Here is a 56,914-nt window from a genome sequence, read left to right as displayed (position 1 = left end):
CGCCGCAGCTGTTGGTCGACGCCCGTGGCGGCACTGGCGCGCCGGGGTTTGTCGGGCTCGACGGCGGTAATGGTGAAGATCCGGGTTGCACCTATGGCGCGGCCGGGCATGGTTCCGATGGCAGCAACGGTACCGATGGCCAGCCGGGCGCACCGGGAGCGCTGGTGCGCCTTGAGGTACCGCGTGAATTTCCGGCCGAGCTGATCAAGGTCAACGTGGCGGGTGGTGCCGGCGGGCCGGCAGGAATTGGCGGCAAGGCGGGCAAGGGCGGCAAGTCCAAGGGCTGCCTGGTATATCGCGCCGATGGCGGCAAGAACGGCAAGGCCGGCGCGGATGGACAGCCTGGGCCGGTGGGGGCGGCGGGGGCTGTGACTGTGCAGCGCCTTTAACGGCCAACCCTCAGATTGTTCCCACGCAGAGCGTGGGAACAATCAAGGCCGTGCCGCCGCAACCGCCACCAGCACCAACCCGACCAGCAGATTAATCCCCACCACCCGACGAATCCGCCCCAGCACTGCCGCACCCGCCGGCCAGTCCTTCGCTTCTACCGCCTTACGCAGTTCAGGCAGCATCAGCCCCTGAATGCGGATGAACAGCGCGGTCATCACCACGTACAAACCGATCATCACCTGCACATACTTCGGCGCGGTCTCGAACCCGACCTGCTGCAGATGCAACATGCCTACGCCAGAAATCGGCAGGAGGATCACCGCCACCCAGACCCAACGGAAAAAACCTTGAAACACTTCCACCCACAGGGTCAGTCGGGCGGGCCCGTCCAGAGCCTTCACAGCCGCAGGGCGCAAGACCATCCAGGCGAAAAACATGCCGCCGACCCACACCAGCGCGGCGAGGACATGCAGGGGATAAACGAGGCTAAAAGGTGTCATTCGGGCACTCCGTTCTGCGCAGAATCGATTAGGCAGGTATGATAGCCGGCGAACCAAACTACTGAAAATTTATCCAGCGTTTCCGCGCCCGACACTCAATGATCAGCACTGAACTCAAAACCACGATCCAGGGCGCCTATTCGCGTTTTCTAGAGGCCAAGAGCCTCAAGCCGCGTTACGGTCAGCGCTTGATGATCGCCGAAATCGCGAAGGTGCTCGGTGATATCGACACCGATGACGAAGGCCGGCGCAGTGGCGACCCCGCCATTGTCGCGGTGGAAGCCGGCACCGGTACCGGCAAGACGGTGGCCTACAGCCTCGCCGCGATCCCGACCGCCAAACTGGCCGGCAAGCGTCTGGTGATCGCCACCGCGACCGTGGCCCTGCAGGAGCAGATCGTCTACAAGGATTTGCCCGACCTGATGCGCAACAGCGGGCTGAATTTCAGCTTTGCGCTGGCCAAGGGGCGTGGCCGTTACATGTGCCTGTCCAAGCTCGACATGCTGCTGCAGGAAGGTCACGCGCAAACCGCTACCGCGCAGCTGTTTGAAGAAGAAGGCTTCAAGATCGAGGTCGACGAGGCCAGTCAGAAGCTGTTCACCAGCATGATCGAAAAGCTCGCTGGCAATAAGTGGGACGGCGACCGCGACAGTTGGCCGAATGCGCTGGAAGACGCCGACTGGGCGCGCCTGACCACTGATCACAGCCAGTGCACCAACCGGCATTGCCCGAACTTCGGCCAATGCGCGTTCTACAAGGCGCGCGAAGGCATGGGCAAGGTCGACGTGATCGTCACCAACCACGACATGGTCCTGGCCGATCTGGCGTTGGGCGGCGGCGCGGTGCTGCCGGATCCGCGCGACACCATCTACGTGTTCGACGAAGGCCACCACCTGCCGGACAAGGCGATCGGCCATTTCGCCCATTACACGCGCCTGCGTTCCACTGCCGACTGGCTGGAAACCACTGCCAAGAACCTCACCAAGCTGCTGGCTCAGCACCCGTTGCCGGGCGATCTGGGCAAGCTGATCGAGCAGGTGCCGGAGCTGGCGCGCGAGATCAAGGCACAGCAGCAATTCATGTTCAGCGCCTGCGAACAGGTGGCCGATTTCAAACCCGGTGAAGACGTCGAGGGCCGCGAGCGCCCGCGTCATCGCTTTGTCGGCGGGGTGATTCCCGAGCACATGCGCGAAATGGGCATCGAGCTGAAGAAGGGCTTTTCGCGGCTCAATGATCTGTTCCAGCGCTTGACCGATCTGCTCAAGGAAGGCATGGATGGTGAGGTCAACATCGGCATCGCCAGCAATCAGGCCGAAGAATGGTATCCGCTGTTCGGCAGCCTGTTGTCCCGTGCCTCGGGCAACTGGGAATTGTGGACCGCGTTCACCGCCGAAGACCCGGAAGACAGCCCACCGATGGCGCGCTGGCTGACTCTGGCCGAAAGCGGCTCGCTGTTCGACATCGAGGTCAACGCCAGCCCGATCCTCGCGGCAGAAACCCTGCGCCGCAGCCTGTGGAACGTGGCCTACGGCTGTCTGGTGACTTCCGCCACGCTGACGGCGCTGGGCACTTTCGACCGTTTCCGCATGCGCGCCGGCCTGCCGAAAAAAGCTGTTACCGCGGTGGTGCCGAGCCCGTTTCATCACGCCGATGCCGGGGTGTTGCGCGTGCCCGACCTGAAGGCCGACCCGCGTGATGCGGCGGCGCACACGGCGGCGATCATTCGCGAATTGCCGGATCTGGTCGAAGGCTCGCGCGGCACGCTGGTGCTGTTTTCTTCGCGCAAACAGATGCAGGACGTGTTCGATGGCCTCGACCGCGACTGGCGCAAGCAAGTGTTCATTCAAGGCAACCTGTCGAAACAGGAAACCCTGAACAAGCACAAGGCGCGGGTTGATGGCGGCGATTCCAGCGTGTTGTTCGGCCTCGCCAGTTTTGCCGAGGGCGTCGACTTGCCGGGCGCTTATTGCGAGCACGTAGTGATCGCGAAGATCCCGTTCTCGGTGCCGGATGACCCGGTCGAGGCCGCGCTGTCGGAATGGATCGAAGCCCGCGGCGGCAATCCGTTCATGGAAATCTCGGTGCCGGACGCTTCGCTGAAACTGGTCCAGGCCTGCGGGCGTCTGCTGCGTACCGAAGAAGACCGCGGCACCATCACCTTGCTTGATCGGCGCCTGGTTACCCAGCGCTACGGCAAGGCGATCCTCAACGCACTGCCGCCGTTCCGCCGCGAAATATCCTGAGACACCGGTGGGCGGTTTCGCCCACCGTGTTGTCTATCTCTCTGCCACCGCTTTTCCACTGGCCTTGATGGGTCGTTAGGGAGAACTCCGTTCTTATGATTCGCCGTTCGTTGCCCGCTGTATTCGCCCTGATCTTCGCTGCGCCGTTGTGCGCAGCGCCTGCCGGTCAACAGACCCTGTTCAATTTCGTGCGCCCGGCCGACGTGGTCAAGGTTGTCACCGAAAATGCCGATCTGCCGCAAGCCAACGCCGAGCAGACCGCAGAGGGCGAGGTGCTGCGCCGTGTGACCTTCAATCCCGTGGCCCGCCCGACCCTGCGCTTGACGCCGCAGACCGGCGCATGGGACTGGTCGCAGTCCGGCATGATGACCCTGCGGCTGCAGAGCGCAATGGATTGGGCCGTGACGGTTTACGTGCAGATTCAGAGCAACGATGGCAAAACCCTGGTCAGCCGCGTCGATCTGCCGGCCGGGCCGGCGCAGACCCTGCTGGTGCCTTTGGTCGCCACCACGCCATTGAGCCAGGGCATGAAGGCCGGGCCGGCGATGCCGATGACCGTCGAGGGTCAACGCATCCTGCTGGCCAGCAGCAGTGGCGTCATCGACCGCAGTCAGGTGGTCTCGGTCAGTCTGTCGCTGGATCAGCCGAAAGTTGCCCAGAGTCTGCTGCTCGAACGTTTCGGCGTGCAGAGCGACGACGGGGTCACCCAGGCCGTGTATGGCAATCTGGTCGATGCTTACGGGCAATCGACGCGTGGCAAGTGGCCGGAAAAAATCGCCGACGAGCAGCAACTGAAATCCGCCGCCGCCAGGGAACAGCAACAACTGAAAACCTGGCTGGTCGAGCGCCAGAAGTCTTCGCTGGACAAGTTCGGTGGCTGGAAGCAGGGCCCGGCGTTCAAGGCCAGCGGTTTCTTTCACACTGAAAAACGCGACGGCCGCTGGTATCTGGTGACCCCTGAAGGGCATCCGTTCTACTCCCTCGGCGTTAACACCGTCAGCCCCGACGTCAATCGCACCTACGTGAGCGGTCGCGAATATATGTTCGAAGCGCTGCCCAAGCCGAACGAACCGTTGGCCAGTCATTTTGGGGAGGGCGACAATCGCGGTGGCAATGGAGTCGATCAGGGCCGAGGCTACGCCAATGGTCGCTGGTATGACTTCTACGCCGCCAACCTGCAACGGCTGTACGGCGCGCCATGCAAGGCGGACAGCGAAGGCAAGTCCGGCGTGGCAGAGGCAGCCAAATCCGAAGCCGCCGAAACGTCCGCCGAGAAAACCACCGCGCCTGGCGCCGAGGCTGTCGTCGAGCCGAAATCCGGAGTGGCCGAAGCTGCGCAGACAGACGCGGCGCAAATCGTCCATGCCGAAACCGTCGCGCCGTGCCAAGCGAATATCGACGAGCAGCAATGGGCCACGCGCACCCTTGATCGTCTGCAAGCCTGGGGCTTCAACACCATCGGCAACTGGAGCGCACCGGCGCTCGCCGATGCCGAGCGCGTGCCGTACACCTTGCCGCTGTCGATTGTCGGCGACTACACCAGCATCAGTACCGGCAGCGACTGGTGGGGCGGCATGCCTGACCCGTTCGATCCGCGTTTTGCCATGGCTACCGAGCGCGCTGTGGCGATTGCCGCCCGTGATCATCGCGACGATCCGTGGCTGATCGGCTATTACGCGGACAACGAACTGGCCTGGGCTGGTCCCGGCGACGATCCCCAATCGCGTTACGCGCTGGCATACGGCACGCTGAAAATGACCACCGACGTACCGGCCAAACGCGCTTTCCTCAAGCAGTTGCGCGACAAGTACCGCAATCAGGCCGGGCTGTCGAAGGCTTGGGGTATCGATTTGCCGGCGTGGGAATTGATGGAAGACCCGGGCTTCGTGCCGCCGCTGCCGAACCCGGAACACCCGGAAATCGAGGCCGACTTCAAATACTTCCAAAAGGTTTTCGCCGACACGTACTTCAAGACCATTTCCGACTCGCTGAAATGGCACGCGCCTAACCAGATGCTGCTCGGCGGGCGCTTCGCTGTGAGCACGCCGGAAGCGGTGGCGTCCTGTGCGCAGTATTGCGATGTGCTGAGCTTCAACATGTACACACTCACACCGCAGGACGGTCATGACTTCGCCGCCCTTGCGTCACTGGACAAGCCGGTGCTGATCACCGAGTTCAATTTCGGCTCGACCGATCGCGGCCCACTCTGGGGTGGGGTGACGCAGGTAGCGCGAGAAGAAGATCGCGGCCCGGCCTATGCCAACTTCCTCAAACAGGCGCTGAACGAGCCGTCGATTGTGGGCGTGCACTGGTTCCAGTATCTGGACCAACCGGTAACCGGGCGTTTGCTGGATGGCGAGAACGGCCACTTCGGTCTGGTCGGGGTCACTGATCTGCCATATCAGGGTTTTGTCGAAACCGTGCGCAAGAGTAATTTGCAGGCGCTGGAGCAACTGGGTAAAGAGGTGCAGAAAGCCCCGGCTCACGAGACTGAGGGCGGGCGCAAAGGGGAGGCGGGTAAGGCGGCTGGGGCCGGACATGCGGGTGGGCATTCTGCCAATGGTCACTGAGTTCTGAGACACCGCGTTATCGTTCTTCGCGAGCAGGCTCGCTCCCACACAGGATTTCGGTAACAGCTGATATCCCCTGTGGGCGCGAGCCGCCTCGACAAAATTTCCAGAACAACCGTCTGGCCCGCGCCTGTTCCCAAATCCCTCAAGGGCTGGAACAATGCGGGCCACTTTGTAGAGCGTTTTCGCGGGGGAGTTGCGGGTGCAGATTCAGGGTCATTACGAGCTTCAATTCGAAGCGGTGCGCGAAGCATTTGCCGCACTGTTCGACGATCCCCAGGAACGCGGCGCAGCCCTGTGCATTCAGGTTGGTGGACAAACCGTCGTCGACCTCTGGTCCGGTACTGCCGACAAGGACGGCGCCGAAGCCTGGCACAGCGACACCATCGCCAACCTGTTCTCCTGCACCAAGACGTTTACTGCGGTCACCGCGCTGCAACTGGTGGCCGAAGGCAAATTGCAACTCGATGTACCGGTCGCCCGCTATTGGCCGGAATTTGCCGCCGCCGGTAAAGAGTCGGTAACCCTGCGCCAACTGCTCTGCCATCAGGCCGGCCTGCCGGCGTTGCGCGAACTGCTCGCTCCCGAAGCCTTGTACGAATGGCAAACCATGGTCGATGCCCTTGCGGCCGAAGCTCCGTGGTGGACGCCGGGCACCGGTCACGGTTATGCCGCGATCACTTACGGTTGGCTGGTTGGCGAATTGCTGCGCCGCGCTGACGGCCGTGGGCCGGGTGAATCCATCGTCGCTCGTGTGGCCAAGCCATTGGGGCTGGATTTCCATGTCGGTCTGGCCGATGAAGAGTTTCATCGCGTGGCGCACATCGCCCGCGGAAAGGGTAACCCCGGCGATGCCGCGGCCCAGCGTTTGCTGCAAGTGACCATGCGCGAACCGACGGCCATGACCACCCGTGCCTTCACCAATCCGCCGTCGGTGCTGACCAGCACCAACAAACCGGAATGGCGACGCATGCAGCAACCAGCGGCGAACGGCCATGGCAATGCGCGCAGTCTGGCCGGGTTTTATGCTGGTCTGCTCGACGGCAGCCTGCTCGAAAGCGACATGCTCCAGGAGCTGACCCGTGAGCACAGCCTCGGCGACGACAAGACGTTGCTGACCCGCACGCGTTTCGGTCTCGGCTGCATGCTCGACCAACCCGACGTGCCCAACGCCACCTACGGCCTCGGCCCGCGCGCGTTCGGCCATCCGGGAGCGGGCGGTTCCATCGGTTTCGCTGATCCTGAGCATGATGTTGCGTTCGGTTTCGTGACAAATACCCTTGGGCCCTATGTTTTGATGGACCCGCGCGCGCAAAAGCTTGCGCGGGTGCTTGCCACTTGTCTGTAAAGCGGTAACAGAGGTTCCAGGGGCGGAACCTCAAAAGGATTTTCGATTCAAAACGGCTGTTTATCCGGGCGAAAGTGCTCTGATTTTTCATTACTTCATTTGTGGATTTTCAATGTCATCTAAAAAGACTCTCGCCCTGGCCCTGTGTGTAGCGATCACCGGTTGCGCACAGACCCCGAAAAACGATGCGGACGGCGGCAGCTGGTGGCCGTTCGGTTCTTCCGACACATTGGCAGCCAAGGAGCCTGCTCCGGCCCCGGCCCCGTTGAAACCTGCCGCGACTGCACCGGTCGCCAAGGCCGAGAGCAGCAATCCGTGGTACTGGCCGTTCGGTTCCAGCGATGAAGCGACCAAAGCGGACCTGAAGGCTGAAGTTGCTCCAGAAGTGAAAAAACCGGTCGCTGTCGCCAAGGCTGACGCCGAGTCCAATGGCAAATGGTGGTGGCCGTTCGGCGGCAAGGACCAGCCGACTGCCAAAGCGGTGCCGATGCCTGATCCCAAAGTGACTCAGGCCTGGCTCGACGACTACGAACCGCGCCTGCGCGAAGCGGTCAAGGACAGCAACCTGCAACTCGAGCGCCGCGACAACGTGCTGGTCGTCACCGCGCCAGTAGAGGGCTCGTTCAACCCGGACCGCCCGGCGATGCTGCTGCCGGTTACCCTGGGCCCATTCACTCGCGTAGCGAAAATTCTCGAAGCTGATCCGAAGACTGCCGTGCTGGTGCTCGGTCACAGCGACACCAGTGGTGCTGCGCCGGCCAACATCAAGCTCAGTCAGGAACGTGCACAATCGGTGGCGGCGATCTTCCGCCTCAGCGGTCTGCAGCGTGATCGCCTGATGCTGCGTGGCATGGGCTCGGAAGCGCCGCGTGCGGCCAACGACAGCGTTGAAGGCCGCGCCTTGAACCGTCGCGTCGAATTGCTGGTGACCCCGCAAAACACCATGGTTGCGCTGTTGAGCAAATACAACATGCCAGCGCCGAAGCCGGTGACCATGGTCGCGGCGCAAGACGTCAAGCCAGTGGCCAAACCGGCGACTCCGGCGCCTGCCGCGAAGAAACCTGCCGCCCCGGCGACGAAAAAGGCTCCGGCCAAGAAAGCCGCTGCCAAGGCCCCTGCGAAAAAGGCGCCGGCCAAAACGCCGGCTAAAAAGACTGTGCCAGCCAAAGCCGCCACGACCGACAAGAAAGTCGCCGCGACCGACGCCACCAAAAAGTGATCCGCTAACCAAAAGGAATGCGCCATGACCCAGGCTCTGGCAGATATGCGTCGTGATTACACCCGCGATGGCTTGACCGAGGCGCAAGCCCCGGCCGAGCCGTTCGCCCTGTTTCACCAGTGGTTCGCCGATGCGGTGAACACCGAGCAAGCCCCGGTCGAGGCCAACGCCATGACCTTGGCCACGGTCGATGCCGACGGGCGTCCGCACTGCCGCATTCTGCTGCTCAAGGGCCTGGACGAGCACGGCTTTACCTTCTTCACCAATTACGACAGCGCCAAGGGCCAACAACTAGCGGCTAATCCATGCGCCGCCATGACGTTCTTCTGGCCAACTTTGGAGCGTCAGGTGCGCATCGAAGGGCGGGTGGTCAAGGTTACGCCGCAGGAGTCCGACGCGTATTACCAGGTGCGCCCGTTGGGTAGCCGTCTCGGGGCTTGGGCTTCACCGCAGAGCCGGGTGATCAACGGCCGCGGTGAACTGGAAGATTTGCTCAAGGCCACCGAGCAGCGTTTCTCCGACAGCCAACCCGACTGCCCGGCACACTGGGGCGGGTATCGCTTGCTGCCCGAGCGCATCGAGTTCTGGCAGGGCCGGCCGAGCCGTCTGCACGATCGCCTCAACTACCGTGCGCAGGGCGCCGCCTGGATTCTTGAACGACTGGCACCCTGAGCAGTCTACCGAGCGAGATAGCGGCCGGCGGCGCAGGATCGCTGATTTGGCGCTACTGTAAGTGGACGTTCGCCGCCATCTGTACCTGGCCTGAATGGAAGCCAATTTATCCGGCAGGTGTCGTGACAGGCGCCAAGCCACGGAGTTTAATGAACACATGTTCTTTTGGAGTTGATGCTATGCGTAAGTCTGTTCTGCTGGTTGCTTCCTTTTCCACCATGGCAATGTTGCTGACCGGCTGCCAGTCGAGCCTGACCGGTGACTCCTACTCCCGTGACGAAGCACGTCGCGTGCAGACCATTCGCATGGGCACCATCGAATCCCTGCGTCCGGTGAAAATCGAAGGCACCAAGACCCCGATCGGCGGCGCGGCGGGCGCAGTGGTCGGCGGTGTCGGCGGCAGCGCCATCGGCGGCGGCAAGGGCAGCATCGTCGCTGCGGTTATCGGTGCAGTGGCGGGCGGCCTGCTCGGCTCTGCCACCGAAGAAGGCCTGACCCGTACACAAGGCGTGGAAATCACCGTCCGTGAAGACGACGGCAGCATGCGCGCCTACGTGCAGCAGGTTCAGGAGAATGAAGTATTCCGCGTCGGCGAGCGGGTACGGATTTCCACCGTTGGCGGGACCAGCCGCGTTTCGCACTAAGCGGGATGCAGGTAAAGAAAACCCCGATCAGGTGACTGGTCGGGGTTTTTTTGGAATTTCTACTCGCTTCCATGACAGCCGAGTTGAAAATCGTAAGCCGAATCGTACAAAGCTCGACCTATCAAAGCTTCCAGTTGCTTTATTTGATCTTGGTCGAGGTCATAACAATAGATTTCGTCTTCTGGGTTGGTCCACCCCATGATTGCTCTTAGCCGCTCAATGTTGCCATGCGGAACTGGTACCTCGAAAACCAGTTGAGCGGTGTGTTTATCAAATGCCTCGACGGTATGATTCAGTTTGCAGGAGCCATAAATCATTCGACGCAAACCAGTTGAACTATGTGATTTACGTTCAGTAGTTTCTGTCCGGTCCATTTCTCAAGGGTTGTGATTTGTTCTTCAGTCAGATCATTGCCGTCAAATTCATCCTCAGGCTTCTGCCAGTTCATCAACTCCTTCAATGCTTTTTTGTGACGTGCCTCGATTTCGACCGTTCGGAGTAAGCTCTCAGTCTTTCGGTCAAAAACCTCTACTACGTGTTTCATTTTTCTACCCTCCTTGTTGAATCGGCCGGTTTTGTTTGTTCCCCCGTTTGCGGGTCGTATTCTCCAAGATGTTTTCCTTGCTTGGTGTACATCTCAACCTTGCCATGCTGAGAATCCCATTCGTAAATTTTTCCCGATGAATCTTTCCAGCGTCTGCGCTTTTTTCCTCCACCGCGAACAGAGGTTTTCAAAGGCGCTGGTTTTACATCCGGGAAGGCCGGCAGCGAAACCGGAGCGGGGTGGTAAGAGAAATCTCCAGGAACATTCAGGACGATATAAACCGGCTTGACGCCAGAGCTCGCCGGAAAAACCAGAATAAAATCCCGATACTCCGGCGGATAGGCCGGGCTCACCAATATCCCGTCCGCCGCTTTCGTCGGCGGATACACCCAGATATGCGGTGCCTGCGGTGCAGCTTCTAGCGCTGGGGTGCCGAGGATGTCAGAGCCATCCACAGCCGGCGTCCACAGCAGTTCGATGCCACCCCCAGATCCGCAACGAACCGGTCACCGCGCGCAGTGAACTGCACGACATCAACCATTTCCCAATCGCGGTTCTTGCCGGTGTAGAAACCGTAACCCTTGAGTGTGCCATCGGCCTGTTGTTCGACACGCAGGCGCACGCGAGTCCGGGCTTGTTTGAGCGTGCTCAGTTGCTCATCGGTATACAGCGCGCTGTCACCCAGATTTGATGGCATCAGCAGCGCAACCAACCCGAGCAAAGGTGCGACCGCCGCGCTGGATACCAGCGCTGGCAGCGCTTCGAAAGCCGAGCCGGCCAGCGCAAGGCTGCCAAACCCGACGGGGAGGGTGTTGGCGCTGATTTTCTTTAGGGGGACGCCACCGCTTTCATCCGCCTCGCGAGCGCCGAGCAGGATCAGCTCGCCGTAATCCTTCAGGCTGTCGGTCGGCACCATGCCGGAAGGGTTGGCGTAGTCGATGATTGCGTCCGGCAATTTGCAGGACTTGGCAAATACGCAGCCAGCACGTACGGCTTCAGGTTTTGTCGCGGCCACTTCACGGCTGCGCTCAAACGCCTCTTGCCGGGCCAGCATCGCGTCGTAGGCGTTTTGTCGCGCTTCGCGCTCGGCCAGTTCAGTGGCCGTCATATACCACCAGGTAACATGATGCCCGTCGCCCGCCGGTGGGTTTTGCACCCGCGGAATGTCCTTGTCACGCGCCACAGATCGTCCCTTCGTTCATCATCGACAGCCCCTCGAAAGGGGCTGCGCGACGTTAGCGAAACAGGAAAATTATGGCTGTAGGACGTGTCGCTAAAGACGTGGGGATAGTTCGACTTGAGCTAGGGCCAAGCTTGAAATGAGGCCAACCTAAAGCAATTTATCCAGAACGAACTGCTTGAACCAAGGCGGCTGTGTGTCTGATTTGATCTCTATCAGTTCGCCATCCGTAATTTCCGCTATCTGCGTCAGGCCCCCACTGCCTTCATCAGAGTTATCGAAAATATAGGCTCGGTTGGAGGCCAGGATCGCTTCGGATAAAAGCTCCAGGGATCGCCAGTATCGAGCTTCAATTTTTTCAGCAGGAACGTTATGCCCGCCTTGGGAAACGCGGTATGCAACTCTCGCAATATTGATCTGCGGGTCCGCTGTTGCAACATAATAGACGTATACCCTATAGCCGGATTTATTCGCTTCAGCGAGGAGTCTGACTTTATCTGCGGAGGACATGACGGTTTCGAACGTGAAGCTGATGCGCTCTTTTATCAGTGATCTACGGATGAAGTCGCAGAGTGCTGACGCAACGTACGAGTCGATTTCAGTATGCGAAAAGTTGAGCCGGACTCCATCAATTGCGAGGTCATCAAGCTTTGCCTGCGAGTGAGGTGATTTTTTCAGTAGGGGATGAGTACGGAGAAAGTCGAAAAGCTCCGCTTTGTGTGCTTCGATGCGATATGAACTGAAATCAAAGTACCCGGTGTCTTTGATTGAGCGTTCGATGTCGTCAGGATTTATATAATTGCCCAACAGGTGCGCAGGGACGAGTCGATTGAATGTGCTTTTCCCGGATCCGTTTGGTCCCGCAAATATCCGTATTCTCGGTGTGCTCAAGAATTAACCTGTTTTGATGATTTGTTGATGTGCAGACGTGTTCCGCTTTTCAGATTGCCGTAGGCACCAATCGACCGTAAAACGATGGAACTCTTCCCGGTCACTTCAAGCAGTTGACCATCCTTTGCAACAAGCACCGCAGCGCCGTTTGCGAGGGCCATTTTATAGGCGTTGCTGAAGGCCTTCAGAGCGATGTCGGGAATTCGCGACTCTTGAACGGCAATCTGATCGTCAGTCATTTGGCGTTTTTCGGTTTTGCGCGACATGAATGACTCCAAAAAGGTGTGCTGAGTAGATGTCTTTTTCCTACGCATGATATAGCACGTTTGCAAGGTTTATAGCTAAGCCCCTCGTCTGTTGAAGGGCTGTGCCTTTAACCGCAATAAACCTCAGGAGATTTGTTGCGCACCCCTGCGACTCGCCGCCGCCGTCACCGCATAACCAATCAACGCCGCGAGAATCGAGCCAGTCAGAATGCCCATCCGGTCCATACCCGCGTAGTCGCTCACGCCTGGTTCGAAGGCCAGTGAGCCGACGAACAGGCTCATGGTGAAGCCGATGCCGCAGAGGATCGCCACGCCGAGAATCTGGCCCCAGTTGGCGCCTTGGGGCAGCGCGGCGATACCGACTTTTACCGCAAGCCAGGTCAGGCCGAACACGCCTACGGTTTTGCCCAATAGCAGGCCGATGGCGATCCCCATCGGTACGTCGTGGGTAAAGCTCTCAACGGTGACGCCGCTCAGCGACAGACCGGCGTTGGCGAAGGCGAACAGCGGCAGGATGCCGTAGGCGACCCAGGGATGCAGCGCGTGCTCAAGGGTCAACAGCGGCGATGGTTCGGCATTTTTCGTACGCAAGGGAATGCAGAACGCCAGCGTCACACCGGCCAGCGTCGCGTGGACGCCGCTCTTGAGCACGCAGACCCACAGGATCAGACCGATGATCATGTACGGCCCGAGCTTGACCACGCCGAGGCGGTTCATTGCGACCAGCGAGGCGATGCACGCCGCCGCGAGGCCCAGCGACAGGGTCGAGAGTTCGCCGGAGTAGAAGATCGCGATGATCACGATGGCGCCAAGGTCATCGATGATCGCCAGGGTCATCAGGAACAGCTTCAGCGACACCGGTACGCGTTTGCCGAGCAGGGCGAGTACGCCGAGGGCGAAGGCGATGTCGGTGGCGGTCGGGATCGCCCAGCCGCTGAGGGCGGCAGGGTTGTCACGGTTGAGAAACCAGTAGATCAACGCCGGTATCAGCATGCCGCCGACGGCCGCCGCACCGGGCAAAACGATCTGCGAGGGCTTGGACAACTGGCCGTCGAGGACTTCGCGCTTCACTTCCAGGCCGATCAGCAGGAAGAACATCGCCATCAGGCCATCGTTGATCCACAGCAGCAGCGGCTTGGCGATTTTCAACGCACCGACCTGCGCCACCACCGGCGTGTCGAGCAGGCCGGTGTACAGCCACGACAGCGGCGAATTGTTGATAATCAGCGCGAGAATGGCTGCGGCGATCAATAACAGACCGCTGGCAGCTTCCAACTGAAAGAAACGCGTGAAAGTGCTACGCAGAGGCAAGGTCGCTCTCCATCGAATCGTTAAAAAAGGTAGAACACCCTAACCCGTACGGTTAGTTGTTAAAACAAAAGTTATATTCTTTTTTGTTATATGTCGTTACAAGGCTTTTGGTCCCAGCCACGCTGAGCCTAGCAGTTGCCGGACACATTGAGACTCAGCTGTATCTGTGCGCGCTAGCGGATTTTTCCTAAGCTGATCAGCGAGCCTCATAAAGAGGCTGATTCCTGCCCGGTTCAACGAGAAGCCTGACCATGAGCGACAACCGACAGTGGGCCCGCGAGGCCATCCGCATCATCGAGGCGGATTTCCAGCGCAGCGCCGATACCCACCTGATCCCCTTGCCGCTGCCGGGTTTTGCCGGTATCGAGTTGTACTTCAAGGATGAGTCCAGCCATCCGACCGGCAGCCTCAAGCATCGCCTGGCCCGCTCGCTGTTTCTGTATGCGTTGTGTAACGGCTGGTTGAAGTCCGGTGCGCCGGTGATCGAGGCGTCCAGCGGCTCGACGGCGATTTCCGAAGCGTACTTCGCACGGATGTTGGGGTTGCCGTTCATTGCAGTGATGCCGGCGACCACGTCGAAAGAGAAGATCGCGCAGATCGCGTTTTACGGTGGCCAGAGCCATCTGGTGCAAGACCCGACGCAGATCTACGCCGAATCCGAGCGCCTGGCTCGCGAACACGGCGGCCATTTCATTGATCAGTTCACTTATGCCGAACGCGCCACCGACTGGCGGGCGAACAACAATATCGCCGAATCGATCTTTCAGCAGATGCGCTATGAAAAACATCCGGAGCCGAGCTGGCTGATTTCCAGCCCCGGCACTGGCGGCACCACCGCAACGCTTGGTCGTTACGTGCGCTATCGCCAGCACTGCACCCGCGTGTTGTGCGCCGACGCCGAGCGCTCGGTGTTCTTCGACTATTACCAAAGCGGCGATGCCAGTCTGCGCCTGGAGTGCGGTTCGCGCATCGAAGGCATTGGCCGGCCGCGGGTGGAGGCGTCGTTTCTGCCGAAGGTCATCGATGCGATGGTCAAAGTGCCGGACGCCCTGTCGCTGGCGGCCATGCATTACCTGGCGCAGCGCCTGGGCCGGCATGTCGGCGGCTCGAGCGGGACCAACCTGATCGGCGCGCTGATGGCGGCGCAGCAGATGAAGGCGGCGGGGGAGTCGGGGTCGATCGTGGCGATACTGTGCGATGGCGGCGAGCGCTATGCCGACACCTATTACGATCAGGCCTGGCTGCAGGCGCAGGGGTACGAGTTGGAAGGTTTGATTGAAGCGGTGACGGCCAGCGCCGAGCGCGGAGAGCAACTACCGACCTCAGTCCTGCGCGCGAATATCTGACACACCGCAATCAAATGTAGGAGTGAGCCTGCTCGCGATCGCGGTAATCCAGTCAACTTAAGTGTTGAATGTTATTGCGCTATCGCGAGCAGGCTCACTCCTACAGGGATATGTCAGTCAGTTAGGCCGAGAATATCCCGCGCCACCGCCTCGGCAATCCGGATCCCGTCCACGCCCGCCGAAAGAATCCCGCCGGCATAACCCGCGCCTTCGCCCGCCGGGAACAGGCCTTTGACGTTCATGCTCTGCAGCGACTCGTTGCGGGTGATGCGCAGCGGCGACGATGTGCGCGTTTCGATCCCGGTCAGCACCGCGTCGTGCAACGAATAACCACGAATCTGCTTCTCGAACGCCGGCAACGCTTCACGGATCGCTTCAATGGCAAAGTCCGGCAGGGCCAGGGCCAGATCGCCCAACGCCACACCCGGTTTGTACGACGGCTCGACTTCGCCCAGTTCGGTCGAAGGTTTGCCATTGATGAAGTCGCCGACCAGTTGCGCCGGAGCCTTGTAGTCGCTGCCGCCAAGGATGAACGCGTGGGATTCCAGACGCTCCTGCAACTCGATGCCGGCCAGCGGGCCGCCCGGATAATCGACTTCCGGGGTGATGCCGACGACGATGCCCGAGTTGGCATTGCGCTCGTTACGCGAGTACTGGCTCATGCCATTGGTGACCACGCGGTTCGGCTCCGAGGTCGCCGCGACCACGGTGCCGCCCGGGCACATGCAGAAGCTGTAGACCGAACGGCCGTTCTTGGCGTGGTGCACCAGTTTGTAATCGGCGGCGCCGAGTTTCGGGTGTCCGGCGTACTTGCCCAAACGTGCTCGGTCGATCAGCGATTGCGGGTGTTCGATACGGAAACCTACCGAAAACGGTTTGGCTTCCATGAACACGCCACGGCTGTGCAGCATGCGGAAGGTGTCGCGGGCGCTGTGGCCGAGGGCCAGAACCACATGCTTCGAATGCAGGGTTTCGCCGCTGGCCAGTTGCACGCCGACCAGTTGGCCGTCTTCGATCAGCACGTCGGAAACGCGCTCCTGAAAGCGCACTTCACCGCCCAGTTCGCGGATCTGCTCACGCATGTTTTCAACCATGCCGGTGAGACGGAACGTACCGATGTGCGGCTTGCTGACGTAGAGGATTTCTTCCGGCGCGCCGGCCTTGACGAACTCGTGCAGGACTTTGCGCCCGAGGAATTTCGGGTCCTTGATCTGGCTGTACAGCTTGCCGTCGGAGAACGTCCCCGCGCCGCCTTCGCCGAACTGCACGTTGGACTCGGGGTTGAGCACGCTTTTGCGCCACAGGCCCCAGGTGTCTTTGGTGCGCTGACGCACTTCAGTGCCGCGTTCGAGAATGATCGGCTTGAAGCCCATCTGTGCCAGGAAAAGACCTGCGAAGATCCCGCACGGGCCGAAACCGACGACGATCGGGCGCTGGCCCAGGTCGCCAGGCGCCTGGCCGACAAATTTGTAGCTGACATCCGGCGCCACGTTGACGTTGCGGTCATCAGAGAACTTGCCCAGCACCCTGGCCTCGTCGCGCAGGCTGAGGTCGATGGTGTAGATGAAACACAGCTCGGAAGATTTCTTGCGCGCGTCGTAGCTGCGCTTGAACAAGGTGAAATCGAGCAGCTCATCGCTGGCGATGCCCAGGCGTTGCACGATGGCCGCGCGCAGGTCTTCTTCGGGATGGTCGATGGGCAGCTTGAGTTCGGTGATTCGTAACATGGCGGGGATCCGGGTTCGCGGGGCGCACAACTGCGCCAGGGCGTTTGAAGGCGGCGATTATAAGCCGCAACGGCCGGATCGGGTGAGGCTAAAACGCTCAGTCGTTGCGCGATCCGCCGAAATACCCGCAACCACGCTGCACCTGGCCGTCGATGCGCAACTCGGCGCTCATGTGCTGCACGCTGCCGGTGCTGCTGTCGACGCAGCGTTGCGGGGCGACCCACAATTCGATGCGCTGGTTGTTGGCTTCGCTGCTGAGGTTGAAACGACCGTCTCCCAGTTGTTCCTCGACATATGGCACGGCCAGCGGTGGCTGACCCTCACGCTCGATGACCATGCCCTTGCCGCTGACCTTGACGTTCCATTCCGGGCCGTGGCCGGCAGCACGCAGAATCAACAATTTGAAATTCGGATCATCACAAGCGCTGCCGGAGCGTTCGACCCGATACAGCTGGGTCAGATCGAGGCGATCGCCAACGACCTTGCCGCGCACATCGGCGAACAGCTTGCCTTGCTCGTCGGCCAGCGTCGCGGCTTCCTGCAATACGCTGGTGCCGCCGATGTCATTGACCACCAGTTGACGCTGCTCCTGACACGGCTGAAACACCAGCTTGCCGTCAGCCGCGGTCAGTTGCCCCTGCATTCGTGTCTGTCCGACGTGCGAAGCACTTTCGCGCTGGCCATCGAACAACTGGCAGGCGGCAAACAACGGCAGCAGGGCAACAACGATCAACGAACGGGCGACACGCATCTTTGGCTCTCCAGACAAGTGTCGCCACGTTACGCAGCCTGACCGTTCATCACAAGGGGTCAACCGACGTGAAATGTCTGCCCGGTTTGCAGGCCTTCGACACTTTTGGCGTAGGCCAATGCCACTTCCGCCGCAGGAACAGACTTGAAGCCGCGGAAGTAAGGCGCGTATTTACCCAAGGCTTCCGTCAGGACGGTCGGGCTTACAGAGTTGATTCTTAAACCGCGCGGCAATTCGATCGCGGCGGCACGGACGAAGCTGTCCAGCGCGCCATTCACCAGGGCTGCCGAGGCGCCGCTGCGAATCGGATCGTGGCTGAGCACGCCGGTGGTGAAGGTGAACGAGGCGCCGTCATTGGCGAACTCGCGGCCGATCAGCAGCAGATTGACCTGGCCCATCAATTTGTCTTTCAGGCCGAGGGCAAAGCTGTCGTCGCTCATTTCGTTCAGCGGTGCGAAGGTAACGTTGCCCGCCGCGCAGATCAGCGCATCGAACTTGCCGGTCTGTTCGAACAGCTTGCGAATCGACGCGCTGTCGCTGATATCGACTCGCAAGTCGCCGCTGTTACGGCCGATACGAATGACTTCGTGACGTTGCGACAGTTCTTTGTCCACCGCCGAACCGATGGTGCCACCAGCACCTATCAACAGAATCTTCATCGAGCTGTACCTCAAGTGATTGAACAAGGTTTCAGTCTAGGGTGGTTTTTCTCGTGGATAAGCGCACTAATAGGCAACCTTTGGTTTTCAAATGGAAACAATCCATGAGCGAAATGGATGATCTGGCAGCGTTCGCCGTGTTGATCGAAGCCGGCAGCTTTACCTTGGCCGCGCAGCAATTAGGTTGCAGCAAGGGCCAGTTGTCCAAGCGCATCAGCCAGCTCGAAGCGCAGTTTTCGGTGGTCCTGCTGCAACGCACCACCCGGCGTTTGAGCCTGACGGCGGCGGGCGCGGCGTTGTTGCCGCAAGCGCAGGCACTGGTGGTTCAGGTGGAACGGGCGCGTCAGGCACTGGCACGGCTCAAGGACGACATGGCCGGTCCGGTGCGGATGACAGTGCCGGTGTCGCTCGGGGAAACCTTTTTCGATGGCTTGCTGCTGGAGTTCTCGCAGCAGTACCCCGAGGTGCAGATCGAGCTGGAGTTGAGTAACAGCTACCGCGATCTGTCGCGCGACGGTTTCGATCTGGCGATCCGCTCCGAGGTGGCCAATGACCAACGCCTGGTGGCCCGGCCGCTGCTGGCATGGCAGGAGATGACCTGTGCCAGCCCGGCCTATCTCGAACGTTACGGCGAGCCGACGACCCCGCAGCAACTGGTCGAACACCGCTGCCTGCTCAACAGCCATTACAGCGGCCGCGAAGAATGGCTGTATCACCAGCAACATGAATTATTGCGGGTGCGGGTCTCTGGCCCGTTCGCCAGCAACCATTACAGCCTGCTGAAAAAAGCCGCGCTCACCGGTGCCGGCATCGCCCGACTGCCTTCCTATCTGCTGCAGACGGAGCTGGCCGATGGGCGCTTACGCTGGCTCCTGCGCGATTTCCAGACCCGGCGCATGCCGATGTTGCTGGTGCATCCATATCAGGGTGGTTTGCCGAAGCGCACGCAGGTGCTGGCGGATTATCTGATGGGCTGGTTCAAGCGCAGTGGCGAGGCGCTGGATCGACTCCAGCGCTGATGTGATTTCCCTGTGGGAGCGAGCCTGCTCGCGAATGCGTCAGTTCAGTCGATACCGATGTTTAATGACACACCGCTTTCGCGAGCAGGCTCGCTCCCACAGAGGTGATCCTATTTTGCGAAACGGCGGGCAATCAGGTGATCGATCGACAATTTCCCCGGCCCGGTCGTCATCAAATACAGCAGCACCGCCGCCCAGGTGCCGTGGGTCGGGTACGCGTCGGGATAGACGAAAATCTGGATGGTCAGGGTCATGCCCAGCAGCGCCAGCGCTGAAAAACGCGTCGCCAGACCGATCAGGATCAGCACCGGGAAAAAATGCTCAGCGAACGCAGCCAGATACGCGGCGATTTCAGGCGACAGCAGCGGCAGATTGTATTCACTCTGGAACAACGGAATCGTCGAGTCCGCCAGACGCGGCCAACCCAGTTGAAATGTGCCGTCAATCAGGTCGATCGCCAAGCCTTCGACCTTGGTCTGCCCGGATTTCCAGAACACCGCAGCGATCGAGAAACGTGCGATGAAGGCAATGAGGCTGTGCGGGATTTTTTCCAGCAGGGTGATGGCGCGCAGGATAAGACTGTTCATGGCAACTCCTTGTAGTTCAGTTGAATGATCGCGTTGTGCGCAATCAGCAAGGCGAGGGTTTGGGCAAGATCGAAGGGCGGGCTGTTTTCGGCCGCCGCGAGTAACGGCTGGTCATTTCTCAGCTGACGGATAAACACGCTGGCGCCCTCGTCCAAGGCAAACACTTCAACGTCGAGACCGTTGCGCAGCACCAGTGCGTGTTGCCCTTGATTCAGGCCAATGTCCGCCAGGCTTTGCGCCTGCTGATGCGCGGCCCAGATAGCCACCACGGCAAACGCGGAATCGAGCAGGTGCAGGGACGGATGCAGCCCGAAGGTCAATCCGCTCAAGGTTTGTGGGCTGGCGAGGGCGGTGCTGATGTGCTCCGGCTGGATGGGTTGTGCGTCGGCCGCGTGATAGGCGACGACGCGCAAATGCTCGAGGCGGGCGACGTCGGCGACATAAGGCACGCCGGCAATCGGTTCGAACTGCGCGATGAAGTCGGCGAACGTGTCGCCGTAGCGGTTCATCAGCGGACTTTGTGGCGGTTGGCTGCGGATGAAAACCGCGGCCATGGCGCGGAAGAATTCCTCGCCCACCAACTGCTGCACCACCGGATAACTGTCGGCCAGGGCATTGATCAGCGATGCCTGCACGTTGTTGCGATACACCGCGAAACGGCTCGCCGGGTCGGCACCGTTGGCGCTGCGCAGACCGTCGGGGCAGGGCAGGCGTGGATCAATCAGCGCGGCGGCGAAAGCGCTTTGTGTGCTCATGTGCGGCCTCCGCTTGCCAGCAAGAGGCGCTCGGCCTGTCGCGCCTCGGCCAGCAATACCTCGAACGCCGGCACATGATTGTCGCGCTCGATCAGCGTCGCCACTGGGCCGATGCGCTCCAGTACCTGGCGATACAATTGCCAGACCGCTTGATCGATCGGCGCGCCGTGATCGTCAATCAGCAAACGATCACCGAGGCTGTCGCAATCTTCGGCGAACCCGGCCAGATGAATCTCGCCGACCGCATGCAACGGCAGGGCCGCGAGATAGGCCAGCGGGTCGCGCTGATGATTGATGCACGAGACGTAGACGTTGTTCACGTCGAGCAGCAGACCACAGCCGCTGCGGCGAATGACCTCAGCGATGAAATCCGGCTCATCAATAGTCGAGCGTTCGAAACCCAGATAAGTTGCCGGATTTTCCAGCAGCATCGGCCGCTTGAGGCTGTTCTGGACCTGATCGATGTGCGCGCAGACGCGGTCAAGCGTGGGCGTGTCGTAGGCCAGCGGGAGCAGGTCATTGAGAAACACCGGGCCGTGGCTCGACCAGGCCAGGTGTTCGGAAAAGGAATGCGGTTGATAGCGTTCAATCAGTTCGGCCAGGCGCTTGAGGTGTTGTTGATCCAGCGGCGATTCAGCACCGATGGACAAACCGACACCGTGCAGCGACAGCGGATACTGCTCGCGGATCAAACCGAGAAAATGATGAAACGGGCCGCCGGCCACCATGTAGTTTTCGGCGTGGACTTCGAAGAAGCCGAGGTCCGGTGATGAACCGAGCACTTGTTGAAAGTGCCCGGTCTTGAGGCCCAGCCCGGCACGGGGCGGGAGCCCGGTGAGGGCTGCCTGAGTGCGCGCAAGGATATGGTCGTGGTCGCTGAACATGATCGTCACTCAGGCAGGCCGCGGATCAGGACTTGGCTTTGAACGCTTCAAGCTGACCGAAACCGGTCGGCGAGGTTTTGCTTTCGGTGGTGGCGCAGGTGCCCTTCGGAACGTGTTTCCAGGCGTTGGCCTGGTAGTCCATTTTCGCTGTGCCGGCGCAGGTGGTGCCTGCACCTGCGGCGCAGTCGTTCTTGCCTTTCATGGCCACGCCGAAGCATTTTTCCATGCTGGCATCGGCGGCTTGAGCGGTGGAGACGGTGGCGATGCTCAGCGCGGAACCAAGGGCCAGAACCAGAGCGGTGGCGGACAGGGTGCGAGTGGTAGCAGTCATGGTGTTTCTCCAGGTTTTATCAGGGTGTCTGCAAGTGCTTTTGCGCTTGCTTGTCCCTCTAGAGAAAGGTCGGGGGATGCGTTACAGGTGGGGCGAGAAATTTATGAAAATATCTTGGATTCACAGGTATCCCTGTGGGAGCGAGCCTGCTCGCGAAGGCGTCGTGTCAGGCCCCCATAAGTTGAATGACACACCGCTTTCGCGAGCAGGCTCGCTCCCACAGGGGTTACCTTGGCGGTCCGCAGGCACAAAAAAAACGGCCCGAAGGCCGTTTTTTTGTTCAGCGATAACACTCAACCACCCAGATACGCCTCGCGCACTTTCGGGTCGGTCAGCAGCGCTTCACCGGTGCCTTGCATGACCACGCGACCGTTCTCCAGAACGTAGGCGCGGTCGGCGATTTTCAGCGCCTGGTTGGCGTTCTGCTCGACCAGGAACACCGTCACCCCGTCCTTGCGCAGTTGTTCGATGATGTCGAAGATCTGCTGGATGATGATCGGTGCCAGGCCCAGCGACGGCTCGTCGAGCAGCAGCAGCTTGGGCTTGCTCATCAGCGCGCGGCCGATGGCGAGCATTTGCTGTTCGCCGCCGGACATGGTGCCGCCGCGCTGGTTGAAGCGTTCTTTCAGGCGCGGGAACAGGCCGAGGACCTTGTCCATCTGCTCCTGATAGTCGCCCTTGTCGGTGAAGAAACCGCCCATGGACAGGTTCTCTTCCACGGTCAGACGAGCGAATACCCGGCGACCTTCAGGGACCACGGCGATGCTCTTGCGCATGATCTGCGACGAGTCCTGGCCGACCAGTTCCTCACCCATGTAGCGGATGCTGCCGCTGTGCGCCTGCGGCGAACCGCAGAGCGTCATCAGCAGCGTGGACTTGCCGGCACCGTTGGCGCCGATCAGCGTGACGATCTCGCCCTGACGGACTTCGACGTTGACGCTGTGCAGGGCCTGGATCTTGCCGTAGAAGGTGGAAACGTTTTCGAACTGCAGCATTTACGCTTCCCCCAGGTAGGCTTTGATCACTTCAGGATTGTCGCGGATCTGTTCCGGCGTGCCGTCGGCCAACGGCGTACCCTGGTTGATCACGACGATGTGGTCGGAAATGCTCATGACCAGTTTCATGTCGTGCTCGATCAGCAGCACGGTGACGTTGTGCTCTTCACGCAGTACGCCGATCAGCGCCTTGAGGTCTTCGGTCTCTTTCGGGTTGAGGCCGGCGGCCGGTTCGTCGAGCATGAGGATCCGCGGGCGGGTCATCATGCAGCGGGCGATCTCCAGACGCCGTTGCTGGCCGTAGGCGAGGGTGCCGGCGGTGCGGTTGGCGAACTCTTTGAGGTTGACCTTTTCCAGCCAGTACTCGGCAAACTCCATCGCCTCGCGCTCGCTTTTGCGGAACGCCGGGGTCTTGAACAGACCGGACAGGAAGTTGGTGTTCAAGTGGCGATGCTGGGCGATCAGCAGGTTCTCGACCGCGGTCATGTCCTTGAACAGCCGCACGTTCTGGAACGTACGCACCACGCCTTTGAGCGCGATCTTGTGGCCGGGCAGGCCCTGGATCGGCTCGCCATCGAGCAGGATGCTGCCGCCGGTAGGCTGATAGAAGCCGGTCAGGCAGTTGAACACAGTGGTCTTGCCCGCGCCGTTCGGCCCGATCAGCGCAACCACTTGTTTCTCTTTGACGGTCAAGGCCACACCGTTGACCGCGAGCAAACCGCCGAAGCGCATGCTCAGGTTTTCGACTTTAAGGATCTCGCGGCTCATTTGCGCAACTCCATGTGTGGGCGTTGCATCGGCAGCAGACCTTGTGGACGCCAGATCATCATCAACACCATCAGGGCACCGAACATCAACATGCGGTACTCGCTGAACTCACGCATCATTTCCGGCAACAGGATCATCACGATCGCCGCCAGGATCACGCCCAGCTGCGAGCCCATGCCACCCAGCACGACGATGGCGAGAATGATCGCCGACTCGATGAAGGTGAACGACTCCGGCGTGACCAGGCCCTGACGCGCAGCGAAGAAGCTGCCGGCAAAACCGGCAAACGCGGCACCGAGGGTGAACGCGGAAAGCTTGATCACGGTCGGGTTCAGACCCAGCGCACGGCAGGCAATTTCGTCTTCACGCAGCGCTTCCCACGCACGACCGATCGGCATGCGCAGCAAACGGTTGATCACGAACAGCGCAGCCAGTGCCAGCAACAGCGCAACGAGGTAAAGGAAAATCACCTTGTTGATCGAGTTGTATTGCAGGCCGAAATACTCGTGAAACGTCTGCAGGCCTTCAGCCGCTTTACGCTCGAAGGTCAGACCGAAGAACGTCGGTTTTTCGATGTTGCTGATGCCGTTCGGGCCGCCGGTGATATCGGTCAGGTTGCGCAGGAACAGACGGATGATCTCACCGAAACCCAAGGTCACAATTGCCAGATAGTCACCGCGCAGGCGCAACACCGGGAAGCCCAGCAGGAAGCCGAACGTCGCCGCCATCAGGCCGGCAATCGGCAGGCAGATCCAGAAGCTCAAGCCGTAGTAGTGCGACAGCAGCGCGTAGCTGTAGGCGCCGACGGCATAGAAACCGACGTAACCGAGGTCGAGCAGACCGGCCAGACCGACGACGATGTTCAAGCCCAGGCCGAGCATCACGTAGATCAGGATCAGCGTGGCGATGTCCACCGCGCCGCGTGAACCGAAGAACGGCCACACCAGGGCAACGATGATCAGCGCAATGATGAAGTAACGCTGAGTGGTCGGCAGGGTCAGGAAGTTGCTGGCCTTGGCCGGGATCAGCGGCATACCAGGCGAGGAACGCCAGGCTTTGCTGATCTGCTGATTGAACAGCACGCGCAGGAACATCAGCACCGAGCAGATCGCGATGGTCGCGAGCACTGCAGGGCTGGTGTTGTGCACTTCCAGATTGATGCCGACGATGGTCAGTTTCAGACCGAGTACCGGGTAGGCCACGGCCCACACCAGCAAAGCGCTGAACAGCGCCTGTTTAAGATTCCTAGTCATACTTTCTCAACCTCCGGACGGCCCAGAATGCCGGTCGGACGGAACAACAGCACCAGAACCAGCAAGCCGAACGCCACGACGTCCTTGTACTGGTCGCCGAAGATATCGGCACCGAACGCTTCTGCTACACCGAGCACCAACCCGCCGAGCATCGCGCCGGGAATGCTGCCGATGCCGCCCAGTACCGCAGCGGTGAAAGCCTTGAGGCCGACGAGGAAACCGGCGTTCGGGTTGATCACGCCGTATTGCATGCTCAACAGAACAGCCGCAACGGCTGCCAGCGCAGCACCGATGACGAAGGTGAGGGCGATGATGTTGTTGGTGTTGATGCCGAGCAGGTTGGCCATCTTGATGTCCTCGGCACAGGCGCGGCAGGCGCGGCCCAGACGAGAACGGGAGATGAACAGGGTCAGGCCGAGCATGGCGATCAGCGTGACGACGAAGACCACGATCTGCATGTAGGAAATCAGCACTTCTTGTGCGCCACCCGGACCGAAGGCGAAGTTGCCCGGGATCAGGTTGGGGATTGCTTTGTCCTTGGAGTCTTGCGCCAGCAGAACGGTGTTCTGCAGGAAGATCGACATACCGATGGCGGAGATCAGCGGGATCAGACGGTTGCTGCCGCGCAGGGGGCGGTAGGCAATGCGTTCGATGCTGTAACCGTAGGAACTGGTGACGACGATACTGGCGATGAACGCCGCAGTCATCAGCAGCGGGACACTGTCGAGTCCCATCATGGTCAGCCCGGCGATGGCGATGAACGCCACGTAGGAACCGATCATGTACACCTCGCCGTGGGCGAAGTTGATCATTCCAATGATGCCGTAGACCATCGTGTAGCCGATGGCGATCAAGGCATACATGCTGCCAACGTTGAGGCCGTTAACCAGCTGTTGGAAGAAGTGATAGAGGTCAGGCATTACAGCGCTCCTAAAAACCTGATACGCATTTCACTGGTGGAGTCATTTTCCCGCCCGGCCCCGTGGATCTCTATCCACTTCGAATCCGGGTTTTGCCAGCGAACCGCTGATGACGGTTTTGAGATTTTCAGGTGGGCAGACTGGCGGATCACGCCAGCGCGGCCCATACATTCGTAAAACAAAGCCCACGGCACGCCGTGGGCTTTATTGGCAGTCAGTCAGGCAGCGCCTTACTGAGGCGAAACTTCAGTTTTAGGTTTGCCGTTGTGCCACTCGTAAACCACGAATTTGAAGTCTTTCAGGTCGCCCTTGGCGTCGAAGCTCAGGTCACCGGTCGGGGTCTTGAACGAACCCTTGTGGATCGCTTCGGCAACTTTGGTGGCGTCTTCGGACTTGGCAGCGGTGATACCGGCGGCAATCACTTCAACCGCGGAGTAGGACGGGAACACGAACGGGCCGCTCGGGTCTTCCTTCTTCGCTTTGAACGCGTCAGCCAGGGCAACGTTGGCCGGATCCTGGTCGAAGGATTTCGGCAGGGTCACCAACAGACCTTCGGAGGCGTCCTTGGCAATCTGGGTGATCGAGTCGTTACCCACGCCTTCCGGACCCATGAACTTGGCTTTCAGGCCCTTTTCCTGTGCTTGACGCAGGATCAGACCCAGCTCCGGGTGGTAGCCGCCGTAGTAGACGAAGTCGACACCGGCTTGCTTGAGCTTGGCGATGATCGCCGAGAAGTCCTTGTCGCCGGCATTGACGCCTTCGAACACGGCAACCTTGGTGCCTTTCTTCTCGAGGGTCGATTTCACCGCAGTGGCGATGCCTTCACCGTACTGCTGTTTGTCGTGCAGCACGCCAACCACTTTCGGTTTCACGTAATCGGCGATGTAGTTACCGGCCGCAGGGCCCTGGGCGCTGTCCAGACCGATGGTACGGAAGATCATTTTGTAGCCACGGGCGGTGATTTCCGGGCTGGTGGCAGCCGGGGTGATCATGATCACGCCTTCGTCTTCGTAGATGTCCGAAGCTGGCTGAGTAGAGCTGGAGCACAGGTGACCGACCACGAACTTGACGCCGTCGTTGACGACCTTGTTCGCTACCGCTACCGCTTGTTTCGGATCGCAGGCATCGTCGTATTCAACGGCTTCGAGTTTCTTGCCGTCGACGCCGCCCTTGGCGTTGATTTGCTCGATGGCCATTTTCGCGCCACTGAACTGCATGTCGCCGTATTGGGCTACTGGACCGGTTTTAGGGCCGGCGATACCGATTTTGATGGTGTCAGCTGCGAACGAATGGCTGGCAACCCCGGCCAGAACCATAGCGGCAAACAGTTTGGAAATCTGCTTAGTAGCCTTAGTCATAGTGCTCCACTCTTACTGTTGTATTTTTTAGAGTTCTGGCGCCGTAGCAGCAGAACCGGGTCAGATATCTTTGCGACATCCTCCGGAAATGCCCCGGCAACTGTACCGGTACAGTGTAGAGCGCCGCTTGTTCAACTGGGAAGCGGGCGCCAAGGGGCAAAACCTGGAGGTGTCGCTTTTTTGAATGAAAAAGACAGAATTGCGGCGGGGCGTTTGTAGGCATATAGCTCAAACAGCAGCATTCCCTGGCGTTCCTGCTCTTTTCGTTCGGTGCAGCCATTTGCAACCGGGTTTTTCTGGCGGACCACCAACGTTATGATTCGCGTCGATTTCTTTTCCGGACAGAGCCCATGAATCAAGAACCTAGCACCCTCTATGCCAAGCTGCTTGGGGAAACCGCATCTATCACCTGGAAAGAGTTGGAGCCGTTCTTCGCCAAGGGTGCTCTATTGTGGGTCGCCCCTGAGCTGGATTTGATCGCCGCTGCCGAGGCCGTGGCGTCTGACGAAGGCGAGAAAGTCGCGGCCTGGCTGGCCGACGACAAGGTCGCCAAGCTGTCTGAAACGCGGGCGCTGGATATTTTCGAGCGCGATCCACAGCTGTGGGCAGTCGTCGTTTCACCGTGGATTCTGATCCAGGAAAGGGCGACCCCTGCAAGCGACGCACCTTGATGGTGCGACTGGTCACCGGCGAAAAGTGTGTAGCGGAGTAGCGTGATGGCACGTTGCCGTAGAGAAACGCCACAGACGAGTCTCACTTCACGGTGACGTAAACGTAACGGGAACAGTTGATCGAGCGGCCTGAGGGTCGCTTAATTGTTTCTGGATGTTGGAAAGGCTGAAATCTTTAGTGAATTTGAAGGCCCCATCGCTGGCAAGCCAGCTCCCACAGTGTCCGGGTGAGCACAAATATTGTGAGCACCACAAAATCTGTGGGAGCTGGCTTGCCAGCGATAGAGGCGACTCGGTTTCTGATCAGACCGAGTAAGTCTTCCCGGTATGGTTATTCAGGGAAATCACCTTGGTCTTGCCGATCCGGTGACGGTAGATCTCGCGCAGGTACTTGATCGACTTCTTCACACAATCGCGCGACAGGCGAATGTCGTTGATCGAGACGAACTTGTCTTTGTCGTTGATCAATTCCCGGTACTTTTTCTCGTACATCGGTTTGATCGCGTACCAGTTGGTGTCGAGGATCTTCGCCGGGTTTTCGAATTCGTTGAGCAAGTCGTCGATGCGGTCTTCGTCAAACTCTTCCTGAATGATGAAATCGAGAATCGAATTGTCCAGCGTCTCGTCGAAACGGTACGGGGTCTTGGCGAAGCAACGCTTGATGAACGCCACGATCAGGGTCAGGAAATCGTCCGACAGGCACGGGCTCTTGGCGATCAGGGTGGTCAGCGACAGGTTCGCCGAAGCGCCGATCACCAGCGCGTAACGTTTGAGCGTGGTGTTGGGGAACAGGCTGTTGAGGTGGGTCTTCAGCCGGTTCAGGTCCATGTACGACAGCTTGTAGTCCTTGGGCAGCGAGACGATCGAAACCACCGACGAGCAGTTCTTGAAGAAGTGCAGGTCATGCAGGGCGGCGGCGTCGTAGCCGGAATTCTTGTACTGCTCCAGCGACGCGCGATAACGCTTGGACTCGATCGGCAGCAGGCTGATGCCTTCAATGGCCTGGGTGACCTTGTTGAAATGCGGCAGGTCGATCGAGCGGAAGAACAGATCGTCGATGTTCAGGCGCTGCGGCTCTTTTTCAAAAACCTTGAACTTGTCGCTGCTCGGCGGCGGGGTTTCCGGCACCACCGATTCGGCGTAGGCAATCGCCACCGGGCCGGCCAGGCTCATGAACAGGTCGTTGGCGTCCAGGCGAATGGTCTCGCCGATGTCGATGCCGGCGCGGCGGAAGTAGTTCTGGTCGTAGTCGGTGGTCACGGCCTGCGCGGTAAGAATGTTGAAAATCTGCTGCGAGATGTACTGGTTGGCGTGCTTTTCCATCGCATTGACATCAATGTTCTGGATGTTGCCGTCATCGCTTTCTTCGGCGTACCGCATGATGTCGTTGGAGATCAGCATCATCGCGTTCCACGGGCGAATCCGTCCCATGACGCTGGCTTCGCTGCTGTCTTCGTTGGCGAAGTTGTAAGAGAAATCCCATTCCTCAGAAAGGTATTTGCACAGCAGACGCCCGGCGTTGATGTGCAGCGCCTCGGACATTTCGCTGCGGTGATCGGAAATGTTTGGCAGCACGCAGATGCCGCTGGTGAAGATCGGCTCGAACACGAACGAATGACCGCTTTTGCCGTCGTGTTCGTCCATCGGCTTGGTGTCGAACGTCTTGTTCATGTACGAGTGCTGCTGGGCCAGCCCGAATTCCGAGGCCATGCCCGAACCGGTACCGCCGCCGGCACTGAAAATCGAAAAGTACAGGCGCGACTGGTTGGCTTTGATGCCGCAGCTGTCGATCAGGTACGAGTGGATCATTTTCCAGTCGGGGCTGGAAAAGCGCTGGGTGTCCTTGTTGAGGATGATCTTCGCCAGATACTGGCCGAGGATCGGCGCGTTACCGGCGCCACCGGCGTGGACTTCGGACAAGTCCATGATCTTCATCTTGCTGTAGTCGCGCAGGAAGCCGCTTTTTTCGCCCTTGCGCGAGAAACGGATGCGTCCGGCGATGTCCTTGTCGAGGTCGCCGAGCATCACCAGCGGTTCGACCAGAAACACCGGTTTGGTCGACTTGTTGGTGCCGATGCGCAGGTTGTTTTTGATCCACTGCGCCGGGCTGTAGCCTTTGTCGGCGAGACGGCGGCCGGCCGGGCGATCTTCGTTGTTGAATTCGTTGAGGTAGAACTTGCGCGCGTTGTACACCAGCTCCGCGACGTCGAGGGCGATGTTGGAGCCGCAGCGACCGAGGCCGATCAGGCACACCGAAGGAAACTCCTGATCGTTGTGCTGTTCGTTATCGCCTTCCAGGTGCGGCGGGCGCGGGAACACCAGATCGCGCAGGCCGTCGAGGTTGTCGAGGATGCGGTCGGTATTGGTTTCGGTGAAGTACAGGTATTGCTGGGTCGACAGCGGACGCGCGGGTTGCGCAGGCTTGGTCGGGCTGTTGGCGGCGGGGCTGGAGGTCAGGTCGGAAATCGCAGTGGCAGGATTGTTTTTGGATGTCATGGTGCGCCATGTACCTGGACTGGGTTGGCCCGATGACCGATGTCAGCGAACCTCACGGAATAGGATCTCGCGTCTTTTTTGCGCGAATTGAGCCCGAGCGTCAGCGCTGTGGCCTGACTGTCGCTGGGGGGAATCCTTTCCTGATCGTTGTTGAATCGGCCATTATTCGGCGATCTTTAATGGAAAAGAGGCAAAATGATGTCAACGCGACCTTCGTTGGGGTTTGCCGGAATCGGCCTGATGGGCCTGCCGATGTGCCGGCGTCTGTTGGCGGCGGGCTACCCGCTGACCGTGTGGAATCGCAACCCGGTCAAGTGCGCGGCGCTGGTCGAGGCCGGTGCCCGGCAAGTGGCGAGCCCCGCCGAACTGTGCGAACACGCCGATATAGTGATGCTGTGCCTGGCCGACACGGCGGTGGTGCGCGAGGTGGTGTTTGGCGAGGGCGGCATCGTCGAGGGCGCGAAAAGCGCGCAACTGCTGGTGGATTTTTCCAGCCTCGAACCGACGGCGACCCGCGAGATGGCCGCGCAACTGGCGCAGCGAACCGGCATGGGCTGGCTCGATGCGCCGGTGTCCGGCGGTGTGGTCGGCGCCGAGGCGGGCAGTCTGGCGATCATGGTCGGCGGCGCGGCAGCGGATCTTGAGCGGGTGCGCCCGGTGCTGCTGAGTCTTGGTCAGCGCGTCACGCACATGGGCGGCGTCGGCGCCGGCCAGGTGACCAAGGCGTGCAATCAGATGATTGTCGCCTGCAACGCGCTGGTGATTGCCGAGGTGGTGGCGCTGGCCGAACAGGCCGGGGTCGACGCCAGTCTGCTCGCCGAAGCGCTGGCCGGCGGTTTTGCCGATTCGAAACCGCTGCAGATTCTCGCCCCGCAGATGGCCGAGAGTCGTTTCGAACCGATCAAATGGCACGTGCGCACGCTGCTCAAGGATCTCGACACGGCGGTGAAGTTTTCCCGTGAACAGGGTTCGGCGACGCCGCTCAGCGGATTGGCCGCACAACTGATGCGCCTGCATGGGGCGCAGGGCTATCTGGCGCAGGACCCAGCGACACTGGTGCAAATGTACCGCGCGCCAGCAACAACGGATTGAACGCCGGCGACGCTCTGCGCTGGTTGATTTCCTCCAGCACCGGGCGCAGCTCATTGAGCGGCACCGGTCGGCTGAGCAAGTAACCCTGAATGAAATCGCAGCCCGAGCGCTCGAGAAACTCGTACTGCTCCAGGCTTTCCACGCCTTCGGTGACCACTTGCAGATGCAGGGTGTGCGCCATGACGATAATCGCCTGGACGATCTCCATGTCCGCCGTGGCCTTGGGGATGTCGAGGATGAACGAGCGGTCGATTTTCAAGGTGTTGAGCGGTAGCCGCTTGAGGTAGGCCAGCGAGGAATAACCGGTGCCGAAGTCGTCGATCGACAGCGACACGCCCAGCGCGCGGATCTGCCGCAACAGCACCAGGGTGTTGGCGATGTTGCCCATCAGCGCATTTTCGGTGACCTCCAGTTCCAGTCGTTCCGGCGCCACCCCGGCGCTGCGCAGGGCGTGTTCGATTTCATCGGCCAGCTCTTCGCGGGCCAGATTCAGCGGCGAGCAGTTCCAGGCGATTTTCAGCTCCTCGCAGCCATGGCTGGATAGCTCGCCGAGATCACGACAGGCGCGCCGCAGCACCCAGTTGTCGAGCTCGGCGATCAGGCCGTTGCTCTCGGCGATGGCGATGAAACGATCCGGGGTCAGCAAACCGTGCAACGGGTGCTGCCAGCGGATCAGCGCCTCGAGCTTGGTGACGCGACCGGTTTTCAGTTCGAAGATCGGCTGGTAGTAGAGCATCAGACCGTTTTCTTCGCGCAGGGCCTGGCGCAATTCTTCTTCGAGTTGCAACTCCAGGGTCGCACGGCTTTTCAGGCTGGGATTGAAAAAATGCAGGCCATTGCGCCCGGCATTCTTCGATTGATACAGCGCCAGATCGGCGTGCTTGAGCAATTCCTCACAGGTGCTGCCATCGTCGGGGAACAGGCTGATACCGATGCTGGTGGTCATCACCATGCGCCGCCCGGCCAGTTCGATCGGCTCTTTCATCTTGAGCATGATGCGCTGCGCCATGTGACGCGCCTCTTCGCGTTCATGCAGGTTGATCAGCAGGCAGAACTCGTCGCCGCCGAAGCGCGCGACCACGTCTTCATGGCTGCGCACCGAGCCTTTGATGTGACTGGCGATGACTTTGAGCAACGCATCACCGGCGTCATGGCCGAGGCTGTCGTTGATCCGTTTGAAATGGTCGATGTCGAGAAACATCACCGCCAGCATGCCGCCTTCGCTGGTTTTCTGGCTGATTTTTTCCGCGAACATCTGGTTGAAGCCGCGGCGGTTGGTCAGGTTGGTCAGCGCGTCGTAGTTGGCCGCTTGCTGCAGCGACATGCGCGCCTGGTCGAGTTGGCTGAGGAGGGCGTTGACCCGGCGCAGGTCTTGCTCCTTGTTTTGCAGCTTCTTGTCGGCGAGGGCGGCGCTGATCGCACTGCCCAGTATCAACAGGATGATCAACGCCACGGTCAGGCCCAGTTGCAGATGCCCGGTTGCACCGCCGCTCGCTGCCACGCCGCCCTCGGGTATGACCAGGTTCAGTGCAGCCATGCCGGTAAAATGCATGCTGATGATGCCAGCGCCGAGAATCAGCGCAGCGCTGTATTTGAGCAACTGATGGGCCACGCCGCTGCCTTCGCTCAAATAGCGGGCGACCCATAGCGCGGCGAAACTGGCACCGATGGCGATCAGCACCGACAACGCGAACACTCCCGGATGGTAGTAAGTGGTAGCGCTCGATTTCATCGCCGCCATGCCGACGTAATGCATGCCGGCGATCCCCAGGCCAATGACACACGCCGTTTTCAGGCAGCGCTGTGCACCGGGCTGCACCTCGCTCAGGGTTTGCATGGCGAGCCAGGAGGCGAGCAGGGCGATCAGCAGGGAGAAGAGGGTAATGCCGAGGTCATACTCGATATCGATGGGCGTCTGAAAAGCCAACATGCTGATGAAATGCATGGCCCAGATGCCACCGGCCAGACAGGTCGCGCCGATCCAGCGCCAGAGCCGCCGCGAGGCCAGATCTTCGGCATGCACCACACGCTCGGCCATATCGAGCGTGGCGAAACTCGCCGCGCAGGCGACCAGATAGGCCGCCAGCACCAGCAACGGGTTGTGAGTGCAATCGAGAATGACCTGCCCGCGCGCCGGCAGCTCGGTAACAAAATGCAAACCAAGCCACTCCATAGCGTGCCCCGTCTCTGAAGTCGTCCTTTCTGCGCGTTCAACGCAGGCGAATGACTGGAGTATAGAGGCGGATTTTGGCGCGCAAGCGGTAGTGGCACATTGGTGCTAATGATTTCGGCATTAACGACATAGCGATTCGCGCTAAGCGTTAGGCGATTCGCTCCAGAGGCAGGTCGTTCCAGTGCGGATCAAGCGGCGGCAAACCGTGCGCGGCGCGGGCCTTGTCGCAGTCGGGGTTGTGTTCACCGTTCTCCCACGACGCTTCGAATTCTCGGCAGGTGCTTGAGCGTTTCTCATAGATCGTACAGGCCACGGCGCTGCCGACCTCGCCCGCCAACGACATGCAGCGTGCGGGTTTGCGGTCGGTGCCGATCATCGCCACCCGGCTCGGGGTAATTTGCGCGACCAGTTCATCGGGCACCGTACCGCCGGAGGATGCACATTCACCCCAGAAAAAAGACACGCGAAAATGGGAACAGCAGGCACCGCAATTCAGACACGGACTGACTTCAGACATGGGCGAGGGTATCAAAGGGATTGATCGGCAGATCCGGACGGATCCGGCGGCCATTCTAGGCTTTGCCATGGACTTGGGAAGGGGGGCGCGAAAGTATTTTTTTGTGCCCGGATTTTGCCGCGAAAGCCCCGTATGACGGGGGATTTCAGCGTTATCAAGGGCTTACGTTTCGTTACAGTGCGATGGGCCGATATCAGGCTGGCGAATGATCACAGACAGCCCTCGCGCGGCTGACTAGATTGCAGGTTCCGGGCTCGAACGCGCTGGCAGTGAAGCCCCATAACAATAAAGAGACGGACCCATGCAGAACTCGACCCAAGCGGCGAATGCCTGGCGCATTCTGTTTTTGCTGTTCCTCGCCAACCTGTTCAATTTCTTCGACCGCACCATTCCGGCGATCATCATCGAGCCGATCCGCATGGAATGGCACCTCAGCGACTTTCAGCTGGGCATCATCGGCACTGCGTTCACCATCGTTTACGCCATTGCCGGCCTGCCACTCGGGCGCATGGCCGACACCGGTTCACGCAGCAAACTGATGGGCTGGGGCCTGGCGACCTGGAGTGCACTGACTGCGGTCAACGGTATGGTCGGCAGTTTCTGGAGCTTCCTGATCGTGCGCATGGGCATCGGCATCGGCGAAGCCAGTTATGCACCGGCGGCGAACTCGCTGATCGGCGATCTGTTTCCGGCGCACCGTCGGGCGCGCGCCATGGGGATTTTCATGCTCGGCTTGCCGCTGGGGCTGCTGCTGGCATTCTTCACCATCGGCGCGATGGTCGAGGCCTTCGACAGCTGGCGCGCGCCATTCTTTATTGCCGCAGTGCCGGGGCTGATCCTGGCGGTGTTCATGTTCTTCATCAAGGAACCGAAGCGCGGCGCGGCGGAAACCGTGCAGGTCTCGCAGGACAAAGTCGACAAGCCGATTCGTCGCGTGCTGGCGGTGCCGACGTTCCTCTGGCTGGTCATGGCCGGGCTGTGCTTCAACTTCGCGACTTATGCCTGCAACTCGTTTCTGGTGCCGATGCTGCAACGCTATTTCCTCATGCCGCTGCAGGAAGCGGCGGTAGCTACGGGGATTATCGTCGGCGTGACCGGGCTGGTCGGGCTGACGCTCGGCGGCTGGATCGCCGACAAGATTCACCAGCGTGTGGCCAGCGGGCGGCTGCTGTTTGCCGGGTTTAGTCTGATCATCTCGACCCTGTGTACGGCGTGGGCGCTGCATGCCGGGCGAATCGAGATCGGCGTGTTCGTCGCGGTGTTCAGTGTTGGTTGGCTGTTCGCCTATAACTTCTACACCTGCGTCTACACGGCGATTCAGGATGTAGTGGAACCGCGCCTGCGTGCGACGGCGATGGCGTTGTTCTTTGCCGGGCTGTATCTGCTCGGCGGTGGTTTGGGGCCGGTGGTGGTCGGTGGCCTGTCGGACCATTTCGCGCACACAGCGATGCTGTCGGCGGGGGCGGAGCAGATGACCGAAGCGTTCAAGGCGGTCGGCCTGCATGACGCGATGTACCTGATTCCGGTGGCGCTGTTTCTGACCATGGTGTTTCTGTTTCTGGCTTCGCGGTGTTTTGTGCGGGATGCGCAGCGGATGAAGGAGGGGTTGGTGGCGGTGGTTGAGCCTGAAATTTCTGCGGCGACTGCCTGACCGTTTTCCCGAGCAGGCTCACTCCCACATGATCGTTCCCACGCTCCGCGTGGGAATGCAGCCCGGACGCTCCGCGTCCCTACCGAAGCTGGGACGCGGAGCGTCCCTTGAGGCATTCCCACGCAGAGCGTGGGAACGATCGGCCCGCATCGCTGCGGGCCTTTTTGTTTTCAGCGGTGGAGCGGGGCGGTTAGCCCGCCACCAGCACCCGAATCGCTTCCAGACGCAACGCCGCTTTATCCAGCATCGCCAGACCCTGCTCACGCTGAGTGCGCAACGCTTCCAGTTCGCTGTCACGCACGGTCGGGTTGACCGCTTGCAACGCGGTCAGGCGCGCCAGTTCTTCGTCGGTGTCGGCGGCCAGACGACGACGCGCCTCGGCCACGCGCTCGGCATGACGCGGGGCGATCTTGTCTTCGCCGGCGTTGATCCGCGGCGTCAGCTGATCGCGCTGGGCCTGGATGAACTTGTTGGCGCTGGCGCGCGGCACGCTTTCCAGCTGATCGTTGAGGGTTTCGAAGGATACCCGTGGCGACAGGTCGTTGCCGTTGGCATCGAGCAGGCAGCGCAGCGCCGCCGGCGGCAGGTAGCGGCCCAGCTGCAGCGAACGCGGGGCGACCACTTCGCTGACATACAGCAGTTCCAGCAACACGGTGCCCGGCTTCAACGCCTTGTTCTTGATCAGCGCGACGGCGGTGTTGCCCATCGAACCGGACAGCACCAGGTCCATGCCGCCCTGCACCATCGGGTGCTCCCAGGTGATGAACTGCATGTCTTCGCGCGACAGCGCCTGGTTACGGTCGTAGGTGATGGTCACACCTTCGTCGTCGCCCAGCGGGAAGCTGGCGTCGAGCATCTTCTCGCTCGGCTTGAGGATCAGCGCGTTTTCCGAATGGTCTTCGCTGTCGATGCCGAACGCGTCGAACAGGGTTTCCATGTAGATCGGCAGGGCGAACTGGTCGTCCTGCTCAAGAATCGCTTCGACCAGCGCTTCACCTTCGCCAGCGCCACCGGAGTTGAGCTCCAGCAAACGGTCGCGACCAGTATGCAACTCAGCTTCCAGACGCTCACGCTCGGCGCGTGCTTCGTCGATCAGCGCTTGCCACTCGCCGTCGTCGGCTTCTTCGAGCAGCGGCAGCAGGCGCGGGCCGAACTGATGCTGCAAGGCGTTGCCGGTCGGGCAAGTGTTGAGGAACGCGTTCAGCGCTTCGTGGTACCACTGGAACAGACGCTCTTGCGGGCTGGTTTCCAGGTACGGCACGTGCAGTTCGATGATGTGCTTCTGGCCGATTCGGTCGAGACGACCGATACGCTGCTCGAGCAGGTCCGGGTGCGACGGCAGATCGAACAGCACCAGATGGTGAGCGAACTGGAAGTTGCGACCTTCGCTGCCGATTTCCGAGCAGATCAGCACCTGCGCGCCGAACTCTTCATCGGCGAAGTAGGCGGCGGCGCGGTCACGCTCAAGGATGTTCATGCCTTCGTGGAACACCGTGGCCGGGATGCCGGAGCGCACGCGCAGGGCGTCTTCCAGATCCATCGCGGTTTCGGCGTGGGCGCAAATCACCAGGACTTTGGTGCGCTTGAGCATTTTCAGCTGATCGATCAGCCATTCGACGCGCGGATCGAATTTCCACCAGCGTTCTTCTTCGCTGGCCTCCGGCTGGGACTGGAAGCTGACTTCCGGGTACAGCTCGGCGTGTTCGCCCAACGGCAGTTCGAGGTATTCGTCCGGGCAGGGCAGCGGGTACGGGTGCAGCTTGCGCTCCGGGAAACCCTGCACGGCGGCACGGGTGTTACGGAACAGCACGCGGCCAGTGCCGTGGCGATCGAGCAGTTCACGCACCAGACGCGCGCTGGCTTCGGTGTCGCCATCGTTGACCGCGGTCAGCAAGGCTTCGCCTTCGTTGCCGAGGAAACCGTGAATGGTCTTGTGCGCAGCGGGCGAGAGGCGGCCCTTGTCGAGCAGTTCCTGAACCGCTTCGGCGACCGGGCGATAGTTGTCGCTCTCGGCGCGGAATGCCGCCAGGTCATGGAAACGGTTCGGGTCGAGCAGGCGCAGACGCGCGAAGTGGCTGTCCTGGCCAAGTTGTTCGGGGGTAGCGGTGAGCAGCAGCACGCCGGGAATGACTTCGGCGAGTTGCTCGACCAGCGAGTATTCCGGGCTGGCCTTTTCTTCGTGCCAGACCAGGTGGTGCGCTTCGTCGACCACCAGCAGATCCCAACCGGCAGCGAACAGTGCGTCCTGCGCCTTTTCGTCGTCGACCAGCCATTCCAGCGCGACCAGCGCCAGTTGCGTGTCTTCGAACGGGTTGGTGGCATCGCTTTCGATGAAGCGTTCTTCGTCGAACAGCGCGACCTGCAGGTTGAAACGGCGGCGCATTTCCACCAGCCACTGGTGCTGGAGGTTTTCCGGAACGAGGATCAGCACGCGGTTGGCGCGGCCTGACAGCAATTGGCGGTGGATCACCAGACCGGCTTCGATGGTTTTACCCAGCCCCACTTCGTCCGCCAGCAGTACGCGCGGCGCGATGCGGTCGGCAACTTCACGGGCGATGTGCAACTGGTGCGCGATCGGTTGTGCGCGAACGCCACCCAGGCCCCACAGCGAGGACTGCAACTGGCGGCTGGTGTGTTCCAGGGTGTTGTAGCGCAGGGAGAACCACGGCAGCGGATCGATCTGGCCGGCGAACAGGCGGTCGCTGGCCAGACGGAACTGAATGAAGTTCGACAGCTGGGTTTCCGGCAGGGTGACGGCTTCGTTCTGCCCGTTGAGACCGTGATAGACCATCAGCCCGTCGACATCGTCGACCTGCTGCACGGTCATCTTCCAGCCTTCGAAGTGGGTGATGCTGTCACCCGGCGAAAACCGCACGCGGGTCAGGGGCGCATTCCGTAGCGCGTACTGGCGGGTTTCGCCAGTGGCCGGGTAAAGCACGGTCAACAAGCGGCCGTCCTGTGCCAGAACGGTGCCTAAACCAAGCTCTGCTTCGCTGTCACTGATCCAGCGTTGCCCCGGTTGATACTGCTGCGCCATGCTGCCTGACTCCCACCTTGAAAAAGCGGGCTATCTTAACGGAATGACGGCTTCAGGGCCAAAGGAATAGGAGCAGTGGCGAGCTTTTAGCTGCAAGCTGCAAGCGGGTACCGGAGCGTCAGGCGTCGGTTTTTTCCAGCGGCAGGGCACCTGTGGGTGCCAACCGGGTCACAAGTTTGCGACGGGCGGCTCAAGGCGCCTGTAGCGCAGCCGATAGCCTGCACACAGGAGACCTATATATGTTGCCACCGATGCTCCCCTTGAGCGCCGTGCCGATCACTTCCCAGCAGGATCCGATCCGCCCGCGGCCGGACATCCCTCCGGTGGTGCCGGTGCAGGAAAGCTCCAACGAAAGCACGATCGATCTGCAAAAACGCAATCCCGAAGAGGATGGTCTGTTGCTGCGCGAGGAACAGCGCCGGCAGCAGGAGCGCGAACGTCGGCGTCGTGAGGCTGATGAAGACCCGGAAGAACATCTGGCCGTCCCCGGTACCGAGCTCAATGCCGACAACACCGTGCCGGTGGTGCCGCTGATGGAAGATCAGCCGCGTCAGGGGTTGTGGGTCGATATCGAGATTTGATTGCGGTGCCGGTGTGGCTGGTCAGCGCTCGCGTCAAGCGGCATGATTGGCGCAGTCCTGCCGGTGATGTGGCAGTTGTGATCCTTCTCTGCGATGTACTGATGCCATGAGCCAAGACGACAAACTGATCGACCTCAGCAGCGAGCGCGCCAAGCGTGTGCATGACCTCAACGAGAAGCGCCTGAACGAAGTCCGCCAGGCGTTCGAGCAGGCGATGCCGTTGGGAAAAGCCAAGAAAAAGTCGAAGAACAAGCCGAAAAAGCGCTGATCTCCCTCTGCATTCCTTGATGCAGGTCATTTAATTTCACGTCTTTCTTTCCTTTGTTGCGGACATTGATCCTGGTCAATGTGCGTGCCTGTGTGTCTGCTAATTTGCACTCATCGCAGCAAAGCAGGGGCCAGGAGGCCAGTCATGTTTTTCGATAACGTGGTGTTTGCCGGGGTCCTGACGGTGGGGCTGATGGTGCTGTTTTTTGCAGGGTTTGGGTTTTTTATCTGGAAGGATGCGCATAAGCGGCGCAAGTAAGTTCTTCTGGGTTGATGGGCACGCAAGGCATTTTGGGGCGACTTCGGTTGCCCCTTTTTTTTTGGGCCGTGGCGGCCTTTGGGCCGACCAGGCTCTTGGGGTTTTGGGTGAATATCCGTTGTTTCGGGTGTTGCGGCTGGCGGTTTCGCCCTTACGGCGAGTCCCTTTTTCAGACGCCAAAAAGGAACCAAAAGGCTTTGCTCCTACGTACGGCCCTCGCAGGCTCGGGTCCCTTCGCTCCGGGATCGATCCGGGCGCAGCGGCTACGGTTTGCTTCGCTGCACCTACGTCCGCTGTGTACGACTTCGTCGTACGGTCGCTGCGCTCCCACGCCCGGATCAATCCCTCCGCTCAGCCTTCCGATGTCGCTGGTTAGGCAAGATCAAGAAAGAGCACTCGAGCTGGCGCTCATTGTTGAGTGGTTAGAAGCGACGCATGGCTTGTGATTTGCGGTGGATTCGCCCCTCACCCCAGCCCTCTCCCTGTATGTACCGGAGACATGGTGGACACATGTTCGGAGACATGGTGGACGGTTTTAGATCTTCTTACCTGCCGTCACGATCTGCAAGTTCAAGTCGATTCGGGCGATACGATGTCTACTCCAGTAGACATCGTGGATGCCGTCCTCCGTCGTCTCCCTGATCGCTATGCACCTGCCATAAAAAGCCTTTCCGATCTTGTATTCCCGATTCCTCCAGAAGATTTCGCCTCCCACCTGTACCTTCCTGACCACATCTGCGTCGTTGTACTCCGGTTCCGCCGGTCGCTCCTGATATTCCCGTGGGCTGCCACTGTAACGAGCCGCCGGCACCGCCATGCCCAGCGCCTGATGAGGGCGTTTCTGGTTGTAGATGTCGCGCCAGGTATCAAACGCCCGTTGTGCGTCGTCGAGATCGGTGAAAAACCGGCCTTGCAGGACTTCATTTTTCAGGCTGCGGTGGAAGCGCTCCAGTTTTCCCTGAGTCTGCGGATGATAAGGCCGGGAGTGACCGACCTTAATGCCTTGGCTCATCAGCCAGACTTCCAGCGCAGTATAAACGCCAGTCTGATCGCCCCATGGCGAGCCGTTGTCCATCGTCATGCGCAACGGCAGACCGTAGCGTCGAAACGTCCGGATTAGATGGTCTTGTACAGTTTGGCGCTGCTCATTGGCACATGCGGCAATGCACAGCGAAAAGCGTGAGTGGTCGTCCAGTATTGTGAATGGATGGCAGCGTCCGTGACTCAGACTGAAATGTCCCTTGAAGTCGATCTGCCATAGATCGTTAGGCGCTTCGTGCTCAAAGCGGATAAATGGTTTGATCTCGGTAGCCTTTGGATCAACACGCGAATGACGCTGCAAAACCGCATGCACAGTGCTGACAGAGGGCATCACAGCGCCTTCATCTTCCAGCACGCGCTTGAGCTTGCGGGCACCCCAGGCGTCGTATTGCTGACTCATGGTCAGAATCTGCTGCTCAACCTCATCAGCACAACGTTTCGGTGATGTTTTCGGTCGACGGGACTGATCGTGCAACCCCTCTACACCTGATATTTCAAACCTGTTGAGCCATTTGTAGGCAGTACTTGGGCTGATATTGAATCGACGGCAAAGCTGCCGAACATTCGCTCCTTCTTGCCGAGCCAAATGCACAAACTCTGTACGAAGTTGCATGGTGGATGCCTCTTGCCAGGACACAGGTCATCTCCTTGATGATGAGCAATGTGCCTATTAAAAAGTGTCCACCATGTCTCCGAACACCTGTCCACCATGTGTCCGGTACATACACTCCCGAGGGAGAAGGGGCCGATTCGCGGGCCGTTCAGAACTTGCATTCGACTCGGTACTGCATGTCGGTGTACCTCTTCAATTCACCTCGGTCAGTCCCCTCTCCCTCCGGGAGAGGGCTAGGGTGAGGGGCTTTTGATTTTGCTCTGGCTTGATTTTGCTCTGGCTTTTGATTTGGTTTTTGATCTTTTGCCCCTTCGGAAGGCTGAGTGAAGGGATCGATCCGGGTGTGGGAGCGTAGCGACCGTACGACGAAGTCGTACACAGCGGAAGTAGGTGCAGCGAAGCAAACCGTAGCCGCTGCGCCCGGAGCGATTCCGTAACGAAGGAACCCCGAGCCCCAGCGAGGGGCCGAACGCCGGGGCAAAGCCTTTGGCTTCCTTTTTGCTGGGCCGGCACTCCGGCGTTTGAAAAAGGGACTCGCCGTAAGAGCGAAACCGCCAGCAGCAGCCCCCGCAGCAACGGATATGCCCCCAATCCCAACCCAACTCCAAAAAAAAGGCGCGATTCCAAAGAATCGCGCCTCCTTCACAAGCAGCTGAAGATCAGCTACCCAACGCCTTGGAAGCCAACCAGAACAACCCGGCCGACAGCGCCACCGTCGCCGGCAGGGTCAGCACCCAGGCCAGCAAAATGGTCTTGACCGTGCCGCCCTGCAAGCCGCTCTTGTTGGCAACCATGGTCCCGGCCACACCCGAAGACAGCACATGCGTGGTCGACACCGGCAGGCTGAAGATGTTGGCCATGCCGATCAGACTGGCCGTGGTGATCTGCGCCGACATGCCCTGAGAATAGGTCATGCCCTGCTTGCCGATCTTCTCGCCAATGGTCAGCACCACGCGCTTCCAGCCCACCATGGTGCCCAGGCCCAACGCCAGGGCGACCGCCAGAATCACCCAGAACGGGGCGTATTCGGTGGTGGTGGTCAGGTCTTTGCGCAGCTTGTCCAGATCAGCCTTTTCACGGGCTTCGAGGCCTGGCAACTTGCCGACTTTCTTCGCCGTGTCGTCGAGGCACAGCAGGTAGCGACGGACTTCGATGCGGCTTTCCGACGGCAGCGAGTGGTAGTCCGCTACACCTTTAAGGGTGTGCAGCAGGGCGGAAATGGTCGGTTCGGTCTGCTGCGGGTTGCAGCGGAATTTCTCCGGCAGATCGCCTTCCACGCTTTTGCCCAGGGCCAGGAATTCACCCAGCGAATCGGCGTTGCGCTGGTAGAACTGGCTCAGGTGCAGGGTCGCGTCGCGGGTGCGTTCGATCTGGTAGGTGGTGCTGTTCAGGTCGAGCACGAACTGCGCAGGCACGATACCGATCAGGACCAGCATGATCAGGCCGATGCCTTTCTGGCCATCGTTGGAACCGTGCACGAAGCTCACGGCCATGGCCGAGATCACCAGCACCAGACGGTTCCAGAACGGCGGGTGTTTCTTATCGTCGATCTTGCGGCGTTGCTCCGGCGTCTTGTGCATCTTCGACAGCGGGCGCCACCACTTCAGGCCGATCAGCACCAGCGCGGCGATCAGGAAGCCGGCCATTGGCGAGAACACCAGCGAGGCGCCGATGTCGATCGCTTTCTGCCAGTTCACGCCGTCAGCCAGCGGGATGTCGTTGATCAGCGCGTTGGCCAGGCCGACACCGAGGATCGAGCCGATCAGCGTGTGCGAACTGGAAGCCGGGATACCGAAGTACCAGGTGCCCAGGTTCCAGGCGATGGCCGCAGCGAGCAACGAGAAGACCATTGCCAGGCCATGGCCGGTGTTCACATTGATCAGCAGTTCCACCGGCAGCAAGTGGACGATGGCATACGCCACGCCAACACCGCCCAGCAGCACGCCGAGGAAATTGAACACGCCGGAAAAGAACACTGCCAGATGCGGCGGCATGGCTTTGGTGTAGATAACAGTGGCTACCGCGTTAGCGGTGTCATGAAATCCATTGATGAACTCGAAGGCGAGGACAAACGTCAGGGCGAGCAAGAGGCTCACAAGCACCCAAGCATCCAGTCCGCTGAATAAATCGATCATGAAGGTTTTCTGACCCGGTCGTAAGGGGGCGCGATTATGCCAGAAAAGACAGGAAATCGATGCCCTGTCTGCTCACTGGTCACACTCTTCTTCACGTTAATTTGTTGCAGCGCGTTAAAACCCAGCGGTGCGCAGGGTTTTTCAACTCATTGATTCTTAATGGAAATCTTATGATTTGCCGGCGTTTTAATTGGCTGGGCGATCGCTCAAACGCTTGTCTGAAATATCTGTGAAACCTGTAGGACGTCTGTCATCAGCCTGTCAGACGCGAGGATTGCCGCTGCCCGCGGGTAGCGGGCGCGCGAGGCATCGTCGTTTCACCGTGTTTGTCAGCGGTGCGGACACAAACCTTCAATAACCGCCGCCTGTGTTCAAGGCTCTTCGGCTTTGAGTTCCTTTTCGATTTTCTCGATTTCCTGCTTGAACACCTGATCCTGAACGGTCGGGCGCTTGCGCCAGGCTTTACGTTCCGGTTCGGGCTGGGCGGCGTAGGTGGTGACTTCCCCGCCGTAAACTTCCTTGTAACGTTGTTCCTGGCGCTCAAGTTCCGCGCGCAGTTCGTCTTTCGTCACAGTGATACCTGTATGAGTTGAGTTGAATATCCGGTGAAACGCACTGCAACGAATCGCTCGAGCGCCCCCGCCATTTCAATGCCTGAACAGGCATTAGTTGAATCGGTGAGCGAACGGGACTTTCGTCTGTCAGGCGGCTACGGCACCCGATAAAACTGACGCAGCATCAGTTTCCTGTTTGGCGAACGCAGGCGTTGCATGAGTAATGGCGTCTGGCGCTGGCCGGGCTGTCGATGATGAACATCACCTCAGCGGGTGGCGATCGCGGTCAATGAAAACGCGGCGCCACTGAGGTGCATTATAGCTATCGATTGCGGAATGACTATCTTTGCCAAGTTAAAAACGGTTCTGAATGTGTGATTGTTTTGTTGCGCGCAAGTTTATTAGTTGCACTGCGCGCTGCGGACTATTTGCCGGGTGCTCAGTTTTTGGCGCCATTAAATGAACAACTAAATTCGACATGGTGAATAAGGCGGGCCGTTGAACGGGTCAGGCTGACCGGGTGTGATGACGGATTGCGATTATCGGTCGGCGGTTCGATAATCGCCCAATGTTGCGTTGCCAGCGCTTGTACATTCGCCTGTGAGCCGTTTGTATAGCCACTGATCCGAGCCGGACCAAGGACCTTAAATGAACGATCAAATGCGCAATTCCTTCACTTCCGTGGCGCCGCCGATCGTCGCTTCGCCGGCCAAGCGCATCCAGGCCCTGACCGGCGATCCGGATTTCATGACCTCTTTGGCCCGCGGTCTGGCCGTGGTGCAAGCGTTTCAAGAGCGCAAGCGCCATCTGACCATCGCCCAGATCAGCCACCGCACCGAAATCCCTCGCGCGGCGGTGCGCCGTTGCCTGCACACGCTGATCAAGCTCGGCTACGCCACCACCGACGGTCGCACCTATTCATTGCTGCCGAAAGTGTTGACCCTTGGCCATGCCTACTTGTCGTCGACGCCGCTGGCCGTTTCTGCGCAGCCGTACCTCGACCGCATGAGCGAACAACTGCACGAAGCCTGCAACATGGCCACGCTCGAGGGCGACGACATTCTGTACATCGCCCGCTCGGCAACGACCCAGCGGCTGATTTCGGTGGACCTGTCGGTCGGCGGGCGGCTGCCGGCGTATTGCACCTCGATGGGGCGCATTCTGTTGGCGGCACTCGACGATACGTCGCTGGGCGAATACCTCGATCACGCTGAACTGGTGGCCAAGACCAGTCGCACGATCCATACCCCTGATGCCTTGCTCGCCTGCCTGCAAGAGGTGCGGCAGCAGGGCTGGTGCATTGTCGATCAGGAACTGGAGCAGGGCCTGCGCTCGATTGCCGTGCCGGTGTATGACGCGTCCGGCCAGGTGGTCGCAGCACTCAACGTCAGCACCCACGCCGGGCGAGTCAGTCGCAGCGAACTGGAGCAGCGCTTCCTGCCGGGCCTGCTCAGCGCCAGTCGCGACCTCAGTGCGCAGTTGTTTGCCTGATGAAGCTGTTCGATAAACGCACAGTGTTGCGTTTATCGAATTGACGCTAAAACCCTCGGATCATTAATGTCGCGGCAGCGTCATCCGGCGTTGACCAGCAGAGTCAGCCCGGACTGCCGACTCCGATAATAATGACAAGAGGCACCTCACCATGCGCATGTTCTCCGACTGTCCGCCTTGCCGATTCTGTTGCCGGATGCAACGCGACGCCTGATTCAAACCCTCTATTCTCATGACCGTGCTGCGCGTTGGCCGGCCATCGTTCGACTGCGTTTTTTGCGTGGAATAAAAATAATGAACCAGCCTCAGTCCGCTGTGGGTAACTGCCTCGACGTGCAGACCTTCATCAATGCCCAACCGATCTCGCGCTATCAATGGCGAGTGGTGATCCTGTGTTTCCTGATTGTCTTTCTCGACGGCCTCGACACCGCCGCCATGGGCTTCATCGCCCCGGCGCTGTCGCAGGATTGGGGCATCGACCGCGCCAGCCTCGGCCCGGTAATGAGCGCCGCGCTGATCGGCATGGTCTTCGGTGCCCTGGGTTCCGGCCCGCTGGCTGACCGCTTCGGCCGCAAAGTGGTGCTGGTCGGCGCCGTGCTGCTGTTCGGCGCTTTCAGCCTGGCCTCGGCTTACAGCACCAATGTCGAGCAACTGCTGGTGCTGCGTTTCTTGACCGGTCTCGGCCTGGGCGCGGGGATGCCGAACGCCACCACCTTGCTTTCGGAATACACCCCGGAGCGCAAGAAATCCCTGCTGGTGACCAGCATGTTCTGTGGCTTCAACCTGGGCATGGCCGGTGGCGGGTTCATTTCCGCCAAGCTGATTCCGGCGTTCGGCTGGCACAGCCTGCTGCTGATCGGCGGGGTGTTGCCGCTGATTCTCGCCGTGGTTCTGCTGTTCTGGCTGCCGGAATCGGCGCGTTACCTGGTAGTGCGCAATCGTGGCACCGACAAAGTGCGCAAGACGTTGGCGCCGATCGACCCGGTGACCGTGGCCCAAGCCTCGAGCTTCAGCGTGCCGGAACAGAAAACCGTCAAGGCGCGCAATGTGTTCGCGGTGATCTTCTCCGGCACCTACAGCACCGGCACCTTGCTGCTGTGGCTGACCTATTTCATGGGCCTGGTCATCGTTTACCTGTTGACCAGTTGGCTGCCGACGCTGATGCGTGACAGCGGCGCGAGCATGGAACAGGCCGCGTTCATCGGCGCGTTGTTCCAGTTCGGCGGGGTGTTGAGCGCGGTGGCGGTGGGCTGGGCGATGGACCGCTTCAACCCGCACAAGGTCATCGGCACGTTCTACCTGCTGGCCGGGGTGTTTGCCTACGCGGTAGGGCAGAGCCTGGGCAACATCACTCTACTGGCGACCCTGGTGCTGGTGGCGGGGATGTGCGTGAACGGCGCGCAATCGGCGATGCCATCGCTGGCGGCGCGGTTTTATCCGACCCAGGGGCGGGCGACCGGCGTGTCGTGGATGCTGGGCATCGGTCGCTTTGGCGCGATTCTCGGGGCGTGGATGGGCGCAACGTTGCTGGGCCTGGGCTGGAACTTCGAGCAGGTATTAACGGCGTTGGTGATTCCGGCGGCATTGGCGACCACGGCGGTGGTGATCAAGGGCATGGTCAGTCATGCGGATGCGACCTGAGTACCTCCACATGATCGTTCCCACGCTCCGCGTGGGAATGCCTCAACGGACGCTCTGCGTTCGGCTCTACAGGGACGCGGAGCGTCCCGGGCTGCATTCCCACGCGGAGCGTGGGAACGATCATAGGGAAACAACAATCTGTTCGATAAACGAACACTCAGTCGATTATCGGATTGTTTGGCCATTTCCCCAGGCTTACTCTTCAGTGACTTCGGCGCTGAACCTCGCGCCTTTTTATCACTGGCGATTCACTACAAAAACGGGAGCCCGCTCCATGGCTGAGATCCTTTCGCTGCACGACGCGGTGAAGCAATTCGTCAACGACGGCGACACCGTCGCGCTCGAAGGCTTCACGCACCTGATCCCTACGGCAGCGGGTCATGAAATCATTCGTCAGGGCAAGAAAGATCTGACGCTGGTGCGGATGACCCCCGACCTGATCTACGACCAACTGATCGGCGCCGGTTGCGCACGCAAGCTGATTTTCTCCTGGGGCGGTAACCCGGGCGTCGGTTCGCTGCACCGTCTGCGCGATGCGGTCGAGAAACAGTGGCCGCATGCGCTGGAAATCGAAGAACACAGCCACGCCGACCTGGCCAATGCCTACGTCGCCGGTGCCTCCGGCCTGCCATTCGCGGTGCTGCGCGCCTACGCCGGCTCCGACCTGCCGAAGGTCAACCCGCTGATCAAAACCGTGACCTGCCCGTTCACCGGCGAAGTGCTGGCGGCGGTGCCGTCGGTGCGCCCGGATGTCACCGTGATCCACGCGCAGAAAGCCGACCGCAAGGGCAACGTGCTGCTGTGGGGCATTCTTGGCGTGCAGAAAGAAGCCGCGCTGGCGGCCAAGCGCTGCATCGTCACCGTCGAAGAAATCGTCGACGACCTCAACGCACCGATGAACGCTTGCGTACTGCCGACCTGGGCCTTGAGCGCGGTCTGCCACGTCCCCGGCGGCGCGCACCCGTCCTACGCTCACGGTTACACCGAGCGTGACAATCGGTTCTATCAAGCGTGGGACCCGATCGCTCGCGACCGTGAGACGTTTACCGCGTGGATCAACGAATACATCCATGGCTGCGCTGATTTCAGCGAATTCCAGGCCAAATTGGCCGCTGCTTCGGAGGCCAAGTAATGACTTACACCACCAATGAAATGATGACCGTCGCCGCAGCCCGTCGCCTGAAAAACGGCTCGGTGTGCTTTGTCGGCATCGGCCTGCCATCGAAAGCCGCCAACCTCGCGCGCCTGACTTCCTCGCCAGACGTGGTGCTGATCTACGAATCCGGCCCGATTGGTGCCAAGCCGAGCGTGCTGCCGCTGTCCATCGGTGACGGCGAACTGGCGGAAACCGCCGACACCGTGGTCCCGACCGGCGAGATTTTCCGCTACTGGCTGCAGGGCGGGCGCATCGACGTCGGTTTTCTCGGTGCCGCGCAGGTCGACCGTTTCGGCAACATCAACACCACCGTGGTCGGCGATTACTTCTCGCCGAAAGTGCGTCTGCCGGGCGCCGGTGGCGCGCCGGAGATCGCCGGTTCGGCGAAAAGCGTGCTGATCATTCTTAAACAGTCGGCGCGTTCGTTTGTCGACAAACTCGATTTCATCACCTCGGTCGGCCACGGCGAGGGCGGCGATTCACGCAAGCGTCTGGGGCTGCCGGGCGCCGGGCCGGTGGGGATCATCACCGACCTGTGCATCATGGAGCCGGAGCAGGGCACCCATGAATTTGTGGTCACCGCGCTGCATCCGGGCGTGACCCGCGAGCAAGTGGTCGCCGCCACCGGTTGGGCGATCCGTTTCGCCGACAATGTTGAAACCACCGCTGAGCCGACCGACGTCGAGCTGACTGCGCTGCGCGATCTCGAAGCGCGCACCGCCGCTGCTCACGGTCAGGCACCGGGAGAAGCATGATGCGTGACGTGTATATCTGCGATGCGATTCGAACCCCCATCGGCCGTTTCGGCGGAGGCTTGTCCGCCGTGCGCGCCGATGATCTGGCCGCCATACCGATCAAGGCACTGATGGAACGCAACCCCTCGGTCGACTGGAACGCGGTCGACGAAGTGTTCCTCGGCTGCGCCAACCAGGCCGGCGAAGACAACCGCAACGTCGCGCGCATGGCCCTGTTGTTGGCAGGTCTGCCGGACAGCGTGCCGGGCGTGACCCTCAATCGTCTGTGCGCTTCGGGCATGGACGCGATCGGCACGGCATTCCGCGCGATTGCCAGCGGCGAGATGGAGCTGGCGATTGCCGGCGGCGTCGAGTCGATGTCGCGCGCGCCGTTTGTAATGGGCAAGGCTGACGCGGCGTTCTCGCGCAACATGAAACTGGAAGACACCACCATCGGCTGGCGTTTCATCAACCCGTTGATGAAGGCGCAATACGGCGTCGACGCGATGCCGCAGACCGCCGACAACGTCGCCGACGACCATCAAGTCTCGCGCGAAGATCAGGACGCGTTCGCCCTGCGCAGTCAGCAACGTACCGCCGCCGCGCAGGCCGCCGGCTATTTTGCGGAAGAGATTGTGGAAGTACGCATCGCCCACAAGAAGGGCGAAACCGTGGTCAGCCAGGACGAACACCCGCGCGCCGACACTACGATTGAAGCGCTGGCCAAGCTGAAACCGGTCAACGGTGCGGACAAAACGGTCACCGCCGGCAATGCGTCCGGGGTCAACGACGGCGCCGCTGCGCTGATTCTGGCGTCTGCCGAAGCGGTAAAAAAGCACGGCCTGACCGCCCGCGCAAAAGTCCTCGGTATGGCCAGCGCCGGCGTCGCGCCGCGAGTGATGGGGATCGGTCCGGTGCCAGCGGTGCGCAAACTCACCGAGCGTCTCGGTGTGGCGGTCAGCGATTTCGACGTGATCGAACTCAACGAAGCGTTTGCCAGCCAGGGTCTGGCGGTGTTGCGCGAACTGGGGCTGGCGGACGACGCGGCGCAGGTCAACCCGAACGGCGGCGCAATTGCCCTCGGCCACCCGTTGGGCATGAGCGGTGCGCGACTGGTATTGACCGCACTGCATCATCTGGAAAAGACCGGTGGCAAGAAAGGTTTGGCGACCATGTGCGTCGGTGTTGGCCAAGGTCTGGCCCTGGCCATCGAACGCGTCTGACGCGTCGCGGCATCTATAAGAACTGAGGAAAGCGAAATGACTGACAAGCCTGGTTACCGTCGCCCACAGGCAGGCACCCAGCCTGACTACCTGCACCCGACTTACCAATCCACCAACCTGCGCTCGCCGTCCAAGCCATTGGTGCACCTGCCGCACTCGCTGTCGGAAATCACCGGGCCGACCATTGGCGCCGAGCGCCTGGTTGAAAATGACCACGACCTGACCGCGCAGCACGAAGGCGAGCCGTTGGGCGAACGCATCATCATTCACGGCCGTGTGCTCGATGAAGACGGCTTGCCGGTGCCAGGGATTCTGGTGGAGATCTGGCAGGCCAATGCCGCCGGTCGCTACAACCATGCGCGCGACCTGCACGACGCGCCGCTGGACCCGAACTTCACCGGCACCGGTCGCACCGTCACTGACGCCGACGGCTGGTATCAGTTCCAGACCATCAAGCCCGGCGCCTATCCGTGGGGCAACCACCACAACGCGTGGCGTCCGGCGCATATCCATTTTTCGCTGTTCGGGCCGAGCATTCTCACCCGCCTGGTCACGCAGATGTATTTCCCCGGCGACCCGCTGCTGGCGTATGACCCGATCTACAACTGTGTGCCGGACACCTCGGCCAAGGAACGCCTGATCGCTGCTTTCGATCTGGAAAAAACAATTCCGTCCTACGCCCTCGCTTACCGCTGGGACATCGTGCTGCGCGGGCGTGAAGCCACGCCGATGGAGAAATAAGATGACGCTCAATGCGACCACGTCCCACACCGTCGGGCCGTATTACCACATCGGCCTGACCTGGCTGAACCGCGAAGACCTTGTCAATGAGCAGACCCTCGGCGAGCGCGTGGCGATCACCGGGCAAGTGGTGGATGGCAACGGCGATGTCGTCAACGACGCCATGCTCGAAGTCTGGCAGGCCAACGCCGCGGGCAAATACGACCACCCGGAAGATCATCAGGACAAGCCGCTGGACCCAAACTTCGAAGGCTTCGGCCGGGTGCCGGTGGACGGCGAAGGGCGATTCCGCTTCACCACGATCAAACCGGGCACCGTGCCGGGTCTGAAAGGCACGACCCAAGCGCCGCATCTGGTGGTGCTGGTGTTTGCTCGTGGCCTGGTCAAGCATTTGCTCACGCGCATCTACTTCGAAGGCGAACCGGCCAACGTCGATGACCCGCTGCTCGAATGCGTACCCGCCGAACGCCGTCAGACCTTGCTGGCCAAGCCGGATGCCTCGGGCGTTTACCAGTGGAATGTGATCCTGCAGGGCACCGAGGCCGAGACGGTGTTCTTCGATTACTGAACAACACCGCCAATCCCTGTGGGAGCGAGCCTGCTCGCGAAAGCGGTGTGTCAGCCAGCACACATGTCGTCTGGCACTCCCTCTTCGCGAGCAGGCTCGCTCCCACAGGGGAACAATCGATACCGGATCTGGAACGGGACTGTTGCAAAGTATGTCTAGACTCTCACTGTCCCTTTCGAGTGAAAAACAATGACAACCACTACATCCCATTACACGGGTGAGGAGCGCAGCAAGCGCATCTTTGCCATTGTCGGCGCCTCGTCCGGCAACCTCGTCGAATGGTTTGACTTCTACGTCTACGCCTTTTGCGCGATTTACTTCGCGCCGGCGTTTTTCCCTTCCGACAACCCGACGGTGCAACTGGTCAACACCGCTGGCGTGTTCGCTGCCGGGTTCTTGATGCGCCCGATCGGCGGCTGGATTTTCGGTCGGGTCGCCGACAAGCACGGGCGCAAGAAGTCGATGCTCATCTCGATTCTGATGATGTGCTTCGGCTCGCTGCTGATCGCTTGCCTGCCGACCTACAACTCCATCGGTGTCTGGGCGCCGATCCTGTTGCTGTTCGCGCGTTTGCTGCAAGGCCTGTCGGTCGGCGGCGAATACGGCACCACTGCAACCTATATGAGTGAAGTCGCGCTCAAGGGCCAGCGCGGGTTTTTCGCCTCGTTCCAGTACGTGACGCTGATTGGCGGGCAACTGCTGGCGGTGTCGCTGGTAGTGGTGTTGCAGCAGTTTCTCAACGAAGACGAACTGCGTGCCTACGGCTGGCGGATTCCGTTCGTGGTCGGTGCGGTGGCGGCGCTGATTTCGCTGTTCCTGCGGCGCTCGCTGAAAGAAACCACCAACGAAGAAACCCGCGCGCACAAAGACGCCGGCAGCATCAGCGCACTGTTCCGCGATCACAAGGCCGCGTTCATCACCGTGCTCGGTTACACCGCCGGTGGCTCGCTGATTTTCTATACCTTCACCACTTACATGCAGAAGTACCTGGTGAACACCGCCGGCATGCACGCCAAGACCGCCAGCTACATCATGACCGGCGCGCTGTTCCTGTACATGTGCATGCAGCCGCTGTTCGGCATGCTCGCCGACCGGATCGGCCGCCGTAATTCCATGCTCTGGTTTGGCGCTCTCGGTACGCTGTTCACCGTACCGATTCTGCTCAGTCTGAAAAGCGTCAGCAGCCCGTTCCTCGCGTTCGTCTTGATCACCGTGGCGCTGGCGATCGTCAGCTTCTACACCTCGATCAGCGGTCTGGTGAAAGCCGAAATGTTCCCGCCGGAAGTCCGCGCCCTCGGCGTCGGCCTGGCCTACGCGGTGGCCAATGCGATCTTCGGTGGCTCGGCGGAATTCGTCGCCCTGAGCCTGAAGAATATCGGCATGGAAAATTCGTTTTACTGGTACGTGACGGCGATGATGGCAATCGCGTTCCTGTTCAGCCTGCGCTTGCCGAAACAGGCGGCGTATTTGCACCACGATCTCTAACCCGACGCGCGCGGGCCGTCATGGCCCGCGCCGGCAAGGATTCTTATGACTCAGCGACCGGGCAATCAATTGTTCGATGCCTATTTCACTGCCCGCGATATGCGTGGGGTGTTTTGCGATCAGGGCCGCGTGCAGGCAATGCTCGATTTCGAAGCCGCGCTGGCCCGGGCCGAGGCGCGCGTCGGGCTGGTTCCGGCGTCTGCCGTGGCACCGATTGCGGCGGCATGCGACGCGGCGTTGTATGACTTCGCCGCACTCGGCGAGGCGATTGCCACGGCCGGCAATTCCGCTATTCCGCTGGTCAAGGCTTTAGGCAAACAGATTGCCGTGACAAACGCCGAAGCCGAGCGCTACGTGCATCTGGGCGCGACCAGTCAGGACGTGATGGATTCCGGACTGGTGCTGCAATTGCGCCAGGCGCTGGTGTTGATTGAACGCGAACTGGCGCAACTGGCCGATTCGCTCGCTGCTCAGGCCCAACGGTTTGCCACGACGCCTTTGGCCGGGCGCACCTGGCTGCAGCACGCGACGCCGGTGACCCTCGGGATGAAAATCGCTGGCTGGCTCGGCGCAGTCACGCGCAGTCGTCAACGGCTGCAAGAATTGAAACCGCGCTTGCTGGTCCTGCAATTTGGCGGTGCGTCGGGGACGCTGGCGGCGTTGGGTCAACACGCCTTGCCAATCGCCGAAGCCCTGGCCGAAGAGCTGCAACTGCGCCTGCCGGAACAACCGTGGCACACCCAGCGTGACCGCATCGTCGAGTTCGGCGCCGTGCTTGGGCTGATCGCCGGCAGCCTTGGCAAGTTCGGCCGCGACATCAGCCTGTTGATGCAGACCGAAGCCGCTGAGGTCTTCGAACCCGCGGCGCCGGGCAAGGGCGGTTCGTCGACCATGCCGCACAAACGCAACCCGGTCGGCGCGGCAGTATTGATCGGTGCGGCGACGCGGGTGCCGGGGCTGGTCTCAACGCTGTTCAGCGCCATGCCCCAGGAACACGAACGCAGCCTCGGTTTGTGGCATGCCGAATGGGAAACCCTGCCAGAGATCTGCTGCCTGGTGTCCGGTTCGCTGCAACAGGCGTGCTTGCTGGCTGACGGCCTGGAAGTCGATGCCGAGCGCATGGGCCGCAACCTCGAATTGACTCAGGGGCTGGTGCTGGCCGAAGCGGTGAGCATCGTGCTCGCGCAACGGGTCGGCCGCGACACGGCGCATCATCTGCTCGAACAATGCTGCAAGCGCGCGGTGGCCGAGCAACGGCATCTGCGCGCGGTACTCGGAGACGAACCGCAGGTCACTGCGCAGCTGAGCAGCGCTGAGCTCGATGATCTTCTCAACCCCGCGCATTACCTCGGTCAGGCTCACGTCTGGGTCGAGCGCGCGGTGGCCGAACACAACGCTTTGACTGTCTGAAGGAGAGGGCTGTGGCTTTCGTTCAACTCGCCGATGGCGAACTGCATTACCAGATTCAGGGGCCGGCGCACGCGCCGGTGCTGGTCCTTTCCAACTCGCTGGGCACCGACCTGCACATGTGGGACGCGCAGATGCCGGCGTTCACCGAGCATTTTCGCGTGCTGCGTTTCGACACTCGCGGCCACGGCCAATCGCTGGTCACCGAGGGCCCGTACAGCATCGAGCAGCTCGGTCACGACGTACTCGGTCTGCTGGATGCGCTGCACATCGAGCGCGCGCATTTTTGCGGCTTGTCGATGGGTGGGCTGATCGGTCAGTGGCTGGGGATCAATGCCGGGCATCGCCTGCACAAGCTGATCGTCTGCAACACGGCGGCGAAAATCGGCGATCCGTCGGTGTGGAATCCACGCATCGAAACCGTGCTGCGCGATGGCGCGGCGGCAATGGTCGCGCTGCGTGATGCGTCGATTGCGCGCTGGTTCACGCCTGACTTTTCCGCAGCGCATCCCGAGGCAGCGAAGAAGATTACCGACATGCTCGCCGCGACCAATCCACAAGGTTATGCGGCCAACTGCGCTGCGGTGCGCGATGCCGATTTCCGTGAACAACTGGCGTCGATCAATGTGCCGTTGCTGGTAATCGCCGGCAGCGAAGATGCGGTGACGCCGCCGGCCGGTGGGCATTTCATTCGCGACCAAGTGCGCGGCGCCGAGTACGCCGAGTTCTATGCGGCGCATTTGTCCAACGTGCAGGCTGGCGCTGATTTCAGTGATCGTGTCGTGGCGTTTCTGAACGCTTGATAAGGGGATTTTTCGTGGACGAGAAACAACGTTACGACGACGGCATGCAAGTGCGCCGCGCGGTGTTGGGCGATGCCCATGTCGACCGCAGCCTGACCACGCTGACCGAATTTAACTCCGAATTCCAGGAGATGATCACCCGCCACGCCTGGGGCGATATCTGGACACGCCCGGGCTTGCCACGCCACACCCGCAGCCTGATCACCATCGCCATGCTCATCGGCATGAACCGCGAAGGCGAACTGAAACTGCACCTGCGCGCCGCCGCCAATAACGGCGTGAGCCGCGGCGAGATAAAGGAAGTGATCATGCAGAGTGCGATCTACTGTGGGATACCAGCAGCGAATGCGACGTTTCATCTGGCTGAGTCGGTGTGGGATGAACTCGGTGTTGAATCCCGGGAATAATGTCACCTGAGCTGACGCCATCGCTGGCAAGCCAGCTCCCACAGGTTTTATGTCGTGCGCAAGATTTTGTGTTCAATGACCCTCCCTGTGGGAGCTGGCTTGCCAGCGATAGCGGTGCATCAGTCACATGAAAATTCGACTGAGCTGACGCCATCGCTGGCAAGCCAGCTCCCACAAGGTTTATGTTCTGCGCAAGATTTTGTATTCAACGACCCTCCCTGTGGGAGCTGGCTTGCCAGCGATAGCGGTGCATCAGACACATAAAATGCGACTGACCTGACGCTATCGCCAGCAGGCTGGCTCCCACAGGGTTAAAGGTTGGCCGCAGGATATGGGTACAACGCAAAACCCCTGTAGGAGTGAGCCTGCTCGCGAAGCGGTGTGTCAGTCAAAGATGATTCGACTGATCTGCCGCCATCGCGAGCAGGCTCGCTCCTGCAATTTGGAGCGGTGTTTACAGCAGGCTGATCGGGTAGCTGACGATCAAGCGGTTCTCATCGAACTCGTTGTTGCTGAAATCCCGGCGCATGGTCGAGTTGCGCCATCTGACATTAAGATCCTTGAGCGTGCCGCTCTGCACGGTGTAGCCCAGTTCCGATTCGCGACCCCATTCTTTGCCGTCGGTGATAGCGCCGGTGTGCACGTTGTCGCCGCTTATGTAGCGGTTCATCAGAGTCAGGCCGGGGATGCCGGCAGCGGCGAAGTTGTAGTCGTGGCGCAACTGCCAGGAGCGTTCCTGTGCATTGTCGTAGCTGGCGTTGTAACTGTCGTTGGCCAGCGTCCCGCCGCTGGTGCCGTTGACCCGCATCCACGCGCTGTCGCCGGTGAGTTTCTGCAGGCCGACGTAGAAGGTGTTGCCGCCGTATTTGGCCGAGAACATTCCGTACCAGGTCTTGTTATCCAGGTCGCCGGCGCGGGCGCTGCCATCTTCCTTGCCATAAAAGAAGCCGAGGTTGGCGCCCAGCGTCCAGTCGCCGAGCGGCTGGCTGTGCAGCACATTCAGGTACTGCTGGCTGTAGATGTCCTTGAGTTGCGCGTTC

General features: G+C 60.5%; 52 protein-coding genes and 1 pseudogene (2 of these 53 cut by a window edge). 26 read left to right on the top strand and 27 right to left on the bottom strand.

Translation table 11 applies throughout. The features are described 5' to 3' along the window. On the top strand, positions 1-389 hold the 3' portion of the coding sequence (locus M0746_RS19150) for a collagen-like protein (protein ID WP_258450249.1). The gene continues 370 nt to the left of window position 1, outside the view; the window shows 389 of its 759 coding nt (coding positions 371-759); the start codon falls outside the window, past its left edge; the stop codon is at positions 387-389. Between the two features lie 42 nt (positions 390-431). Here M0746_RS19150 and M0746_RS19145 read toward each other — a convergent pair whose 3' ends face one another. Beyond that, a complete protein-coding gene (locus M0746_RS19145) occupies positions 432-890 on the bottom strand; it encodes a CopD family protein (RefSeq protein ID WP_258450248.1) in 459 nt (152 codons plus the stop codon). A 98-nt stretch (positions 891-988) separates the two neighbouring features. Here M0746_RS19145 and dinG point away from each other — a divergent pair, with 98 nt between their 5' ends. From dinG to M0746_RS19115, 6 genes are all read left to right on the top strand, one after another. Next, positions 989-3,133 (top strand): ATP-dependent DNA helicase DinG, encoded by a 2,145-nt coding sequence (gene dinG, locus M0746_RS19140; RefSeq protein WP_090282108.1) that lies wholly within the window; start codon positions 989-991, stop codon positions 3,131-3,133. Positions 3,134-3,228: 95 nt separating this feature from the next. Continuing rightward, positions 3,229-5,703, top strand: a complete 2,475-nt coding sequence (locus tag M0746_RS19135) for a beta-galactosidase (RefSeq protein WP_258450247.1) — start codon at positions 3,229-3,231, stop codon at positions 5,701-5,703. A gap of 202 nt (positions 5,704-5,905) precedes the next feature. Beyond that, a complete protein-coding gene (locus M0746_RS19130; protein ID WP_258450246.1) occupies positions 5,906-7,051 on the top strand; it encodes a serine hydrolase domain-containing protein in 1,146 nt (381 codons plus the stop codon). A 112-nt stretch (positions 7,052-7,163) separates the two neighbouring features. Then, positions 7,164-8,270 carry an OmpA family protein gene (locus tag M0746_RS19125; protein WP_258450245.1) on the top strand — a complete coding sequence of 369 codons (1,107 nt, stop codon included), beginning with the start codon at positions 7,164-7,166 and terminating at the stop codon, positions 8,268-8,270. A gap of 24 nt (positions 8,271-8,294) precedes the next feature. Further along, positions 8,295-8,942: a pyridoxamine 5'-phosphate oxidase gene (gene pdxH, locus M0746_RS19120; RefSeq protein WP_258450244.1), complete on the top strand. Its 648-nt coding sequence runs from the start codon at positions 8,295-8,297 to the stop codon at positions 8,940-8,942. A gap of 179 nt (positions 8,943-9,121) precedes the next feature. Next, positions 9,122-9,586 carry a glycine zipper 2TM domain-containing protein gene (locus tag M0746_RS19115; RefSeq protein WP_016771369.1) on the top strand — a complete coding sequence of 155 codons (465 nt, stop codon included), beginning with the start codon at positions 9,122-9,124 and terminating at the stop codon, positions 9,584-9,586. 59 nt (positions 9,587-9,645) lie between these two features. Here the strand turns inward: M0746_RS19115 and M0746_RS29550 are convergent, their stop codons facing one another. The 6 genes and pseudogenes from M0746_RS29550 to nhaA form a co-directional block, all read right to left on the bottom strand. Next, positions 9,646-9,903, bottom strand: coding sequence for a DUF7683 domain-containing protein (locus M0746_RS29550; RefSeq protein WP_423815308.1), 258 nt, complete (start codon positions 9,901-9,903; stop codon positions 9,646-9,648). Continuing rightward, the gene (locus M0746_RS19110; protein WP_258450243.1) at positions 9,900-10,130 is read right to left on the bottom strand and encodes a DUF7683 domain-containing protein; all 231 of its coding nucleotides are present in this window, start codon (positions 10,128-10,130) and stop codon (positions 9,900-9,902) included. Before M0746_RS19110 ends, M0746_RS29550 begins: the two co-directional genes overlap by 4 nt. Next, positions 10,127-11,313: pseudogene (locus tag M0746_RS19105) on the bottom strand (colicin E3/pyocin S6 family cytotoxin). The gene M0746_RS19110 and the pseudogene M0746_RS19105 overlap by 4 nt, the downstream one beginning before the upstream one ends. A gap of 147 nt (positions 11,314-11,460) precedes the next feature. Beyond that, positions 11,461-12,201, bottom strand: coding sequence for a zeta toxin family protein (locus M0746_RS19100; RefSeq protein ID WP_258450242.1), 741 nt, complete (start codon positions 12,199-12,201; stop codon positions 11,461-11,463). Next, entirely contained in the window at positions 12,198-12,467 is a 270-nt protein-coding gene (locus M0746_RS19095; RefSeq protein ID WP_258450241.1) for a hypothetical protein, read from the bottom strand. The genes M0746_RS19100 and M0746_RS19095 overlap by 4 nt, the downstream gene beginning before the upstream one ends. Positions 12,468-12,590: 123 nt before the next feature. Then, entirely contained in the window at positions 12,591-13,778 is a 1,188-nt protein-coding gene (gene nhaA, locus M0746_RS19090; RefSeq protein WP_258450240.1) for a Na+/H+ antiporter NhaA, read from the bottom strand. A 251-nt stretch (positions 13,779-14,029) separates the two neighbouring features. On the opposite strand from nhaA, the gene M0746_RS19085 reads away from it, so the two are divergent. Then, complete coding sequence (locus M0746_RS19085) at positions 14,030-15,124, top strand: PLP-dependent cysteine synthase family protein (protein WP_394599312.1); 1,095 nt, start codon at positions 14,030-14,032, stop codon at positions 15,122-15,124. Between the two features lie 113 nt (positions 15,125-15,237). Here the strand turns inward: M0746_RS19085 and M0746_RS19080 are convergent, their stop codons facing one another. The 3 genes from M0746_RS19080 to M0746_RS19070 all read right to left on the bottom strand — a co-directional run bounded on the left by M0746_RS19080 (position 15,238) and on the right by M0746_RS19070 (position 18,261). Next, on the bottom strand, positions 15,238-16,851 hold the full coding sequence (locus tag M0746_RS19080; protein ID WP_258450239.1) for an NAD(P)/FAD-dependent oxidoreductase: 1,614 nt from the start codon (positions 16,849-16,851) through the stop codon (positions 15,238-15,240). Between the two features lie 97 nt (positions 16,852-16,948). Beyond that, entirely contained in the window at positions 16,949-17,602 is a 654-nt protein-coding gene (locus M0746_RS19075) for a COG3650 family protein (RefSeq protein WP_258450238.1), read from the bottom strand. Positions 17,603-17,661: 59 nt separating this feature from the next. Then, positions 17,662-18,261, bottom strand: coding sequence for a short chain dehydrogenase (locus M0746_RS19070; RefSeq protein ID WP_258450237.1), 600 nt, complete (start codon positions 18,259-18,261; stop codon positions 17,662-17,664). Positions 18,262-18,365: 104 nt separating this feature from the next. Between M0746_RS19070 and M0746_RS19065 the strand changes: the two genes are divergently transcribed. Beyond that, entirely contained in the window at positions 18,366-19,280 is a 915-nt protein-coding gene (locus M0746_RS19065; RefSeq protein ID WP_258450236.1) for a LysR family transcriptional regulator, read from the top strand. Between the two features lie 110 nt (positions 19,281-19,390). On the opposite strand, the gene M0746_RS19060 is transcribed toward M0746_RS19065, so the two are convergent. From M0746_RS19060 to M0746_RS19020, 9 genes are all read right to left on the bottom strand, one after another. Then, positions 19,391-19,867, bottom strand: a complete 477-nt coding sequence (locus M0746_RS19060; RefSeq protein ID WP_258450235.1) for a DoxX family protein — start codon at positions 19,865-19,867, stop codon at positions 19,391-19,393. Then, the gene (locus tag M0746_RS19055) at positions 19,864-20,622 is read right to left on the bottom strand and encodes an HvfC/BufC N-terminal domain-containing protein (protein WP_258450234.1); all 759 of its coding nucleotides are present in this window, start codon (positions 20,620-20,622) and stop codon (positions 19,864-19,866) included. Before M0746_RS19055 ends, M0746_RS19060 begins: the two co-directional genes overlap by 4 nt. Then, positions 20,619-21,506, bottom strand: coding sequence for an MNIO family bufferin maturase (gene bufB / locus M0746_RS19050; RefSeq protein ID WP_258450233.1), 888 nt, complete (start codon positions 21,504-21,506; stop codon positions 20,619-20,621). The genes M0746_RS19055 and bufB overlap by 4 nt, the downstream gene beginning before the upstream one ends. Positions 21,507-21,531: 25 nt before the next feature. Continuing rightward, complete coding sequence (locus tag M0746_RS19045) at positions 21,532-21,837, bottom strand: BufA1 family periplasmic bufferin-type metallophore (protein WP_258450232.1); 306 nt, start codon at positions 21,835-21,837, stop codon at positions 21,532-21,534. 293 nt (positions 21,838-22,130) lie between these two features. Further along, a complete protein-coding gene (locus M0746_RS19040) occupies positions 22,131-22,832 on the bottom strand; it encodes an ABC transporter ATP-binding protein (RefSeq protein WP_003222380.1) in 702 nt (233 codons plus the stop codon). Further along, positions 22,833-23,600 (bottom strand): high-affinity branched-chain amino acid ABC transporter ATP-binding protein LivG, encoded by a 768-nt coding sequence (gene livG, locus M0746_RS19035; RefSeq protein ID WP_016771357.1) that lies wholly within the window; start codon positions 23,598-23,600, stop codon positions 22,833-22,835. Continuing rightward, on the bottom strand, positions 23,597-24,853 hold the full coding sequence (locus M0746_RS19030; RefSeq protein ID WP_258450231.1) for a high-affinity branched-chain amino acid ABC transporter permease LivM: 1,257 nt from the start codon (positions 24,851-24,853) through the stop codon (positions 23,597-23,599). The genes livG and M0746_RS19030 overlap by 4 nt, the downstream gene beginning before the upstream one ends. Beyond that, positions 24,850-25,773, bottom strand: a complete 924-nt coding sequence (gene livH, locus M0746_RS19025; protein ID WP_016771355.1) for a high-affinity branched-chain amino acid ABC transporter permease LivH — start codon at positions 25,771-25,773, stop codon at positions 24,850-24,852. The genes M0746_RS19030 and livH overlap by 4 nt, the downstream gene beginning before the upstream one ends. A gap of 230 nt (positions 25,774-26,003) precedes the next feature. Beyond that, positions 26,004-27,131: a branched-chain amino acid ABC transporter substrate-binding protein gene (locus M0746_RS19020; protein WP_258450230.1), complete on the bottom strand. Its 1,128-nt coding sequence runs from the start codon at positions 27,129-27,131 to the stop codon at positions 26,004-26,006. Between the two features lie 350 nt (positions 27,132-27,481). On the opposite strand from M0746_RS19020, the gene M0746_RS19015 reads away from it, so the two are divergent. Further along, the gene (locus M0746_RS19015; RefSeq protein ID WP_258450229.1) at positions 27,482-27,802 is read left to right on the top strand and encodes a DUF2288 domain-containing protein; all 321 of its coding nucleotides are present in this window, start codon (positions 27,482-27,484) and stop codon (positions 27,800-27,802) included. Positions 27,803-28,105: 303 nt separating this feature from the next. On the opposite strand, the gene M0746_RS19010 is transcribed toward M0746_RS19015, so the two are convergent. Beyond that, a complete protein-coding gene (locus M0746_RS19010; protein ID WP_258450228.1) occupies positions 28,106-30,298 on the bottom strand; it encodes a hypothetical protein in 2,193 nt (730 codons plus the stop codon). Between the two features lie 195 nt (positions 30,299-30,493). Here M0746_RS19010 and M0746_RS19005 point away from each other — a divergent pair, with 195 nt between their 5' ends. Further along, complete coding sequence (locus M0746_RS19005) at positions 30,494-31,390, top strand: NAD(P)-dependent oxidoreductase (RefSeq protein ID WP_258450227.1); 897 nt, start codon at positions 30,494-30,496, stop codon at positions 31,388-31,390. Here the strand turns inward: M0746_RS19005 and M0746_RS19000 are convergent. Together M0746_RS19000 and M0746_RS18995 are read right to left on the bottom strand one after the other, a co-directional pair. After that, positions 31,281-33,563, bottom strand: a complete 2,283-nt coding sequence (locus M0746_RS19000) for a putative bifunctional diguanylate cyclase/phosphodiesterase (RefSeq protein WP_258450226.1) — start codon at positions 33,561-33,563, stop codon at positions 31,281-31,283. The genes M0746_RS19005 and M0746_RS19000 overlap by 110 nt on opposite strands. Positions 33,564-33,711: 148 nt before the next feature. Next, positions 33,712-34,080, bottom strand: coding sequence for a YkgJ family cysteine cluster protein (locus tag M0746_RS18995; RefSeq protein ID WP_208938430.1), 369 nt, complete (start codon positions 34,078-34,080; stop codon positions 33,712-33,714). A gap of 301 nt (positions 34,081-34,381) precedes the next feature. Here M0746_RS18995 and M0746_RS18990 point away from each other — a divergent pair, with 301 nt between their 5' ends. Beyond that, positions 34,382-35,731 carry a spinster family MFS transporter gene (locus M0746_RS18990; RefSeq protein ID WP_258450225.1) on the top strand — a complete coding sequence of 450 codons (1,350 nt, stop codon included), beginning with the start codon at positions 34,382-34,384 and terminating at the stop codon, positions 35,729-35,731. A 190-nt stretch (positions 35,732-35,921) separates the two neighbouring features. Here M0746_RS18990 and rapA read toward each other — a convergent pair whose 3' ends face one another. Next, positions 35,922-38,768, bottom strand: coding sequence for an RNA polymerase-associated protein RapA (gene rapA, locus M0746_RS18985; protein ID WP_258450224.1), 2,847 nt, complete (start codon positions 38,766-38,768; stop codon positions 35,922-35,924). Between the two features lie 239 nt (positions 38,769-39,007). On the opposite strand from rapA, the gene M0746_RS18980 reads away from it, so the two are divergent. The 3 genes from M0746_RS18980 (at position 39,008) to ccoM (ending at position 39,875) form a co-directional block, all read left to right on the top strand. Further along, the gene (locus M0746_RS18980) at positions 39,008-39,349 is read left to right on the top strand and encodes an aspartate-semialdehyde dehydrogenase (RefSeq protein WP_208938427.1); all 342 of its coding nucleotides are present in this window, start codon (positions 39,008-39,010) and stop codon (positions 39,347-39,349) included. Between the two features lie 106 nt (positions 39,350-39,455). Continuing rightward, positions 39,456-39,617 (top strand): hypothetical protein, encoded by a 162-nt coding sequence (locus tag M0746_RS18975; protein WP_203421035.1) that lies wholly within the window; start codon positions 39,456-39,458, stop codon positions 39,615-39,617. A gap of 144 nt (positions 39,618-39,761) precedes the next feature. After that, the gene (ccoM, locus tag M0746_RS29235) at positions 39,762-39,875 is read left to right on the top strand and encodes a cytochrome c oxidase subunit CcoM (RefSeq protein WP_016771346.1); all 114 of its coding nucleotides are present in this window, start codon (positions 39,762-39,764) and stop codon (positions 39,873-39,875) included. 535 nt (positions 39,876-40,410) lie between these two features. Here the strand turns inward: ccoM and M0746_RS18970 are convergent. The 3 genes from M0746_RS18970 to M0746_RS18960 all read right to left on the bottom strand — a co-directional run bounded on the left by M0746_RS18970 (position 40,411) and on the right by M0746_RS18960 (position 44,236). Next, on the bottom strand, positions 40,411-41,553 hold the full coding sequence (locus M0746_RS18970; RefSeq protein ID WP_446731279.1) for an IS481 family transposase: 1,143 nt from the start codon (positions 41,551-41,553) through the stop codon (positions 40,411-40,413). A 635-nt stretch (positions 41,554-42,188) separates the two neighbouring features. Next, entirely contained in the window at positions 42,189-43,664 is a 1,476-nt protein-coding gene (locus M0746_RS18965) for an inorganic phosphate transporter (RefSeq protein WP_258450223.1), read from the bottom strand. Between the two features lie 371 nt (positions 43,665-44,035). Further along, on the bottom strand, positions 44,036-44,236 hold the full coding sequence (locus M0746_RS18960) for a hypothetical protein (RefSeq protein WP_008080067.1): 201 nt from the start codon (positions 44,234-44,236) through the stop codon (positions 44,036-44,038). A 630-nt stretch (positions 44,237-44,866) separates the two neighbouring features. Here M0746_RS18960 and pcaR point away from each other — a divergent pair. From pcaR to pcaC, 11 genes are all read left to right on the top strand, one after another. Then, a complete protein-coding gene (pcaR, locus tag M0746_RS18955) occupies positions 44,867-45,709 on the top strand; it encodes a pca regulon transcriptional regulator PcaR (protein ID WP_090282140.1) in 843 nt (280 codons plus the stop codon). Between the two features lie 294 nt (positions 45,710-46,003). After that, a complete protein-coding gene (locus M0746_RS18950; protein WP_258450222.1) occupies positions 46,004-47,350 on the top strand; it encodes an MFS transporter in 1,347 nt (448 codons plus the stop codon). Between the two features lie 274 nt (positions 47,351-47,624). After that, positions 47,625-48,482 (top strand): CoA transferase subunit A, encoded by an 858-nt coding sequence (locus tag M0746_RS18945; RefSeq protein WP_024011937.1) that lies wholly within the window; start codon positions 47,625-47,627, stop codon positions 48,480-48,482. Beyond that, entirely contained in the window at positions 48,482-49,261 is a 780-nt protein-coding gene (locus M0746_RS18940; RefSeq protein ID WP_258450221.1) for a CoA-transferase subunit beta, read from the top strand. The genes M0746_RS18945 and M0746_RS18940 overlap by 1 nt, the downstream gene beginning before the upstream one ends. After that, on the top strand, positions 49,258-50,463 hold the full coding sequence (pcaF, locus tag M0746_RS18935; protein ID WP_258450220.1) for a 3-oxoadipyl-CoA thiolase: 1,206 nt from the start codon (positions 49,258-49,260) through the stop codon (positions 50,461-50,463). Before M0746_RS18940 ends, pcaF begins: the two co-directional genes overlap by 4 nt. Before the next feature lie 36 nt (positions 50,464-50,499). Next, the gene (pcaH, locus tag M0746_RS18930; protein WP_101158415.1) at positions 50,500-51,204 is read left to right on the top strand and encodes a protocatechuate 3,4-dioxygenase subunit beta; all 705 of its coding nucleotides are present in this window, start codon (positions 50,500-50,502) and stop codon (positions 51,202-51,204) included. 1 nt (position 51,205) lies between these two features. Next, positions 51,206-51,772 carry a protocatechuate 3,4-dioxygenase subunit alpha gene (gene pcaG, locus M0746_RS18925; protein ID WP_258450219.1) on the top strand — a complete coding sequence of 189 codons (567 nt, stop codon included), beginning with the start codon at positions 51,206-51,208 and terminating at the stop codon, positions 51,770-51,772. A gap of 189 nt (positions 51,773-51,961) precedes the next feature. Further along, complete coding sequence (locus M0746_RS18920; protein ID WP_206416057.1) at positions 51,962-53,257, top strand: MFS family transporter; 1,296 nt, start codon at positions 51,962-51,964, stop codon at positions 53,255-53,257. Positions 53,258-53,302: 45 nt separating this feature from the next. Next, on the top strand, positions 53,303-54,667 hold the full coding sequence (locus tag M0746_RS18915; protein WP_258450218.1) for a 3-carboxy-cis,cis-muconate cycloisomerase: 1,365 nt from the start codon (positions 53,303-53,305) through the stop codon (positions 54,665-54,667). An 11-nt stretch (positions 54,668-54,678) separates the two neighbouring features. After that, the gene (gene pcaD / locus M0746_RS18910; protein WP_258450217.1) at positions 54,679-55,467 is read left to right on the top strand and encodes a 3-oxoadipate enol-lactonase; all 789 of its coding nucleotides are present in this window, start codon (positions 54,679-54,681) and stop codon (positions 55,465-55,467) included. A gap of 14 nt (positions 55,468-55,481) precedes the next feature. Continuing rightward, the gene (pcaC, locus tag M0746_RS18905) at positions 55,482-55,874 is read left to right on the top strand and encodes a 4-carboxymuconolactone decarboxylase (RefSeq protein WP_025110738.1); all 393 of its coding nucleotides are present in this window, start codon (positions 55,482-55,484) and stop codon (positions 55,872-55,874) included. 454 nt (positions 55,875-56,328) lie between these two features. Here the strand turns inward: pcaC and M0746_RS18900 are convergent, their stop codons facing one another. After that, positions 56,329-56,914: the 3' portion of an OprD family porin gene (locus M0746_RS18900; protein WP_258450216.1), read on the bottom strand. 674 nt of this gene lie beyond the right edge of the window; 586 of the gene's 1,260 nt are visible here — the last part of the coding sequence; the start codon falls outside the window, past its right edge — the gene reads right to left on this strand; the stop codon is at positions 56,329-56,331.

Origin of the sequence: Pseudomonas sp. S11P7 (assembly GCF_023195435.1) — a bacterium.
Taxonomy (GTDB): domain Bacteria; phylum Pseudomonadota; class Gammaproteobacteria; order Pseudomonadales; family Pseudomonadaceae; genus Aquipseudomonas; species Aquipseudomonas fluorescens_G.
The sequence above is the reverse complement of the archived record's forward strand: the minus strand, read 5'-3'. Positions and strand labels throughout refer to the sequence as shown.

Excerpts from the sequence above, each read along its gene's own strand:
- pdxH (WP_258450244.1), top strand. The coding sequence starts at position 8,295 with ATGACCCAGGCTCTGGCAGATATGCGTCGTGATTACACCCGCGATGGC.
- M0746_RS19040 (WP_003222380.1), bottom strand. The coding sequence starts at position 22,832 with ATGCTGCAGTTCGAAAACGTTTCCACCTTCTACGGCAAGATCCAGGCC.
- M0746_RS19000 (WP_258450226.1), bottom strand. The coding sequence starts at position 33,563 with ATGGAGTGGCTTGGTTTGCATTTTGTTACCGAGCTGCCGGCGCGCGGG.
- bufB (WP_258450233.1), bottom strand. The coding sequence starts at position 21,506 with ATGTTCAGCGACCACGACCATATCCTTGCGCGCACTCAGGCAGCCCTC.
- pcaH (WP_101158415.1), top strand. The coding sequence starts at position 50,500 with ATGACTGACAAGCCTGGTTACCGTCGCCCACAGGCAGGCACCCAGCCT.
- M0746_RS19095 (WP_258450241.1), bottom strand. The coding sequence starts at position 12,467 with ATGTCGCGCAAAACCGAAAAACGCCAAATGACTGACGATCAGATTGCC.
- M0746_RS19110 (WP_258450243.1), bottom strand. The coding sequence starts at position 10,130 with ATGAAACACGTAGTAGAGGTTTTTGACCGAAAGACTGAGAGCTTACTC.
- M0746_RS18980 (WP_208938427.1), top strand. The coding sequence starts at position 39,008 with ATGTTGCCACCGATGCTCCCCTTGAGCGCCGTGCCGATCACTTCCCAG.
- M0746_RS18965 (WP_258450223.1), bottom strand. The coding sequence starts at position 43,664 with ATGATCGATTTATTCAGCGGACTGGATGCTTGGGTGCTTGTGAGCCTC.
- pcaF (WP_258450220.1), top strand. The coding sequence starts at position 49,258 with ATGATGCGTGACGTGTATATCTGCGATGCGATTCGAACCCCCATCGGC.
- M0746_RS19020 (WP_258450230.1), bottom strand. The coding sequence starts at position 27,131 with ATGACTAAGGCTACTAAGCAGATTTCCAAACTGTTTGCCGCTATGGTT.
- M0746_RS29550 (WP_423815308.1), bottom strand. The coding sequence starts at position 9,903 with ATGATTTATGGCTCCTGCAAACTGAATCATACCGTCGAGGCATTTGAT.
- M0746_RS19075 (WP_258450238.1), bottom strand. The coding sequence starts at position 17,602 with ATGCGTGTCGCCCGTTCGTTGATCGTTGTTGCCCTGCTGCCGTTGTTT.
- M0746_RS19080 (WP_258450239.1), bottom strand. The coding sequence starts at position 16,851 with ATGTTACGAATCACCGAACTCAAGCTGCCCATCGACCATCCCGAAGAA.
- M0746_RS19125 (WP_258450245.1), top strand. The coding sequence starts at position 7,164 with ATGTCATCTAAAAAGACTCTCGCCCTGGCCCTGTGTGTAGCGATCACC.
- M0746_RS18995 (WP_208938430.1), bottom strand. The coding sequence starts at position 34,080 with ATGTCTGAAGTCAGTCCGTGTCTGAATTGCGGTGCCTGCTGTTCCCAT.
- M0746_RS19085 (WP_394599312.1), top strand. The coding sequence starts at position 14,030 with ATGAGCGACAACCGACAGTGGGCCCGCGAGGCCATCCGCATCATCGAG.
- M0746_RS19055 (WP_258450234.1), bottom strand. The coding sequence starts at position 20,622 with ATGAGCACACAAAGCGCTTTCGCCGCCGCGCTGATTGATCCACGCCTG.
- M0746_RS19030 (WP_258450231.1), bottom strand. The coding sequence starts at position 24,853 with ATGACTAGGAATCTTAAACAGGCGCTGTTCAGCGCTTTGCTGGTGTGG.
- livG (WP_016771357.1), bottom strand. The coding sequence starts at position 23,600 with ATGAGCCGCGAGATCCTTAAAGTCGAAAACCTGAGCATGCGCTTCGGC.
- M0746_RS18975 (WP_203421035.1), top strand. The coding sequence starts at position 39,456 with ATGAGCCAAGACGACAAACTGATCGACCTCAGCAGCGAGCGCGCCAAG.
- pcaR (WP_090282140.1), top strand. The coding sequence starts at position 44,867 with ATGAACGATCAAATGCGCAATTCCTTCACTTCCGTGGCGCCGCCGATC.
- M0746_RS18915 (WP_258450218.1), top strand. The coding sequence starts at position 53,303 with ATGACTCAGCGACCGGGCAATCAATTGTTCGATGCCTATTTCACTGCC.
- M0746_RS19065 (WP_258450236.1), top strand. The coding sequence starts at position 18,366 with ATGAGCGAAATGGATGATCTGGCAGCGTTCGCCGTGTTGATCGAAGCC.
- ccoM (WP_016771346.1), top strand. The coding sequence starts at position 39,762 with ATGTTTTTCGATAACGTGGTGTTTGCCGGGGTCCTGACGGTGGGGCTG.
- M0746_RS18940 (WP_258450221.1), top strand. The coding sequence starts at position 48,482 with ATGACTTACACCACCAATGAAATGATGACCGTCGCCGCAGCCCGTCGC.
- M0746_RS18950 (WP_258450222.1), top strand. The coding sequence starts at position 46,004 with ATGAACCAGCCTCAGTCCGCTGTGGGTAACTGCCTCGACGTGCAGACC.
- M0746_RS18990 (WP_258450225.1), top strand. The coding sequence starts at position 34,382 with ATGCAGAACTCGACCCAAGCGGCGAATGCCTGGCGCATTCTGTTTTTG.
- dinG (WP_090282108.1), top strand. The coding sequence starts at position 989 with ATGATCAGCACTGAACTCAAAACCACGATCCAGGGCGCCTATTCGCGT.
- M0746_RS19005 (WP_258450227.1), top strand. The coding sequence starts at position 30,494 with ATGATGTCAACGCGACCTTCGTTGGGGTTTGCCGGAATCGGCCTGATG.
- livH (WP_016771355.1), bottom strand. The coding sequence starts at position 25,773 with ATGCCTGACCTCTATCACTTCTTCCAACAGCTGGTTAACGGCCTCAAC.
- M0746_RS18945 (WP_024011937.1), top strand. The coding sequence starts at position 47,625 with ATGGCTGAGATCCTTTCGCTGCACGACGCGGTGAAGCAATTCGTCAAC.
- M0746_RS19070 (WP_258450237.1), bottom strand. The coding sequence starts at position 18,261 with ATGAAGATTCTGTTGATAGGTGCTGGTGGCACCATCGGTTCGGCGGTG.
- M0746_RS19045 (WP_258450232.1), bottom strand. The coding sequence starts at position 21,837 with ATGACTGCTACCACTCGCACCCTGTCCGCCACCGCTCTGGTTCTGGCC.
- M0746_RS19135 (WP_258450247.1), top strand. The coding sequence starts at position 3,229 with ATGATTCGCCGTTCGTTGCCCGCTGTATTCGCCCTGATCTTCGCTGCG.
- M0746_RS18920 (WP_206416057.1), top strand. The coding sequence starts at position 51,962 with ATGACAACCACTACATCCCATTACACGGGTGAGGAGCGCAGCAAGCGC.
- M0746_RS19115 (WP_016771369.1), top strand. The coding sequence starts at position 9,122 with ATGCGTAAGTCTGTTCTGCTGGTTGCTTCCTTTTCCACCATGGCAATG.
- M0746_RS19015 (WP_258450229.1), top strand. The coding sequence starts at position 27,482 with ATGAATCAAGAACCTAGCACCCTCTATGCCAAGCTGCTTGGGGAAACC.
- rapA (WP_258450224.1), bottom strand. The coding sequence starts at position 38,768 with ATGGCGCAGCAGTATCAACCGGGGCAACGCTGGATCAGTGACAGCGAA.
- M0746_RS19145 (WP_258450248.1), bottom strand. The coding sequence starts at position 890 with ATGACACCTTTTAGCCTCGTTTATCCCCTGCATGTCCTCGCCGCGCTG.
- M0746_RS19060 (WP_258450235.1), bottom strand. The coding sequence starts at position 19,867 with ATGAACAGTCTTATCCTGCGCGCCATCACCCTGCTGGAAAAAATCCCG.
- M0746_RS19010 (WP_258450228.1), bottom strand. The coding sequence starts at position 30,298 with ATGACATCCAAAAACAATCCTGCCACTGCGATTTCCGACCTGACCTCC.
- pcaG (WP_258450219.1), top strand. The coding sequence starts at position 51,206 with ATGACGCTCAATGCGACCACGTCCCACACCGTCGGGCCGTATTACCAC.